This window comes from Actinoplanes sp. NPDC051861, from assembly GCF_040681145.1.
Taxonomy (GTDB): domain Bacteria; phylum Actinomycetota; class Actinomycetes; order Mycobacteriales; family Micromonosporaceae; genus Actinoplanes.
Genome location: NZ_JBFAYE010000007.1, coordinates 226,982 through 283,097, shown reverse-complemented (window position 1 = coordinate 283,097; position 56,116 = coordinate 226,982). Strand labels below are relative to the sequence as shown.

At 72.3% G+C, this 56,116-nt stretch carries 57 protein-coding genes (2 of these 57 cut by a window edge); 25 read left to right on the top strand and 32 right to left on the bottom strand.

Features of this window, described 5'->3' with window-relative positions:
* The 3 genes from AB0M02_RS21855 to AB0M02_RS21845 all read right to left on the bottom strand — a co-directional run.
* Positions 1-49: the start of an aldo/keto reductase gene (locus AB0M02_RS21855; RefSeq protein WP_364229549.1), read on the bottom strand. Its footprint begins 758 nt before the window's first position; 49 of the gene's 807 nt are visible here — the first part of the coding sequence; it begins with the start codon at positions 47-49; its stop codon lies beyond the left edge, outside the window.
* Positions 50-222: 173 nt separating this feature from the next.
* Positions 223-753 carry a LuxR family transcriptional regulator gene (locus tag AB0M02_RS21850; RefSeq protein WP_364229393.1) on the bottom strand — a complete coding sequence of 177 codons (531 nt, stop codon included), beginning with the start codon at positions 751-753 and terminating at the stop codon, positions 223-225.
* Positions 750-3,731: a LuxR C-terminal-related transcriptional regulator gene (locus AB0M02_RS21845; RefSeq protein WP_364229391.1), complete on the bottom strand. Its 2,982-nt coding sequence runs from the start codon at positions 3,729-3,731 to the stop codon at positions 750-752. Before AB0M02_RS21845 ends, AB0M02_RS21850 begins: the two co-directional genes overlap by 4 nt.
* Before the next feature lie 178 nt (positions 3,732-3,909).
* Here AB0M02_RS21845 and AB0M02_RS21840 point away from each other — a divergent pair, with 178 nt between their 5' ends.
* The 5 genes from AB0M02_RS21840 to AB0M02_RS21820 all read left to right on the top strand — a co-directional run bounded on the left by AB0M02_RS21840 (position 3,910) and on the right by AB0M02_RS21820 (position 9,447).
* Positions 3,910-5,400: a dynamin family protein gene (locus AB0M02_RS21840; RefSeq protein ID WP_364229389.1), complete on the top strand. Its 1,491-nt coding sequence runs from the start codon at positions 3,910-3,912 to the stop codon at positions 5,398-5,400.
* On the top strand, positions 5,397-7,202 hold the full coding sequence (locus tag AB0M02_RS21835; protein ID WP_364229387.1) for a dynamin family protein: 1,806 nt from the start codon (positions 5,397-5,399) through the stop codon (positions 7,200-7,202). The genes AB0M02_RS21840 and AB0M02_RS21835 overlap by 4 nt, the downstream gene beginning before the upstream one ends.
* Entirely contained in the window at positions 7,199-7,636 is a 438-nt protein-coding gene (locus tag AB0M02_RS21830; protein WP_364229386.1) for a hypothetical protein, read from the top strand. Before AB0M02_RS21835 ends, AB0M02_RS21830 begins: the two co-directional genes overlap by 4 nt.
* A 72-nt stretch (positions 7,637-7,708) precedes the next feature.
* Positions 7,709-9,085 (top strand): MFS transporter, encoded by a 1,377-nt coding sequence (locus tag AB0M02_RS21825; RefSeq protein ID WP_364229384.1) that lies wholly within the window; start codon positions 7,709-7,711, stop codon positions 9,083-9,085.
* Positions 9,085-9,447 (top strand): GntR family transcriptional regulator, encoded by a 363-nt coding sequence (locus AB0M02_RS21820; protein WP_364229383.1) that lies wholly within the window; start codon positions 9,085-9,087, stop codon positions 9,445-9,447. The genes AB0M02_RS21825 and AB0M02_RS21820 overlap by 1 nt, the downstream gene beginning before the upstream one ends.
* Here AB0M02_RS21820 and AB0M02_RS21815 read toward each other — a convergent pair.
* Together AB0M02_RS21815 and AB0M02_RS21810 are read right to left on the bottom strand one after the other, a co-directional pair.
* Positions 9,419-10,378: a methyltransferase gene (locus AB0M02_RS21815; protein ID WP_364229381.1), complete on the bottom strand. Its 960-nt coding sequence runs from the start codon at positions 10,376-10,378 to the stop codon at positions 9,419-9,421. The two genes, AB0M02_RS21820 and AB0M02_RS21815, sit on opposite strands and share 29 nt — an antisense overlap.
* 16 nt (positions 10,379-10,394) lie before the next feature.
* Positions 10,395-10,655: a hypothetical protein gene (locus AB0M02_RS21810; RefSeq protein WP_364229379.1), complete on the bottom strand. Its 261-nt coding sequence runs from the start codon at positions 10,653-10,655 to the stop codon at positions 10,395-10,397.
* 68 nt (positions 10,656-10,723) lie between these two features.
* On the opposite strand from AB0M02_RS21810, the gene AB0M02_RS21805 reads away from it, so the two are divergent.
* Entirely contained in the window at positions 10,724-11,281 is a 558-nt protein-coding gene (locus AB0M02_RS21805; RefSeq protein ID WP_364229377.1) for an alpha/beta hydrolase, read from the top strand.
* On the opposite strand, the gene sigJ is transcribed toward AB0M02_RS21805, so the two are convergent.
* On the bottom strand, positions 11,269-12,150 hold the full coding sequence (gene sigJ, locus AB0M02_RS21800; protein ID WP_364229375.1) for an RNA polymerase sigma factor SigJ: 882 nt from the start codon (positions 12,148-12,150) through the stop codon (positions 11,269-11,271). The genes AB0M02_RS21805 and sigJ overlap by 13 nt on opposite strands.
* Positions 12,151-12,210: 60 nt before the next feature.
* Positions 12,211-12,684, bottom strand: coding sequence for a carboxymuconolactone decarboxylase family protein (locus tag AB0M02_RS21795; RefSeq protein ID WP_364229374.1), 474 nt, complete (start codon positions 12,682-12,684; stop codon positions 12,211-12,213).
* 89 nt (positions 12,685-12,773) lie between these two features.
* Between AB0M02_RS21795 and AB0M02_RS21790 the strand changes: the two genes are divergently transcribed.
* Complete coding sequence (locus AB0M02_RS21790; protein WP_364229373.1) at positions 12,774-13,322, top strand: ATP-binding protein; 549 nt, start codon at positions 12,774-12,776, stop codon at positions 13,320-13,322.
* Here AB0M02_RS21790 and AB0M02_RS21785 read toward each other — a convergent pair.
* From AB0M02_RS21785 to AB0M02_RS21770, 4 genes are read right to left on the bottom strand one after another with little or no spacing between them, the layout of a single operon-like run.
* On the bottom strand, positions 13,285-14,214 hold the full coding sequence (locus AB0M02_RS21785; protein ID WP_364229371.1) for a DUF3626 domain-containing protein: 930 nt from the start codon (positions 14,212-14,214) through the stop codon (positions 13,285-13,287). The two genes, AB0M02_RS21790 and AB0M02_RS21785, sit on opposite strands and share 38 nt — an antisense overlap.
* A complete protein-coding gene (locus tag AB0M02_RS21780; protein ID WP_364229370.1) occupies positions 14,211-15,047 on the bottom strand; it encodes an undecaprenyl-diphosphate phosphatase in 837 nt (278 codons plus the stop codon). The genes AB0M02_RS21785 and AB0M02_RS21780 overlap by 4 nt, the downstream gene beginning before the upstream one ends.
* Positions 15,048-15,104: 57 nt before the next feature.
* The gene (locus AB0M02_RS21775) at positions 15,105-16,046 is read right to left on the bottom strand and encodes a tyrosine-type recombinase/integrase (protein ID WP_364229368.1); all 942 of its coding nucleotides are present in this window, start codon (positions 16,044-16,046) and stop codon (positions 15,105-15,107) included.
* Positions 16,047-16,058: 12 nt separating this feature from the next.
* Positions 16,059-17,585, bottom strand: a complete 1,527-nt coding sequence (locus AB0M02_RS21770; RefSeq protein WP_364229547.1) for an ABC-F family ATP-binding cassette domain-containing protein — start codon at positions 17,583-17,585, stop codon at positions 16,059-16,061.
* Between the two features lie 282 nt (positions 17,586-17,867).
* Between AB0M02_RS21770 and AB0M02_RS21765 the strand changes: the two genes are divergently transcribed.
* Together AB0M02_RS21765 and AB0M02_RS21760 are read left to right on the top strand one after the other, a co-directional pair.
* Positions 17,868-18,953, top strand: coding sequence for a hypothetical protein (locus AB0M02_RS21765; protein WP_364229367.1), 1,086 nt, complete (start codon positions 17,868-17,870; stop codon positions 18,951-18,953).
* A gap of 14 nt (positions 18,954-18,967) precedes the next feature.
* Positions 18,968-19,303 carry a PadR family transcriptional regulator gene (locus AB0M02_RS21760; RefSeq protein ID WP_364229366.1) on the top strand — a complete coding sequence of 112 codons (336 nt, stop codon included), beginning with the start codon at positions 18,968-18,970 and terminating at the stop codon, positions 19,301-19,303.
* A gap of 474 nt (positions 19,304-19,777) precedes the next feature.
* Here the strand turns inward: AB0M02_RS21760 and AB0M02_RS21755 are convergent, their stop codons facing one another.
* The 12 genes from AB0M02_RS21755 to AB0M02_RS21700 form a co-directional block, all read right to left on the bottom strand.
* Complete coding sequence (locus AB0M02_RS21755; protein ID WP_364229364.1) at positions 19,778-20,638, bottom strand: sigma-70 family RNA polymerase sigma factor; 861 nt, start codon at positions 20,636-20,638, stop codon at positions 19,778-19,780.
* A gap of 125 nt (positions 20,639-20,763) precedes the next feature.
* Positions 20,764-21,375, bottom strand: coding sequence for a response regulator transcription factor (locus tag AB0M02_RS21750; protein WP_364229362.1), 612 nt, complete (start codon positions 21,373-21,375; stop codon positions 20,764-20,766).
* The gene (locus tag AB0M02_RS21745) at positions 21,372-22,592 is read right to left on the bottom strand and encodes a histidine kinase (RefSeq protein WP_364229360.1); all 1,221 of its coding nucleotides are present in this window, start codon (positions 22,590-22,592) and stop codon (positions 21,372-21,374) included. The genes AB0M02_RS21750 and AB0M02_RS21745 overlap by 4 nt, the downstream gene beginning before the upstream one ends.
* Positions 22,593-22,605: 13 nt before the next feature.
* Positions 22,606-23,340 (bottom strand): ABC transporter permease, encoded by a 735-nt coding sequence (locus AB0M02_RS21740; protein ID WP_364229359.1) that lies wholly within the window; start codon positions 23,338-23,340, stop codon positions 22,606-22,608.
* Positions 23,337-24,257: an ABC transporter ATP-binding protein gene (locus tag AB0M02_RS21735; protein WP_364229357.1), complete on the bottom strand. Its 921-nt coding sequence runs from the start codon at positions 24,255-24,257 to the stop codon at positions 23,337-23,339. The genes AB0M02_RS21740 and AB0M02_RS21735 overlap by 4 nt, the downstream gene beginning before the upstream one ends.
* Positions 24,258-24,333: 76 nt before the next feature.
* Positions 24,334-24,906 carry a MerR family transcriptional regulator gene (locus AB0M02_RS21730; protein WP_364229355.1) on the bottom strand — a complete coding sequence of 191 codons (573 nt, stop codon included), beginning with the start codon at positions 24,904-24,906 and terminating at the stop codon, positions 24,334-24,336.
* A 60-nt stretch (positions 24,907-24,966) separates the two neighbouring features.
* Complete coding sequence (locus AB0M02_RS21725; protein ID WP_364229353.1) at positions 24,967-25,320, bottom strand: DUF6204 family protein; 354 nt, start codon at positions 25,318-25,320, stop codon at positions 24,967-24,969.
* Between the two features lie 42 nt (positions 25,321-25,362).
* The gene (locus tag AB0M02_RS21720; protein WP_364229352.1) at positions 25,363-26,166 is read right to left on the bottom strand and encodes a sugar nucleotide-binding protein; all 804 of its coding nucleotides are present in this window, start codon (positions 26,164-26,166) and stop codon (positions 25,363-25,365) included.
* Positions 26,163-26,864 carry a hypothetical protein gene (locus tag AB0M02_RS21715; protein WP_364229350.1) on the bottom strand — a complete coding sequence of 234 codons (702 nt, stop codon included), beginning with the start codon at positions 26,862-26,864 and terminating at the stop codon, positions 26,163-26,165. Before AB0M02_RS21715 ends, AB0M02_RS21720 begins: the two co-directional genes overlap by 4 nt.
* Positions 26,861-27,736 (bottom strand): ABC transporter ATP-binding protein, encoded by an 876-nt coding sequence (locus tag AB0M02_RS21710; RefSeq protein WP_364229348.1) that lies wholly within the window; start codon positions 27,734-27,736, stop codon positions 26,861-26,863. The genes AB0M02_RS21715 and AB0M02_RS21710 overlap by 4 nt, the downstream gene beginning before the upstream one ends.
* Positions 27,733-28,104 carry a GntR family transcriptional regulator gene (locus tag AB0M02_RS21705; protein ID WP_364229346.1) on the bottom strand — a complete coding sequence of 124 codons (372 nt, stop codon included), beginning with the start codon at positions 28,102-28,104 and terminating at the stop codon, positions 27,733-27,735. Before AB0M02_RS21705 ends, AB0M02_RS21710 begins: the two co-directional genes overlap by 4 nt.
* A gap of 24 nt (positions 28,105-28,128) precedes the next feature.
* Positions 28,129-28,977: a dihydrodipicolinate synthase family protein gene (locus tag AB0M02_RS21700; protein WP_364229344.1), complete on the bottom strand. Its 849-nt coding sequence runs from the start codon at positions 28,975-28,977 to the stop codon at positions 28,129-28,131.
* A 71-nt stretch (positions 28,978-29,048) separates the two neighbouring features.
* On the opposite strand from AB0M02_RS21700, the gene AB0M02_RS21695 reads away from it, so the two are divergent.
* Both AB0M02_RS21695 and AB0M02_RS21690 read left to right on the top strand, forming a co-directional pair.
* Positions 29,049-29,993 carry a LysR family transcriptional regulator gene (locus AB0M02_RS21695; protein WP_364229342.1) on the top strand — a complete coding sequence of 315 codons (945 nt, stop codon included), beginning with the start codon at positions 29,049-29,051 and terminating at the stop codon, positions 29,991-29,993.
* On the top strand, positions 29,990-31,582 hold the full coding sequence (locus tag AB0M02_RS21690; protein ID WP_364229340.1) for a methyl-accepting chemotaxis protein: 1,593 nt from the start codon (positions 29,990-29,992) through the stop codon (positions 31,580-31,582). Before AB0M02_RS21695 ends, AB0M02_RS21690 begins: the two co-directional genes overlap by 4 nt.
* Before the next feature lie 61 nt (positions 31,583-31,643).
* Here AB0M02_RS21690 and lipB read toward each other — a convergent pair whose 3' ends face one another.
* Both lipB and AB0M02_RS21680 read right to left on the bottom strand, forming a co-directional pair.
* The gene (gene lipB / locus AB0M02_RS21685) at positions 31,644-32,285 is read right to left on the bottom strand and encodes a lipoyl(octanoyl) transferase LipB (RefSeq protein ID WP_364229338.1); all 642 of its coding nucleotides are present in this window, start codon (positions 32,283-32,285) and stop codon (positions 31,644-31,646) included.
* Between the two features lie 26 nt (positions 32,286-32,311).
* Positions 32,312-32,662 (bottom strand): DoxX family protein, encoded by a 351-nt coding sequence (locus tag AB0M02_RS21680; protein ID WP_364229336.1) that lies wholly within the window; start codon positions 32,660-32,662, stop codon positions 32,312-32,314.
* Between the two features lie 144 nt (positions 32,663-32,806).
* Between AB0M02_RS21680 and AB0M02_RS21675 the strand changes: the two genes are divergently transcribed.
* A complete protein-coding gene (locus tag AB0M02_RS21675; protein ID WP_364229334.1) occupies positions 32,807-34,906 on the top strand; it encodes a glycoside hydrolase domain-containing protein in 2,100 nt (699 codons plus the stop codon).
* A 14-nt stretch (positions 34,907-34,920) separates the two neighbouring features.
* Entirely contained in the window at positions 34,921-35,409 is a 489-nt protein-coding gene (locus AB0M02_RS21670; RefSeq protein WP_364229332.1) for a hypothetical protein, read from the top strand.
* Positions 35,410-35,421: 12 nt separating this feature from the next.
* Here AB0M02_RS21670 and AB0M02_RS21665 read toward each other — a convergent pair whose 3' ends face one another.
* The 5 genes from AB0M02_RS21665 to AB0M02_RS21645 form a co-directional block, all read right to left on the bottom strand.
* Positions 35,422-37,176 (bottom strand): ABC transporter substrate-binding protein, encoded by a 1,755-nt coding sequence (locus AB0M02_RS21665; RefSeq protein ID WP_364229330.1) that lies wholly within the window; start codon positions 37,174-37,176, stop codon positions 35,422-35,424.
* Entirely contained in the window at positions 37,173-37,844 is a 672-nt protein-coding gene (locus tag AB0M02_RS21660; protein ID WP_364229328.1) for a response regulator transcription factor, read from the bottom strand. The genes AB0M02_RS21665 and AB0M02_RS21660 overlap by 4 nt, the downstream gene beginning before the upstream one ends.
* Entirely contained in the window at positions 37,841-39,991 is a 2,151-nt protein-coding gene (locus AB0M02_RS21655) for an ATP-binding protein (RefSeq protein WP_364229326.1), read from the bottom strand. The genes AB0M02_RS21660 and AB0M02_RS21655 overlap by 4 nt, the downstream gene beginning before the upstream one ends.
* A gap of 44 nt (positions 39,992-40,035) precedes the next feature.
* A complete protein-coding gene (locus AB0M02_RS21650; protein ID WP_364229324.1) occupies positions 40,036-40,776 on the bottom strand; it encodes an AfsR/SARP family transcriptional regulator in 741 nt (246 codons plus the stop codon).
* Positions 40,777-41,045: 269 nt separating this feature from the next.
* Positions 41,046-41,705 carry a hypothetical protein gene (locus AB0M02_RS21645; RefSeq protein ID WP_364229322.1) on the bottom strand — a complete coding sequence of 220 codons (660 nt, stop codon included), beginning with the start codon at positions 41,703-41,705 and terminating at the stop codon, positions 41,046-41,048.
* 78 nt (positions 41,706-41,783) lie between these two features.
* Here AB0M02_RS21645 and AB0M02_RS21640 point away from each other — a divergent pair, with 78 nt between their 5' ends.
* From AB0M02_RS21640 to AB0M02_RS21625, 4 genes are all read left to right on the top strand, one after another.
* A complete protein-coding gene (locus tag AB0M02_RS21640) occupies positions 41,784-42,470 on the top strand; it encodes a TetR/AcrR family transcriptional regulator (protein ID WP_364229320.1) in 687 nt (228 codons plus the stop codon).
* A 10-nt stretch (positions 42,471-42,480) separates the two neighbouring features.
* A complete protein-coding gene (locus AB0M02_RS21635) occupies positions 42,481-43,626 on the top strand; it encodes a GNAT family N-acetyltransferase (protein ID WP_364229318.1) in 1,146 nt (381 codons plus the stop codon).
* Between the two features lie 61 nt (positions 43,627-43,687).
* Positions 43,688-44,764 (top strand): FAD-dependent oxidoreductase, encoded by a 1,077-nt coding sequence (locus tag AB0M02_RS21630; RefSeq protein WP_364229316.1) that lies wholly within the window; start codon positions 43,688-43,690, stop codon positions 44,762-44,764.
* A 91-nt stretch (positions 44,765-44,855) separates the two neighbouring features.
* Complete coding sequence (locus AB0M02_RS21625; protein WP_364229314.1) at positions 44,856-45,599, top strand: SDR family oxidoreductase; 744 nt, start codon at positions 44,856-44,858, stop codon at positions 45,597-45,599.
* Positions 45,600-45,608: 9 nt separating this feature from the next.
* Here AB0M02_RS21625 and AB0M02_RS21620 read toward each other — a convergent pair whose 3' ends face one another.
* Positions 45,609-46,175 carry a TIGR03086 family metal-binding protein gene (locus tag AB0M02_RS21620; protein WP_364229312.1) on the bottom strand — a complete coding sequence of 189 codons (567 nt, stop codon included), beginning with the start codon at positions 46,173-46,175 and terminating at the stop codon, positions 45,609-45,611.
* Between the two features lie 105 nt (positions 46,176-46,280).
* Between AB0M02_RS21620 and AB0M02_RS21615 the strand changes: the two genes are divergently transcribed.
* Positions 46,281-48,077 (top strand): tetratricopeptide repeat protein, encoded by a 1,797-nt coding sequence (locus AB0M02_RS21615; protein ID WP_364229310.1) that lies wholly within the window; start codon positions 46,281-46,283, stop codon positions 48,075-48,077.
* On the opposite strand, the gene AB0M02_RS21610 is transcribed toward AB0M02_RS21615, so the two are convergent.
* Positions 48,074-48,610, bottom strand: a complete 537-nt coding sequence (locus AB0M02_RS21610) for a TetR/AcrR family transcriptional regulator (protein WP_364229308.1) — start codon at positions 48,608-48,610, stop codon at positions 48,074-48,076. The genes AB0M02_RS21615 and AB0M02_RS21610 overlap by 4 nt on opposite strands.
* Before the next feature lie 71 nt (positions 48,611-48,681).
* Here AB0M02_RS21610 and AB0M02_RS21605 point away from each other — a divergent pair, with 71 nt between their 5' ends.
* The 7 genes from AB0M02_RS21605 to AB0M02_RS21575 all read left to right on the top strand — a co-directional run.
* Positions 48,682-49,848: an FAD-dependent monooxygenase gene (locus tag AB0M02_RS21605; protein WP_364229306.1), complete on the top strand. Its 1,167-nt coding sequence runs from the start codon at positions 48,682-48,684 to the stop codon at positions 49,846-49,848.
* Between the two features lie 301 nt (positions 49,849-50,149).
* Positions 50,150-51,214, top strand: a complete 1,065-nt coding sequence (locus tag AB0M02_RS21600; protein WP_364229304.1) for a LacI family DNA-binding transcriptional regulator — start codon at positions 50,150-50,152, stop codon at positions 51,212-51,214.
* A 41-nt stretch (positions 51,215-51,255) separates the two neighbouring features.
* Positions 51,256-52,470, top strand: a complete 1,215-nt coding sequence (locus AB0M02_RS21595; RefSeq protein ID WP_364229302.1) for a sugar ABC transporter substrate-binding protein — start codon at positions 51,256-51,258, stop codon at positions 52,468-52,470.
* Position 52,471: 1 nt separating this feature from the next.
* Positions 52,472-53,419 carry a sugar ABC transporter permease gene (locus tag AB0M02_RS21590; RefSeq protein WP_364229301.1) on the top strand — a complete coding sequence of 316 codons (948 nt, stop codon included), beginning with the start codon at positions 52,472-52,474 and terminating at the stop codon, positions 53,417-53,419.
* Positions 53,412-54,233, top strand: a complete 822-nt coding sequence (locus AB0M02_RS21585) for a carbohydrate ABC transporter permease (RefSeq protein ID WP_364229299.1) — start codon at positions 53,412-53,414, stop codon at positions 54,231-54,233. The genes AB0M02_RS21590 and AB0M02_RS21585 overlap by 8 nt, the downstream gene beginning before the upstream one ends.
* A 14-nt stretch (positions 54,234-54,247) precedes the next feature.
* Entirely contained in the window at positions 54,248-55,759 is a 1,512-nt protein-coding gene (locus tag AB0M02_RS21580; protein ID WP_364229297.1) for a glucoamylase family protein, read from the top strand.
* Positions 55,756-56,116: the 5' end (the start) of a xylan 1,4-beta-xylosidase gene (locus AB0M02_RS21575; RefSeq protein WP_364229296.1), read on the top strand. Its footprint extends 1,355 nt past the window's final position; 361 of the gene's 1,716 nt are visible here — the first part of the coding sequence; it begins with the start codon at positions 55,756-55,758; the stop codon falls past the right edge of the window. The genes AB0M02_RS21580 and AB0M02_RS21575 overlap by 4 nt, the downstream gene beginning before the upstream one ends.

Here is a 56,116-nt window from a genome sequence, read left to right as displayed (position 1 = left end):
GCATCGCCCCGAAACCGATCCGCCGCACCGGCCGCACCCCACCGATCAGGAACTCCCCCGCACCCGGCGCCGCCCCAGCGGGAGCGAGGCCGCCCGCTTCCGGAGCAGCGCCGGAGCCGGAGCCGGAGGCGGAAGCGCCGCTGCCCGCTCCCGGAGCAGCGGCGGAAGGCGAGACGCCGCCCGCACCCGGCGCGGGCTCGGAGGCAGACGAACGGCCGTCGTTCACTCCTGGCGCTGCCGCTGGCGCAGATAGGCCAGGACGGCCTCGCGGGTGGTGCGCACGCCGAACATGGCGCGGGCCTCGGCGATGCGGCGGTTGGCGGTACGCAGGGACAGGAACTCGGCGGCGGCGGCCGCGGCGATGGTGTCGCCGGCGGCGAGGCGGTCGAGCAGGGCGCGTTGTTCGGGGATCAGGTTCGCGAGCGCGTCGGTGCCGTCGATGCCCTGGTTGACCGGGCCCACCCGGCTCAGGTCGTCGACCAGGGCGCGCCCGGCGGGTGACTCGGTGTCGCAGATCGCCACCACGGCCGCGCCGCGGGCCGCCGCGAGGACGGCGAGCTGGACGGACTCGATGTCGTCGTCGGCGATGCGCCCGTGCAGGACCAGGCGGGCGGCGCCGACGTCCCAGGACGGGTCGGGCAGGGCGAACCCGGCGCGGGCCGTCCAGCCTTCGCGGGACAGGCGGCGCAGGACAGTGTCGGCCTCTGCCGACGTGGCGACTACGTGGCGTGGAGCGTCGGGCTGTTTGATCACCGGCCATCCTCGCTGGTGTCGAAGGGTTCAGGGGCGAAGGCCAGGGCGGCGGCCTCGGTACGTGTGCGGGCACCGAGTTTCCGCATGCTCGCGCGGATGTGCGTGTCGACCGTCTCGGCCGAGATGCCCAGTTGCCCGGCGATCCGGCGGGTCGGCTCGCCGGCCGCGACCAGGCGCAGCACGTCCATCTCCCGCTGGGTGAGCCGGCCACCGGAACGCGGGCTACGAGTATCGCGGTGAACCTGGTGCCGGCGCAGCCCCCTGCGGGCCCGGCCGGCCAGCACGGCGAGACCGGCCCGGTCGGCCAGTTCCTCCGCGCGCAGCAGTGCGGTGACCGCCCGGTCCCGGTCCGTCTCGGTCAGCCCGGCCGCGATCAGGCAGCGAACCTGCTCGCGCAACGCCACCGGCTGCCACCCGTCGGCGGCCGCGGCGAACCCGGACCCGACGGCCCACGCGGTCAGTGTCCGCCGCGCCGCACCGGGCAGCCCGACGGGCATCGCCGCGTTGCCGGGTGCACCGAGGTCGTGGCCGGCCCACTGCGCGGTGATCGCGTGCAGGCCGGCGATCAGGCCCGAACCGGTGGTGGCGGGATCGTGCACGGCCCGGTCCGGCTGCCCGTCGAGCCAGGCGGCCTCCCGGGCCACCCAGGCCGGTGCGGGATGCGCAGGCTCGGTACCGAGCCGCGCCCGGGCGGCGGCGAGCAGCCCGGTGTCGGCCTCGATCAGCGCGGTCGCGGCCGTGGCGTAGGCCCGCGCCTCGGCCGGAATGGCCCGGTCGGTGAGGTTGGCGGCGCGGCGCAGCACACCCTCGGCGCCGTCCCAGCCGAGGTGACCGGGAACGGGACCGGGCGGTGCCGCAGAATCCGGCACGGAACCCGGTGGATCCGGCCATGGCGCCGGTGGGGAACCCGGTGCGGGATCCGGTGATGGCGCCGGTGTGGGAGCCGGCCGGGAGGAGGGAGATTGTGGGGACAAATGCGAAATGTCGGGGTCGGCTGGGGTGAGTGCCCCGAAGTCGGGATCCCCGAGCGCCGCCGGGGCGGCCGAGGTGCGGAAGGGCGCGGCCGTGTGGGGCGTGTCCGGGAAGAGCGAGGCGGGGTCGTGGCCGGGCGTGCCCGGGAAGAGTGCGGCGGGGTCGTGGCCGGGTGGGGCGGTCGGGGGCAGGCCGAGGTGGTGGCCGTGCAGGGCGAGGGCCCAGTCCGCGGCGGCCAGGAAGCGGGTCTGCCAGCCGTAGGCCAGAGCCGCCCCGCTGGCTTCGGCCGCCCGCAGCGCCTCGCGGGCCGAGTCGAGCAGGCGGCCGTCGGCGGCCAGGTGCTCGACCAGCAGCCAGGCACTCCAGCGGGTGATCAGCGGGTCGCCGGCCGGTGCGGCGGCGGTGGCCAGGGCGGTGTCCCAGCCGGGGAGGCGGTGCGCGGCGCGGACGGCGGCGAGTGCGGCGGCGATGCCCGGTTTCGGTTCCGGGTGCCGCACGGCGATCTTGTCGGCCAGGTCGCGGGCCGACATCGGCTCGGTGGCCAGGGCGGCGAGCAGCAGCACCCGGTCGCGGCCGGCGACCACCGGCGCGGCCGCGGCGTCCGGCACGACCCGGACCGCGTCGCGGGCCGCCGCCGGGTCACCGGCCTGCAGCAGCGCCTCGCCGCGCAGCACCGCGGCCTCCAGCGCGAGAGCCGAGGCAGCCGGCGCGGAGAACCCGGGCTCCGGGAACGAAGCGCCGGGAGAAGGGAACGAGCCGCCGGGAGAAGGGAACGAGCCGCCGGGAGAAGGGAACGAGCCGCCAGGAGAAGGGAACGAGCCGCCGGAAGAGGGGAATGAAGCGCCAGGAGAGGGAAAGCCGGGCCCGGACGAAGAAGGATCGGCGGAGGGCGGCGGAGAAGCGGAGGCGGCCAGCGGGCGCAGGACCTCGGCGGCGTCGTCCGGGCGGCCGGCGCTCAGAGCCGCGTCGGCGGCGGCCAGGCGGACCCGGGCGTCGGCGGGCACGTCCAGGCCGCAGGCGAACAGCAGCAGGGCCGCACGTTCACCGCCGGCCGCGAGGTCTGCCGCGGCCAAAGCCTTCCGGTACGCCCCCGCGCCGTCCCCAGCCGCGGCCAGGTGCCGCGCGGCCTCCGCCGGCGGGGTCAGCTCGGCGAGACGGGTGTGCAGTTCCGCGCGGGCCGCCGCGTCCAGCAACCCGGCCGCGGTCTCCGCCACGTACGCCGACACCGGGAGCAGGGCGCCGGTCGGTTCGGCGGTGACCAGGCCGCTGGCGAGCAGGTCCGCGGCGCCGGTGCCGAGCAGCGCGGGCGGGGCCGGGCGCCCGAGCAGGCCCAGCGCCGCCAGGGCGGTGCGGGCGGGACGGGTCAGGTCGGCGAGTGCGGTCGCGATCGCGTACGCAACCTGGTCTATGTCCTCACCGACCGGAGCGCGCCCGGCCGCAGCCTGCCGGGCCAGCGCGATGATCGCCAAGGGGTTGCCGCCCGCCCGGGTGACCACCGCCGCGGCCGTCGCGTCGTCCAGGCGGGCCGCGGTCTGCCGGACCAGCGCGGCGGCCGCCTGCGCGTCGAGTGCCGGCACCGGCAACCAGGCCGTCGCCGCCGAGCGCAACGCGGCAACCGCCGGCTCCGCGAGGCGATGCGGGGTACGCAACGCGACCAGCACCCGGCAGTGCCGCGCCAGATGGGGCAGCGCGGCGAGGGTGGCCGCGTCGGCGTGCTGGAGATCGTCGAGGACCAGCAGCCCGCCGCGGACCCGGGAACGGACCGCCTCGGCGAGCAGGTGAACGTCGTCGGCGGGCAGCCGGGCCCGCACCGCCCGGGACAGGGCGAGCGCCGGGACGCTGCCGAGCATGGCCAGGCCGCCGCCGACGTGGGCCGGGCCGGGCACCGCCGCTGCTATCCGCCGCAGCAGGGTGCTGCGGCCGCATCCGGGTGGCCCGGAGAGGACGACGAGTGCGGGACCCTGGCGCAAAGCATCGCGGGCGGCCTGTTCTGGCTCGTCCGCCACCTGCGCTCCCCCCTCACTGGCACGAACTCGGGATCCCCGTCACGATGTCGGCATACGTAGGCTGTGCTGCGGCAGGTGTTGGATCCTGCCACCGATGCGACGGAAAGGCCCCTCTCGTGACGACGACAGCCGCGGTACGCACATTGTCGCCGACGGTGTGCCGCACTGACGAGTCGTGGTGACCGGGCCACTCACCATCGGCGTCGCGACGCTCTGTCACGAGATCGTGACGAAACTCCCCTCCGACGCTGGTGGCCAGGTACGACAGATCGGCGAACGTCTTCACGATCCGCTACGAGTCGCGATCGCGGGTCGCCTGAAAGCCGGAAAGTCGACACTAGTCAACGCCCTGATCGGCCGTCGCGTCGCCCCCACGGCGGCCGGCGAGTGCACGCGCGTGGTCACCCGGTTCCGGTACGGGCCCGCCGACTGCGTCACCGTGATCACCCGTGCGGGTGAGCGCCGCAGTCTCCCCCTGGACGACGACGGCATGGTCCCGGCCCGGCTCGGGGTGCCCGCGTCCCGGATCGCGTACGTGGACGTCACCCTCACCAGCGACCGGCTGCGCGACCTGACCGTCGTGGACACTCCCGGTCTCGCCTCGACCGACGTGGCCGGCAGCGCCCGCGCCGAGGAGGCGGTCGGCATCGACGCGGACTCGGCCGAGGAGGTCGCCGCCGCCGAGGCCGTGATGTACGTGTTCACCCAGGCAGTACGCGCCGACGACGTCCGCGCACTGGAGGCCTTCCACGCGGCGTCGGCCCGGATGGCGACCAGCCCGATCAACGCGATCGGCGTGCTCGGCAAGGTCGACACCCTGGTCGGCGGCGCGGACGACCCGTGGCCGGTGGCGGCGGCACTCGCCCAGCAGCAGGCGGGGCTGTTGTCCCGTACGGTAGGAGATGTCGTCCCCGTCGCCGCTCTGCTCGCGGAAACCGCCGGGGCGGGACGGCTCACCGCGGCCGACCGCGACGCCCTCGCCAAGCTGGCCCACAGCGATCTGAGCCTGCTGCTGGTCTCGGCCGACCTGTTCCGGTCCCGGCCCGCACCGATCGGCGCCGAACAGCGCGAACGGCTGCTGACCCGCCTCGACCTCTACGGGATCGGCTTCGCCTGCGCGCAACTGGCCGCCGATGCGAACCTGGGCACCGGCGAACTGGTGCGGCGCATCGAGGCGGCCTCCGGGTTCGCCCGGCTGCGCGCCACCGTCGACCAGACGTTCCGCTGGCGCTCCGACGCGATCAAGGCCGGCTGGGCGCTGACCCGCCTGGAACGCCTCGCCGGGTACACCGCCGACGGCAGGGCCCGCGCCGTCATCCGCGACGCCCTGGAGGCCACCCTGCGCGACCCGGCCTACCACCGGCTGCGGCTGCTCGACGCGGCGCAGCGGGCCGCCAACGGATCGGTGCCGCTCGCGCCGCAGTGGGAACAGGAACTGATCCGGCTGGCCACCTCCGACGACCCGCGCTGGATCCTGGAACTGCCCGGGGCCGGCGCGAGCGAACTGGCCACCGCGGCGATCGTCGCGGCCGGGCGGTGGCGGGCGTACGCGGTCGACGGTGCCGGACCGGCCCAGGCCCGCATCGCCCACATCGCCCACCGCGGCTTCCACCTGCTGGCCCAGGAGCTGCGCCGAACGAGCGGCGAACCCCGGCAGGTGCGCCGATGAACGGCGACCTCACCGTCGTGCTCGACACGGCCGTCCGCGACACACTGTCCTACCTGCGCACCGCCGACCCGGACGCGGCAGCCGACCTGGCCGAGCTGCGCCGCGCCCACCTCGTACGCCCCAGTGTGGTCGTCGTCGGCGAGACCAAACGTGGCAAGAGCAGCCTCGTCAACGCCCTGCTCGGCGTGCCCGGCCTGTCCCCGGTGGACGCCGCCGTCGCCACCGCCGCCTACCTGAGCTTCGTGCCCGGCGAACAGTTCAGCGCCCGCGCCTGGCTGTCCGGCGGCGCGGAGGTGGCCGTCGACGACCTCGCCGAGTGGGCCACCGGCAGACAGCGGGCCCGCCGCATCGAGGTCACCCACCCGGCGCCGCTGCTGCGCTACCTGAGCCTGCTCGACACCCCCGGCGCCGGCGGCCTCGACCCGGCGCACGCCGCGATCGCCCTGGACGCGGTACGCCGCGCCACCGCCCTGCTGTTCGTCGCCGACGCGTCCGCCCCGCTGTCGCAGCCCGAACTCGACTTCCTGGCCGCCGCCACCGAACGCGTCGACGCCGTGGTCTTCGCCCTCACCAAGATCGACGCGTATCCGCAGTGGCGGGCCATCGCCGAGGACAACCGGGCCCTGCTGCAGGCCCACGCGCCCCGGTTCGCCGCCGCGCCCTGGTTCCCGGTGTCGTCGCGGCTCGCCGAGATGGCCCTCAGCTCCGCCGAGCAGGCCCTCGTCGACGAGTCCCGGATCGCCGGGCTGCAGCACGCCCTGGTCGAACTCGCCGGCCGCGGCCACCAGCTGCAGCTGTCCAACGTGCTGCGCGCCGCCCGCGGCGACCTGGACCGGCTGCGCGAGGCCGCCGACAGCCGCGTGTCAGCCGCCGCCGCAGACCCGCGGAAACAGATCGAGGCCCGGGCCGAGCGCGCCGCCCTGGCCGGGCGCAAGCGCACCGAGTCCCGGCAGTGGACGCTGCGGCTCGGCACCGAGATCCAGCGGGCCCGGGTGGAGACGGTCGGGTTCCTGCGCACCCGGGTCGGTGAGGTCCAGCACGAGATCGCCGAGCGTGTCGACAAGGCCCGCGCCGACGACCTGGCCGCCCTGCCCGACCTGGTCGACACCCACCTGCAGGCCGTCGCCGCCGACGTGTCGCAGCGCCTGGAGACCACCTACCACGCCATCGCCGAGCGGGTCCTCGCCGAGGCGTTCGACGCCGAGCGCCTCGCCACCACCCTCAGCCGGCTCAGCGCCACCCTGCGCCACGCCCTGGCCGCCGGATCACCGCGGGCCGGCTCGCACGACAACATGCTCATCGCCATGTCCGCCGGCGGCATCGCCCTGGTCGCCGGCCGCGGCGCGGTACTGGGCATGTCCGCCCTCGGCGTCGCCGGCAGCCTGCTGATCCCGTTCGCCGGGATCGGACTGGGCCTGGCCGCCGGCGGGTACGTGCTGTACCGGCGGCGCGTGCACCAGGACCGCCGCCAGGCACAGACCTGGCTGCGCGACGTGCTCGCCGAGGCGCGCGCCGCGCTCACCGACGAGATCAGCACCCGGTTCACCGACCTGCAGTACGCGCTGTCGGTCGCCCTCGACGACGCCATCGAACGGCGGCTGCGCGAACTCGACGCGCACATCGCCGAGATCGACGCGGCGATCGCGGAGGACGCGGCGGGGCGGGCCAAACGGCGCGCCGCCGCCACGGCCGACCGTGACGCCGCACTGACCCGGCTCCGGCAGGCCGACGAGGCACTGCTGCGGGCCCGCGCCCTGACCCCCACACCGATCGACGACGACCGGGAAAGGCTCTCGCCATGACCGACCACCACGACTGGCACGACGACGACTTCGACTTCCCGGACGATGTGCCCGATCTGCACGATCATGACGTGTCCCTGCATGATCAGCCGGATCTGCTGGACCATTGGGACGACATCCCAGACACTCCGGATTTGCCCGACATTCCCGACATTCCAGAAATAGTGGAGACCCCGGACGACACCTTCCCGCCCGCCCTCGACATCGACCTGCCCGAACCCGTCGACGGCTTCCCCTGGATCGACCCCGGCAGCCTCGGCATCGCCGACACCCACGGCTTCACCCCGCCGGAGGAACCCGTCACCGCTGACGAGCTCGCCGCCTACGCCGGAACCGACATCCCGCCCGGCGCCGACGGCTGGGCCACCCTGGCCGCCGACGAGGATCCCGCCACCAGCGCCCTCGCGCGATGGTGGACACCGGGTGAACAGTGATCCACATCTCCCGCTGACGCCCGCCGGGTGGCATCATGTGCGCGCACCTCACAACACACTGGAGCGCGATCGATGGCCGTGACCGGCGAAACCCCACCCCTGCAGGCCGGTAAGCGCGAACGCACCGGCTGGTACTTCTACGACTGGGCGATGTCGGCGTTCAACACGTCGGTCGTCACCGTCTTCCTGGGGCCCTTCCTCACCACCGTCACCGAGATCGCCTCCGGCTGCGCCATCGACGCCGACGACTGCGAGGGCGTCGTCCACCCGTTCGGGATCACCGTCGCCGCCGGCTCCTACTTCGCGTACCTGGTGTCGCTGTCGGTGTTCCTCACCGTCTTCGCCCTGCCGGTCATGGGCGCCATCGCCGACCGCGCACCCCGCAAGAAGCCGCTGCTCGCCGGGGCCGCGTTCCTCGGCGCCGCCGCCACGATCGGGTTCGTCTTCGTCACCGGCGACCGCTACCTGCTCGGCGGCCTGCTGTTCATCATCGCCAACATCGCCTTCGGCGCCGCGCTGGTCGTCTACAACTCGTTCCTGCCGCAACTCGGCGGACCCGACGAACGCGACAAGATCTCCAGCCGGGGCTGGGCCATCGGCTACCTCGGCGGCGGCCTGCTGCTGCTGCTCAACCTGCTCGCCGTCATGTCGCTGTCGGAGGAGGGCAACCCGCAGCGGACCCTCGACATCGCCCGGTGGTCGATCGTGTCGGCCGGCGTCTGGTGGGCGATCTTCACGCTGATCCCGCTGCTCTGGCTGCGCGAGCACCCGCCCCTCGAAGCCGCCGCGAGCAAGGGCAACGTGCTCACCGACGGGTTCAAGCAGCTCGGGCACACGATCAAGCAGATGCGGGCGTACCCGCTGACCCTCGCCTTCCTCGGCGCGTACCTGATCTACAACGACGGCATCCAGACCGTCATCGCCCTGGCCAGCCAGTTCGGCACCGAGGAACTCAAACTCGAGCAGGACACACTGATCCTGACCATCCTGATCGTGCAGTTCCTCGCGTTCGGCGGCGCCCTGCTGCTCGGCGCGCTGGCCAACCGCATCGGCGCCCGCAAGACCGTCCTGCTCTCACTCGCGCTGTGGCTCGGCGTGGTCACCGCCGCCTACTGGCTGCCCGAGGGCGAACCACTGCCGTTCATGCTGCTCGGCGCCGGCATCGGCCTGGTCATGGGCGGCAGCCAGGCCCTGAGCCGCAGCCTGTTCTCCCAGCTCATCCCGGCCGGCAAGGAGGGCGAGTACTACGGCTTCTACGAGATCAGCGACAAGGGCACCAGCTGGCTCGGGCCGCTGTTCTTCGGCCTGATCTTCCAGATGACCAACAGCTACCGCACCGGCATCATCTCGCTGGTCGTGTTCTTCCTGCTCGGCGGTGTCCTGCTGGCCATCGTGCCGCTGCGGCGGGCCATCATCGCGGCCGGCAACACACCACCGAAACTGATCTGATGGACATCACCATCGAGCCCGGGTCGGCCGTACCACCGTACGAGCAGGTCCGGATGCGCATCGCCGAACTCGCCGCGGGCGGTCACCTCGCGGCCGGGACCAAGCTGCCACCGGTGCGCCAGCTCGCCGGGGAGCTGGGCCTGGCGGTCAACACGGTCGCCCGCGCCTATCGCGAGCTCGAGCAGGCGGGCCTGGTGGAGACGCGGGGCCGGGCCGGGACGGTGGTCACCGCCCGTGCCGCCGGAACATCTTTGCGGGCGCAAAGAGCAGCCATGACGTACGCGGAAACGACGCGCGCTCTAGGCATCACCGCGGACAAGGCCCTCGCCCTGGTCAAGGCCGCCCTGGAGGACCGGGTCTGAACTCGGCGACCAGCCTGGACCCGGCCGGCCGGGTCCCCGCGTGGTGCAGGCCGGCCGCCCCGGCCAGGGCGGCCACCTCGTCGAGGGTGCGCTCCCGGCCGCCCACGTAACACAGCATCCGCAGATCCCCCTCGGTGTCGGCGGCCCCGAAGTGGTCCACGACGTAGGTGTTCCCGCCGCCCTGCGCGCACCGGTGCAGGATCTGCGCCGCCTGCGGATCGTCCCAGTCGTGCAGCACCCCGGACAGCAGGTAACCACCCGCCCCGGCCGGCAGCGGGTCGAAGAAACTGCCCGCGTGCACACCGGCCCGCCCGCTGAGCCCGGCCGCCGCGACGGCCCGCTCGGCACGCGCCGCCGGGCCCGGCAGATCGGCGACCGTCCCCCGCAGCCCCGGGTGCGCCCGCAGGATCGCGATCAGCAGCTCCCCGCTGCCACCGCCGACGTCGACCAGGTGCCCGAGCTCACCCCACGGAAGGGCGGCGGCCACCGCCGGGGCGTCCTCGGTCAGCCGCGAACCCATCAGCGCGTCGAACGACGCCGACCGGCCCGGGTCGGCCGCCAGGTCGTCCCAGTAGCCCACCCCGTACCGGACCGGGAACGCCGGCTCACCGGTGCGCACCGCGTGCAGCAACTCGACGAAGCTCAACTCGGCGTGCCCGACCGCGCCGTCCATGTCCATCCAGGCCCGCTCACCGGCGGGATGGTCGTCACGCAGGCGTTCCCCGAGCGGCGTCAGCGTGTGCCCCTCGGTCAGCACCCCCGCGGTGACCAGGTGATTCATGAGCCGGCGCAGCGCGTCCGGGTGCGTGCCGGTGGCGGCGGCCAGATCCCGCGTACCCGCCGCGATGTGATCGGCGAGCCGCAGCGTCGCCGCCACCCGGATCGCCATCGGGGTCACCAGGCCGGCGGCCTGCCACAGATCCTCAGCCATGCCACCATTGTGGCCCTCACCACGACACCGGGCAGCTGCACGACCCGCACGGGGCGGACCGCGGCGGATCATCGTCGTCGAAGTACGCCTCCACCGCCGCGTACAGCGCCGCCGGATCGGCCGCCTCCACACTGGAACACCCGGTCTCCCGGCCGCGTACCGCCCGGAACCGCCCGTTGTTGGTCGCATAGGACACGCACCAGGCCGGCCCCAGCTCGGCACAGAGCGTCTCCCGAGCCTGCTCCGGATCCGATGGCCACGACCGGCGTCGATTCACCGGCCGCGCATTCCCCGATCGCCCGGCGCCAAACATCGCTGTCGGCGGGTGGGTCTATGTTGACGCCCATGAGTGAACGACCGACCCGCGTCCTGCTCGTTCCGGGGCGTGGCAAGGCCTATGACGAACACTGGTCGCGGCAGTGGGTCCGCGAGCACCCCGAGGTGTTCCGGTGGGCACCCGAGCCGCCCGGCCCGCCCTACATCCCGGACGAACGCGTCGCCGCCCTCGACGAGGCCCTGCGCGCCGGCGGCGAGCCCGCGGTCCTGGTCGCGCACAGCGCCGGGTGCATCACGGTCGCTCTCTGGGCCGACCAGCACGGCCACGAGCCGCACGCCGCCCTGGTCACCGCCGCGCTGCAGGTCACGCCGCCGGACGTGCGCGGGCGCCTGGACACACCGTGGAACCCGCTGCCGTTCCGCACCGTCGTCGTCGCCACCCGCAACGACCCGCACTCGAGCTTCGAGGCCGCCGAGATCAACGCGCGGGACTGGGGCGCCGAGCTGGTCGACGCCGGGTTGGCCGGCCACCTCGACTCCAAGACCGGCTTCGGGCCCTGGCCCCAGGGCGAGCGCCTGGTGCGGGCCCTGCGCGCCGGCAGGCCCCTGGAGCCCTACGACGGCTGACCGCCCACGTGGGTGAGCTTGTCGGGGTTCACCACGCCGTGCAGCGCCTGGATCCGCCCGCCGGTGATGTGCAGCTCCAGAACGCTGAGGACGTTGCCGCCGCGGTCGCGAAGGACCGCTCCGGGCCGGCCGTTCACCCAGGACGGCTGGACCCGGACACCCCGGGCGGCCGTGCGCCGGAACAGGTCGATGAGGAACCGGGCCACCTCGTCGCGGCCGGACAGGGGCGTGGCCAGGGCGGGTGCCTTGCCGCCGCCGTCACCGTACGAGGTGACCTCCGGCGCCAGCGTCTCCAGCAGCGCCTCCAGGTCACCGGTGGTGACCGCGGCGAAGAACCGGCGGGCCAGCTCGGCACCCTCGGACCTGCGCGCCGCCCCGGCGGGCAGGCGGGTGTGCGCGGCGATGCGGGCCCGCGAGCGGGCGAAGATCTGCCGGCAGTTGACCTCGGTCTTGCCGACGATCCCGGCCACCTCGGCGTGGGCGAAGCCGAACACCTCGTGGAGCATGAAGACGGCACGTTCGAGCGGGGTCAGGTTCTCCAGCAGGACCAGGAAGGCCATGGACAGCGAGTCCGCCAGCTCGGCGTGTTCGGCGGGGCCGGTGCCGTCGGCGGGCACGACCACGGGTTCGGGCAGCCAGTTGCCGACGTAGGTCTCGCGGCGTACCCGGGCCGAGCGCAGATGGTTCATGCCCAGCCGGGTGACCGTGGTCGTCAGATACGCCTTCGGGTCGAGGATCGTGGTGCCGTCGCGGCGGGCGCGGGCGGCACCGAGGAACGCGTCCTGCACGATGTCCTCGGCGTCACCCACCGAACCGGTCATGCCGTACGCGATGGAGAACAGCAGCGGGCGGTAAGCGGTGTCGTCCATGAGAGTCCTCCCCCTCCAGGAGCGGGCGCCGGGAACCGGGCCCGGCGCCCGCGAGACGCGTCAGCCGAACATGCCCACCCGGTAGTCGCCGGCCGGCTGCTGGACGATGACGTTGAGCCGGTTGAAGGCGTTGATCAGGGCGATGCCGGCGACCAGCGCCGCCAGCTGCTGCTCGTCGTAGTGCTTGCGCGCGTTCTCCCACACCTCGTCGGGAACGCCGCCGGCCGCGTCGGCGATGCGGGTGCCCTGCTCGGCCAGTTCCAGCGCGGCCCGTTCGGCGTCGGTGAAGACGGTGGCCTCCCGCCACGCCGCCACCAGGTTGAGCCGGACCGCGGTCTCGCCGGCGGCAGCGGCCTCCTTCGTGTGCATGTCCGTGCAGAATCCGCAGCCGTTGATCTGGCTGGCCCGCAGCCGGACCAGTTCCTGAGTCGCCAGCGGCAACGTCGACTCGGTGAGGATCTTCCCGGCGGCGCTCAACTGCTTGATCACCTTCATGGCGACGGCGTCGTCGAACGGGTTCAGCCTTGCTTCCATGGTGTGCTCCTAACCGGTTGTCGGTGTACGCCCCTCTAAGACACGCCGGCTCTGTTCAACGTGACATGTTCTGGTGTGAACTGGGCCATATGGCTGAGTGGATCGTCATGGTCGGGCTGCCGGCGTCGGGTAAGACCACGCGCGCCAAGGTGCTCGCGGAGCAGCATCGCGCGGTGCGGATCACCCCGGACGACTGGGTCATGCCGCTGTACGGGGAGCCGGGCGGCGGCGGCCGCCGCTACATCCTCGAAGGCCGGCTCGTCGACGTGGCCCTGCAGACGGTACGGCTCGGCACCAACGTGATCCTGGACTTCGGGTGCTGGACCCGCGACGAGAGGTCCGGGCTGCGCTGGCTGGCCCGTGACGCGGGAGTCGCGTGCCGGCTGATCTACCTGCCGCTGACCCGGGAGGAACAGCTGGCCCGGATGCGCGACCGGGACCGGGTGGACGGGGCGATCCGGGCGACGGCGCAGGACATCGAGCACCAGTGGAGCCTGTGGCAGCCACCGGAGGCGGCCGAGCTGAACGGCGGCGAGATCCCGGGGCCGCCGGACGGCTGGGGCAGCTGGTGGGAGTGGGTGCAGCAGCGCTGGCCGACGATCAGCCGAACAGCACCAGCACGTGCCACAGATATTTGACCAGCTGCAGGACGTCGGCGGGCGGCCCGAACCGGGCCCACACGTCCGAGGACCGGACGACGGATCGGGCCGCGCGGCCGACCAGGGCGGCGTCCAGGACCGGTCGCTGGTAACGGTCCGCGACGAAACGCGCGAAATCGTGGAGCTCGGGGGCGCGCAGCACGGCGGGGACGGCGCCCGCGGCGAGCGTGAAGCCGGGATGCCATCGCAGCGGGACGCCGAGGGAGGCCAGTTCGGCTTCGGTCGGCGTACCCCTGAAGGAAGGGTCGGCAACGACGGCCGTGACGTCGTCGCGAAGGGTGACGCCCCCGTGGACCTGGGCTTCGACATACCAGTCCATGGCACGTCCCGGGGCGAAAGGCGCCGGGCCGGACGTCCATTCCGCAAAGGCCTCGGTTCGTGCGGAGATCGTGGAGACCCAGTCGTCCGGGGCGGGGGACGAGACGGCCAGAGCGGAGCCGTAACGCGTGACATCGTCGAGCAGGGCCTGCCAGATCGCGCCGAACGCGGGCCACGTGCCGACAATCGACGGTTCCGTGTGACTGTCGCCGTGACTGAACGTGGCCCGCGAAGCCACCGCCGGGCGCAGCACGAGGTGACACGACCCGAACCGGGGCGCCGCACCGTCCGGATGCCCGCCGAGATTCAGCGCACCGTAGATCGGCCGCCCGACGTGGTCCGGGCCGAACATCTGCCGCTCCCAGCGTTCCCGCGCCCCGCCGATCGCCGCGTTCAGCCCGCCGTTGGAGATGCCCGTCTCGAACTGGGTGCGGTAGACGCCGTCCGCGGCCAGGCACGCCGCCACCGTGCGGCCGTCCGCGAGGAGCCGGTCCGGATGGAAGTTGACAGTGATGAGCGCCGGAACCGGGGGCGGCTCCGGCGCCGCGCTCACTTGGGCTCGATCGTGTTGGTCATCAGCAGCACCAGCAGCAGCGAGCCGAGCGCGACCCGGTAGAAGATGAAGATGCTGTAGGAGTGCTTGGAGACGAACTTCAGCAGCCACGTCACCGAGGCGTACGCGACCACGAAACTGACCACGGTCGCCACGATCGTGTTGGTCCAGCCGACCCCGCCGGAGATCCGGTCGTACTCGTCGATGCCCTGCAGCAGCGACGCGCCGGTCAGCGCCGGGATGGATAGGAAGAACGACAGCTTCGTGACGGTGACCCGGTCCAGGTCGCGCAGCAGGCCCGCGGACATCGTGGCACCGGAGCGGGAGATGCCCGGGATCAGCGCCATGCACTGCACGATGCCGATGATCAGCGTGTCCTTCCAGGCCACGTCCTTCTCGTTGCGGACCTGGGTGGCGGCGTGGTCGGCGAACGCCATGACGCCGCTCCACAGGATCAGCGCGCCGGCGACGAACCAGAGGCTGCGCAGGGTGGTTTCGATGGCGTCCTTGAACAGCAGCGCCGCGAACACGATCGGCAGCGAGCCGAGCAGCACCGCCCAGCCGAACCGGAAATCGGCGTGCTCCCGGGCCTCGGAGTTGAACAGGCCGCGGAAGAACGCCGGCACGACCCGGGCGATGTCCTTGCGCAGGAAAAGGATGGTGGCGAGAACCGCACCCGACTGGATGATCACCGTGAACGCGGTGATGTCCGGGTCGTCGATGGTGTGCCCGAACAGCTTCTCCAGGATCGTCAGGTGCCCGGTGCTGGAGACCGGGAGGAACTCGGTGATCCCCTCGACCGCCCCGAGGATCACCGCTTCGATGATGTTCATTTCGGTTGCCACTGTGCCCGCTTTCCCGTCGCCAGCCTGAGAGCATAGGTGGACGGATCAGGCGCGGTCACGGCGGGCACGGGCTGCCGCGATCGTGTACGCCGGGTCACGATCCAGGTTGTGACGGTCACGGTCGTAGCGGCGCGTGGTCCGCGGATCGGCGTGTCCCATCGCGTCCTGCACGTCCTCCAGGGGCACGCCCTCGGCCCGCGCGGTGGTCGCGAACGCGTGCCGCAGCGAGTGCGGCGACAGCTGCCCGGCGGCCTCGATCCCGGCCTCGCGGGCCAGTTTGCGCACGAGCCGGAACACCGAGTGCCGGTCGATGCGGGCCCGCGAGGCGGTCTGGAACAGCGGGCCGTCGTGCGCGCCGCGGATCGCCAGGTACTCGTCGAGGGCCGCACCGGCCGCCGGGGTCAGCGCACGCCGGCGGGGTTTGCCGCCCTTGCCGACGAACCGGACGGTGCGGTGCCCGCGTTCGGTGCCCAGATCGGCGAGGTCCAGGCTGACCACCTCGCCCACGCGCAGGCCGAGGTCGGCGAGCAGGGCGAGCACGGCGCGGTGGCGGACCGCGGCCGGCCCGGACGCCTGCCGCGCGGCGCCGAGCAGCGCGTCGACCTCGGCGGGGGTCAGGCCGATCGTCGAGGAGTGATCGCGGGAGACGTAGGGCCGGTCCGCGCCGCCGACCGGGTTGACGCCGACCGCCTGCAGTTTCAGCAGGAAGTCATACCAGCTGGAGACGCCGGAGAGCTTGCGCGCGACGGTCGCGGCCGCGAGGGGCCGGGCTTCCAGGCTTCTTGCGTACGCGTTGACGTCCAGAAACGACGCGTGCAACGGATCGACCGAACGTGCGGCACACCAGTGCAGCCACGACGCGACGTCACGCCGGTAGGCCTGGCGGGTGTGCTCGGAGAGCCGCCGGTTGGCCAGCCAGGCCTCGGTGAACCGGTCCGCCGGCCCACCGGCGGCCAGCTCACGCACGAGATGCGGCACGAGGGACATGCCGCCATTTTCTCAGCTTTCGATCACCTGTCCGTCCGCGACATGCCAGTGACGGGTATGTCCCACCGCATCGGCGAAGTACCGGTCGTGGCTGACGATCAGCAGCGTCCCCCGGTAGCGGCGCAGCGCCTCCTCGACGACGTCGAGGGCCTCGAAGTCGAGGAAGTTGGTCGGCTCGTCGAGCAGCAGGATCCGCTTCTCGGTGTTGACGACCACGGCCAGCAGCAGCCGGCGCAGCTCACCGGCGGACAGGTCACGCACCGGGGCGCTCCACTGCTCCGCCTCGAACTGGTGCCCGGCCAGGAGTTTCTCCGCGTCGTCGGCGTAGACCGGCACCCGGGCCCGGAAGAAGTCCAGCACGGTCGTGGCGGTCCGCAGCCCGTCGTCGGTCTGCGGCAGCACGGCAACGTCCGGGTGGCGCTCCTCGATCGCCCGCAGCAGCGTGGTCTTGCCCGACCCGTTGCGGCCGGTGATCAGGATCCGGTCGCCGCGGGTCACGTCCAGGTCGACCCGGTCGAGCAGCGTGCGCTCGCCGAACGCCACGGTCAGGTCCCGGACCTTCAGCACGATCTCGCGGTCGTCGCCGTCGTCACCGGGGAACGCGAGGGTCAGCGGCGGCCGGGTCCTCGGCTGGGCGATCCACTTCACCGACGCCATCTGCCGGCGCAGTCGTCTCTCCCGTACCTTCGCCTTGCGGGCGACCAACCGCGCCACCCGGCGCAGATGCGGCGCCTCGGCCCCCGACCGGACCGTGTTCTCCACGCCGCGCGCGTAACCCTTGGTGCGCTCGATGTCGGCCTCCCAGCGCAGCCGGTCCTTCTCCTGCGCCTCGAAATCGAGCAGCAGCTTCTCCCAGCGGCGCTGCTTCTCGGCGCGGTAGGCCGTGTAGCCGCCGCCCGGATAGTCCTGCGGCTGCTCGTCGATGCCGTCCAGCTCGATGATCCGGGTGGCGAACTCGTCCAGGAACGCCCGGTCGTGGCTGACCGCGATCACCCCGCCGCCGAAGTCGCGCAGCCACTGCCGCAGCCAGGCCGCGCCCTCGGCGTCCAGGTGGTTGGTCGGCTCGTCGAGCAGCAGCAGGTCCGGGCTCGCCAGCAGGGTGCGGGCCAGCAGCAGCCGGGCCTGTTCGCCGCCGCTGACCGCGGAGACCGGCAGTTCGTCGGCGAGATGCTCGATGTCGAGGCGCTGGCGGATCTCGGTGAGCCGGTTCTCCGCGTTCCACCCCTGCAGGGCGGTCCAGCGTTCCTGCACCACGCCGTACTCGTCGAGGACGTCGTCACCCACGGCCAGGCGGTGCTCCAGGCGGCGCAGCGTCGCGGTCACTTCCGCGAGCTCACCGAGGCCCGCGCTGAGGAAGGCACCGACGCTTCCGTCGGCCTCCGGCATTCTTTGGGGTACGAGAGACGCGCTCGTGCCGGCGGCGATGCTCACGCTGCCGGTGGTGGCCGCGAGCTCGCCGGCCAGCACCCGCAGCAGGGTGGTCTTGCCGGCGCCGTTGGGCCCGACGACACCGATCCGGTCGCCCGCTCCGAGGACCAGGTCGAGGCCGGAGAAGAGCAGGTCACCGTCGTGCGCGCGGCCGAGGCCGACGGCCTTGAGATGGGGGTTTCGAGGTAGCAGGACAGCCTCCGAGAGGACGACACCGACAGGGTCAAACCGAAGGTCGGGTGTCTCTCACATCGGGGCATGCACTCCTCGGGCCGGCGCCAGGTCTGCGACAACCCTGCCTCAGCGATCGGTGAGCCGCAACCGGATTTGATAGATCGGTTGACGATATATAGCGGCAGGCGTACTGTCCCGGGGCATGAATCGAGTCCTGACGTGACCACGGCGAACTGGCCGCGAACCGATCCGGCGCTCGAGCGGGCCTACCGGCGGCTCCTGCGCGCCTATCCCGGTTCCTACCGCCGCCGGCACGGCACCGAGATCGTCACGACCCTGCTGGAGATGGCCGAGCCGGGCCAGCAGCGACCGGGCCGCTCCGAGACCTGGCACCTGATCGCCAGCGGGATCCGGCAGCGGTTCCGCGTGCCCGCCCGGCCGCTCGCCCTGATCGCGGCGGTGCTGGCCCTGCTCGCCGGCGGCGGTCTCGGCGCGGCGGCCGGATCCTGGGTGTCCGAGCGCACGTTCGCCGACGTTCCCGGCCCGGAGCAGACCCTGGTGCTGGTGGGGACGCTGGTGCCGCCGCCCGGCGCGCAGGAGATGACGGCGCAGGGCGAGGACGGCACCCCGTGGTTCGGCGCCATGACGCGCGGCACCGCCCGGTCCCCCGGCATCGGGCAGTGGGACAGCGACGCGGCCCGCCAGCGGCTGGCCGCCGACGGCTGGCGACTCGGACCGGTCTCACATCCGCACAGCACCGCCCAGATACTCGACAAGGACGGCAAGCCCATGCAGGTCCTCTCCACCATGATCAGGTTCCAGGCGGAGCGCGACGGGGTGCGGATGCAGGTCACCGCGTACCTCGACCAGACCAGCGGCCGGGTCACCACCGAGCTCTGGGCCATCGGCAACGCGAGCCTGCTGCCGCTGATCGTGGCCGGCGCGCTGGCCGGGATGGCGGGCGGCTGGCTGTTCGCGGCGGCGGCGACACACCGCATGCGGCACACCGACCGGTCCCGCCGATGGGCGGCGGCCACTCTCGGCACGGCGGCGGCACTGAGCCTCGCACCGCCGGTGACGGCCTTCTACGGCAACGTGATCCGGGCCTTCGAGTTCGCGGGCGGCACCGACCCGGTCTTCACCGTGCACAGCGCACTGTCCCCGACGGCGCACTGGCCGTTCGGCGCCCCGTGGCTGAACCTCGCCGCCCTGACGGCCGGCCTCCTGCTCGCCACGACCATGCTGCTCATGCTGGCCCCCGCCCACCACGAGCCGGCCCCCGAACCCCGGCCGACAACGAACTGAGGAGGCGGACCCGCATGCAGGAACCCACGTTTCTCATCCTGACCGCGCTGGCCGCCCAGCCACTGCACGGCTACGGCATAGTCCAGTCCGTCCTGGACCTCTCCGCCGGCGACGTGCGACTACGCCCCGGCACCCTGTACGGCGCCCTGGACCGCCTGGCCGAACAGGGCCTGATCGAGGTGGACCGCGAGGAGGCCGTCGAGGGCCGCCTGCGCCGCTACTACCGCCTCAGCGACACCGGCGCCGCCGCCCTGACCACCGAGGTGGACCGCCTGCGCAAGAGAGCCGCGGCCGCCGAGGACCAGCTGCGCCGCCGCCCGGAAATCACACCGGGCCTGTCCGGAGCCTGACCCACCGTCCCCCCACTGGCGTCCCCCGCCACCGTCATCGCGGCTTGCGTCATCGCGGCCGGCGTCACCCCGCCCACCGTCATCCCGGGTGGCGTCCCCCGGCTTGCGTCACCCGCCCACCGTCATCGCGGGTGGCGTCCCCCGCCCACCGTCATCCCGGGTGGCGGCTCCAGGCCGGGCCGGTCCAGGCGCCGGCCCACCACGCGCCTCGCCATCAGACCGCCGGTTCCCGCGCCGAGCCGGACCCGGGGGCCGGCCCAGCGCTCGGGCTGTCACCAGGCGGCAGCTTCCCGCGCCGCGGCGGCCCGGCACGCTGGCCGTCACCAGGCGGCCGGTTCCCCGGGCCGTCACCAGGCGGCCGGTTCCCCGGGCCGTCACCAGGCGGCCGGTTCCCCGTGCCGGGCCGGTCCGGCAAGCGGGTCGCCATCAGGCCGCGGGCTCCCCTGCGGGGGCGGCCCAGCACGCGGGCCGTCATCACGCGGCCGCGGCGAGGCGCTGGCCCTGGGCGTCGGTGACGCCCAGCCGGGTCGTCATCGTGCTGCGGGCGGCGATCTGCGCGGCGTAAGCGGCACGGCGCCGGGCCACGCAACCGTCCTTGGCCGCGGGCGAGCCCTTCTGCTCCATGTGCGTGGTAAGGCCGTCACGCAGCAGGGCGAGTGCCTCGGTGCGCAGCTGCGACACGCGCGACTCGGTCACGCCGAGTTCGGCGGCCACCTCGGAGAGCGGGCGCTCCTGCAGGAACGACGCCTCCACCACGAACCGCAGCCGCTCCGGCAGCACGGTGACCGCGTCGTGCAGGTAGCCGAGCCGCTCACGGTGCAGCAGCAACTCCTCCGGGTTCATCGAGGTGTCGGTGACCAGGTCCTCGGCCGTACCGGCGGCGAAACCCTGCAAGGAGAGCACCGCGGCGCGCTGCACGTCGTCGTCCACGCTGCTCAGCTCGCTGACCGCCACACCGAGCAGCTCGGCCAGCTCGTCGGCGGTCGGCGTGCGGCCCAGCTGACGCGTCAGCTCCTCACGGGCCACGTCAGCGCGCCGGGCCCGGGCCCGCACCGAGCGGCTCGCCCAGTCCATGCTGCGCAACTCGTCGAGCAGCGCCCCGCGCACCCGGACAGCGGCGAACCGGCCGAACGGGATACCGCGCTCCGCGTCGAACGACTGTGCCGCGGTGACCAGAGCGGCATACCCGGCCGAGGCGAGATCGTCGCGGTGCACGTGCGGCGGAACCTTGAAGAGCATCTCGCGGACCATGTGGCCGACCAGCGCCATGTTCTCGCGGATCAGGTCCTCCTGCGCGCGGGTGGTCGCGGCCTTCGGCCGGACGGTCGTCGTCATCTTCGGTTCCCCCCTGTGTCGGCTGACAGGGGGAACTTTTCGCTGCGTCGGGTGCAGCCGAAGGCCACTCTCGGTTGCCGCTCGGTTGCACTGAGAAATTTTCCTCAAGTGCCGCCGACCGCCCCTCAGGACATCAGCCACCCCTTGTCGACGGCCAGCCGGACCGCCTCGGCCCGCGTCCGCGCCCCGGTCTTCCCGATCGCCGCGGACAGATGATTGCGGATGGTCCCCTCGGAAAGTCGCAGCTCACGAGCTATGTCAGCGACCGTCCCGCCGTCCTGGGCGGCTCGCAGAACATCGGTCTCCCGGTCGGTCAGCGGCGAGTCACCGTGAGCCAGGCTCTGCGCGGCCAGGGCCGGGTCGACCACCCGCAGTCCCTGGTGCACCCGGCGAACCGCATCAGCGAGCTGCCGGGCGGGCGTGTCCTTGACGACGAAGCCACCGGCGCCCGCGGCCATCGCCTGCCGAAGATAACCGGCCCGCCCGAACGTGGTCACCATCAACACCCGGGTCGCCGGCACCTCAGCACGCAGCAGCCGGGCCGCGGCGATCCCGTCCAGGCCGGGCATCTGCACATCGAGCAGCGCGACATCCGGCTCGTGCATCCGGGCGGCGTCGAGCACCTCGTCACCCCGGCCGACCTCAGCGACCACGGTCAGGTCGGCCTCCAGGTCGAGCAGCGCAGCCATCGCGCCCCGAACCAGAGCCTGATCGTCGGCCAGCAACAACCTGATCACCGAGGCACCTCCATATGCACACAGAACCCCGGAGCTCCCTCACGCCGGCCCGCGGTCAGCGTCGCCCCCACCTCCTCAGCCCGCTTCCGCAGCCCGTCCAGCCCCTGCCCGTTCCCCGCCAGCCGCCGACCCTCGCCGTGTGCAACGCCGCCGTCTGCAACGCCGCCGTGTGCAACGCCGCCGTCCGGACCGCCGGCCTCGCTCCCGGCGGTCCGGGCGCCCGCTTCCTCGATCGCGCCTCCCGGGCCGTCGTCCGAGATCTCCACGCTGTGCGGTCTCAGCGTGATCGTCGCCCTCTGTGCCCGGCTGTGGCGGACGATGTTCGTGACCGCCTCCCGGATCGTCCAGGCGAACAGCTCACGGTTGCGGGTCGGCACCTCGTCGGCCGCGCTGGGCAGGTCCGCCTCGACGTTGGCGGCTGCCAGGGCCTCCTTCGCCGCTGCTATCTCGCCCGGCAGGGAGATGCCCCGCATGCCGAGCGCGGTCGCCCGGACGTCGGCGAGGGCGTCGCGGGCCAGGGATTCGAGGTCGTTGAGTTCGGAGCGGGCGCGGGTCAGGTCGACGTCGAGCAGGCGCTGGGCCAGTTCGGCCTTGACCGCGACCACGGTCAGCGAGTGGCCGAGGATGTCGTGCAGGTCGGCGGCGATGCGGGCGCGCTCGTCGGCGACCGCGAGGGCGGCCAGGTCCTGCTGGGCCTGCAGGAGGCGGCGCTGGCGGTCCAGGGCCAGGCGGATCCCGCCGGTAGCCAGCGCGCCGAGCACGATCGCCAGGCTGTAGCCGTGGCCCGCAGTACGCCAGCCGGGCATGAGTCGCAACAGCAGCTCGGCGATGACGACCAGCACCACCGCGACGGCGATGCCCTGCCGCCGGGGCAGGCCCATCATCGCGGTGGCGGCCATGTAGACGAGGCAGGTAAGCGCATGCGGGCCCGCGCCGGGGACCTGAACGACGGCCAGCACCAGCATGGCGGCCACGGCGGCCCAGACCAGCGGATCGGTGCGCTCGGCCTCGGCGGCCAGGCGCCGGCCCCGCATGTGGCCGAGGACCAGGATGTAGACGGCGACGAAACCGGCCAGCGCGGCGAGCCCGGAGGTGCGCTGCCAGCCGGGGGTGTGGTGCAGCAGGGCGTTGAGGTTCTCACTGAGGTAGGACAGCCAGACCGCGCCGAACACCCAGCCCCAGCGGGGGTTGACGATCGGGTGCCCGGGCGTGGTCATGGCCATGGCTCCATTACACCCGTGCCGTGTCGCGGCGGAAGCGCCACATCGCGCCGGCGGCGAACACCGCGGTCCAGGCGAGCACGTTGACCACGGCGATCCACAGGGTGCCGTCCTGGACCAGCGGGTAGCGGGCTATCTCGCCCACGCCGTAGACCGGGGTGAACTTGGCGATGGTGGCGAACGTGGAGCCGAGCTGGTCGGCCGGGACGAACAGGCCGCCGGCGAAGGAGAGCAGTGCCAGGACCGGGCCGAGGATCTGCATGACGTTCTCGCTGGGCAGCAGGTAGCCCATGAATAGCCCGAACGCGGCGAACACGAGCGAGCAGGCCCAGGCGAGCAACCCGGAGCCGATCCAGCCCTCGACGGGCAGCTCGGCGCCGCTGAACGCGCCCACGGCGAACGCGACGGCCACCGAGACCGCGCCGATCACCATCGCGAGGATGACCTTGATGAGGACGTAGGTGGCGGGCTTGAGCGGGGTGAGCCGCAGCTGGCGGCTCCAGCCGGCGGCGCGCTCGATGGAGACCATGGCGCCGCCGGACGTGGTGGCGAGCATGGCGCCGTAGACGGCCATGCTGATCAGCACGTATCCGGTCACGTTGCCGTCGCCCACCCGTTCGGTCCGGTAGGCCGCGCTCGTGCCGAACAGCAGGAAGAAGGCCGCCGGCATGACCAGCGTGAAGATGACGGTGCGCTTGTTGCGCAGCATGCGGCGCAGTTCCAGGCCGAGCACTCCGATGATCATTTCTCGTCCGCCGTGAGGGTCAGGAACGCGTCCTCCAGGTTCCGGGAGGTGATCTCCAGGTCCCGGGCGGGCGTTGCGGTGAGCAGGTGACGGGCGATCGCGTCGGTGTCACGCCCGTGCAGGTAGATGGTGTCGCCACGGACCTCGGCGTCCTCGGCGCCGGGGACCGCGCGCCACTCGAACTGCCCGGCGCCGGGCAGCGTGGCCCGAACCGTGCGGCCGGAGGCGAGGGCCTTGACCTCCGAGGCGGTGCCGTCGGCGACGATCCGGCCGCGGCGCACGAACACCACGCGGTCGGCGTAGGAATCGGCCTCCTCCAGGTAGTGGGTGGCGAACACGACGGTCCGGCCGCCCTGGGCGTCCTGCCGGATCGCGTTCCAGAACTCGTGCCGGCCGCCGACGTCCATTCCGGTCGTCGGCTCGTCCAGGATCAGCAGCTCCGGGTCGGGCAGCAGCGCCATCGCGAACCGCAGCCGCTGCTGCTGCCCGCCGGAGCACTTGCCCACCAGTCGGTTGCCGATGTCGGCGATCCCGGCGCGCTCCAGCGCCCGGGTCGCCTCCTCGCGGTCGCGGCCGAACAGCACGGCGGTCAGCCGCACGGTCTCGGCGACGGTGTAGTCCTTGAGCAGCCCCCCGGACTGCATCACGGCGGACACCAGGCCCCGGGCGACCGCCTCGTGCGGCGGCCGCCCGTACACCTGGACCTGCCCGGCGTCGGGCCGGGACAGGCCCAGCAGCATGTCGATGGTGGTGGTCTTGCCGGCGCCGTTGGGCCCCAGCAGGGCGACCACCTCGCCGGGCCGGATGCGCAGGTCGAGCCCGTCCACGGCGGTGACCGTGCCGAAACGCTTGACCACGCTGTCCAGGACCACGGCGTCGACGGCCGTGGTGTCGGGTGTGACGGTGGTGATGGTCATGCCCTCATCGTGACCGCGTCGACGGCCGTGGATCTGGGCTGTGCGTCACCGTCGCGCCATGACATGTGTCAGGGCGTCATGGATGCCAGGCGGCCCGGCGGCGCTGCATGTCCTCGATCTGTTCCGGGGTGAGGGTGGCCATCAGCTCCTGCCGGCGGCGGGTCATCGTCTCGCGTTCCTCGTCGGTGAGCGACGCGCTGAGCTCGGCCCGGCGCCGCGACATCTCGGCCAGTTGCTCGGGAGTCAGTGGGGTTTCCACGGCGATCATCTCCTCGATCAGGGTGATCAGGTCGGAAGGGGTGGGATCGGTCAGCCTGTCCAGGGCGGACTGCAGGCGCGAGCGCAGCCGGACGGATCTGCGGATGCGCTCGTCGAGGGCGTCCCTCTGGTTGAGCAGAACCTCGTGCAGGTCGACGCCCCGCGCGGCCAGGGCGTGCCGAATGTCGGTCAGGCCGAGCCCGAAGCCGCGCAGGACGAGGATCGCGTGCAGGCGCCGGACGTCCGCACCGGTGTAACAGCGATGGCCGCCGCTGGTGCGCGACGACGGCTTGAGCAGGCCGATCCGGTCGTAGTGGTGCAGTGTCCGCACGGTCACGCCGGTGACGTGCGCCAGCCGGCCGATGCGCCACTGCTGCTCGTCGCTGCTCATGGAAAAGACGCTAAGCCCTGCCCTTGGGGCAGGTTCAAGCCCGAAGAGAGAGGAAAAAACTCAGCCCTGAAGGCGGCGCCCCCGGGGCCCGAGCGGCACCTCCGACATGTCAACGGTCTGCGACGTGATCCGCTTGAACCCGTACCCGCGCGACGACATCCACTCCGCCGCCTTCGCCTCCGCCCGCGCGGTCACCTGCGGGATGTCCCTCTCGTCGGAGACCTCCTCGGCGAAGCGGAACGTGAAGAACGGCCGCGCTGCCAGGTCGTACGTCAAATGCCCGGAAGGCGTGTACGCCACCGCGAGGATGTCGGCGTGCTGGTCACCAGCAGCGATCAACTCGGCCTTCTGGGCGTCGGAGAGGTTGTCGAAGGATCCGCGGACCGTGACCCGGATCGTGCGTTGACTGTTCACGGCGCCCAGTATCAGCACGCGACCCCGGACCCGGACAGCCAATTACAGGAAGGAACGGGCACCCCGCAGCCGGACCCGCAGCACCCGATCCGCCCGCGAAGTGATCAACCGCAGGTCAGGCGGCCGGTTCAGTCCGAGCGCCGCGAGCGACGCGGCCGGGATCAACGACGGGTCGAGGCCGTCGCGGCGGGCCACCAGCACACCCAGGTCATACCGGCTCAGAGCGTCGGCACCCGCCACGTTCAGCACCCCGCGGTAATCGCTGCCGGCCAGCTCGAGCAGCGCGTCGGCGAGATCGTCGACGTGGACCGGTTTGCGGATCTCGTCGGTGAACAGCGCCCCCGAGACCCGCCCGGCGATCAGGTCACGGGTGAGGATCTCGTGCGCGCCGTTGCCGTCACCCAGAATCAGCGAGGTCCGGACCACGGCGGCCGACGGCAGGATCGCCCGCACCGCGGTCTCGGCGGCCGCCTTGGCAGCGCCGTAGGCATAGACCGGATCCGGCAGCGCCTCCTCGTCATACTCCCCCAGCCGCCCGGAGAACACGGCGTCGCTGGAGACGTGCACCATCCGTACCCCTGCTTGAAAGGCCGCAACCGCGACGTGGGCCGCACCGTCGGCAGTGGCCGGCCAATCGTTGCGGTCGCGCCCCGCGGCCGCGTGGATCACCGCGTCGGGCCGCACCGAGGCCAGCACCCGCCGGACGTCGCCGGGGTCCCGGATGTCGAGGCGAACCGCTGACGAGAGCGAGGCACCGACCGGCTCCCAGCCCGCGGCCGCCGCTCGGGCGACGACACGGCGGCCCAGGGAGCCGGTCGCTCCAGTGATCAACACACGTCCGGTCACGCGGAGAACTTTATGCGCAGCGCCACATCGCGCACGGTGCCGTGGAACACCGCCCAGGTGGCCGCCGCGGCGACGAGCGTGACCGCGAGGATCACCGCGAGGTCGGTGGTGCCGGCGCGCAGGAACGGCACGAGGCTGAAGAACCCGTTGAAACCGCCGGTGACCAGCAGCACCACGGCGGCGAAAGGCACCGTCACGACGATGCCGTTGGCCTCCCAGCGGTAGATGCCTGCGCCGATCACCGCACCGGCCAGGAGCCACATCAAAAGCATGCTGAGGTACGTTACGAAGATCACCGGATAGTCGGACGCGGACTCGTAGACCCGGTGGTCCTGCAGTTTCTGCGGCCAGTCGAAGGCGCTGTACAGCGCGGTCTCGCCGGCGTAGACCAGCGTGATCAGCGCGGCCAGGGTGAGCGCCGAGAGGCCGAGATACGCCGGGTACTGCGCGAGGAACTCCCGGCGGGTCCGGCCGTGCACCAGCACGGTGCCCAGGGTGGTGGTGGCGCTGGTGCCGTACGCCAGCGCCAGCCAGCACAGCACCTGCGCGGCGACGTCGACGGTGCTGATGCTGATGTTGGACAGGAGCGCGACGGTGGTCAGCAGCACGCCGCAGGCCGCGTAGAACCCGACCAGGATGAGGATCAGGAAGATGTAGTGGGTGCTGAGCAGGTATCGGGTGATCGGCCAGCGGTTCACGCCACACCTCCGGTCAGGTGGATGAACAGGTCCTGCAGGGCGACCGGGCCGAGTTCCAGCCCGTGCGTACGAGCGGCACGCACACTGTCCTCCGCGAGCGTCCCGTACACCATCACCCGCTTCGTCGGCCCGAGCCGCTCCTCGCCGAGCACGGTCAGCCCGAACACGAAGTCGTCGACGACCGCGGACGGCCCGGTCACCGACACGCCCCGGCTGCGCAGCTCGTCGAGCTCCTCGTGCAGCATCACCCTGCCCTCGTGCAGGATCAGCACCCGCTCGAACACCGGGCTCTGCTCCTCGATCAGGTGTGTGGAGATCACGAAGGTGCGCTGGGTGGCGACGTAGTCGCGCAGCAGCTCGTCGAGGAACAGCCGCCGGGTCGGCGCGTCCATGCCCAGGTGCGCCTCGTCGAACATGGTCAGCGGCGCCCGCGACGCCAGCCCGACGACCACGCCGAAGGCGGAGCGCTGCCCCCGTGACAGCGCTCCGAGGCTCTTCTTGCGCGGCAGGGCGAAGCGTTCCAGGAGCTCCTCGGCGTACTTGTCGTCCCAGCCGGGCCGCAGCATCCGGGCCATGTCGAGGACGTCGCGCAGGTTGTCGGTGCTGTCACCGACACCGCCGCCCTCGGTGATCAGGCAGATCCGGGTGGTGTTGCGCGGGTTCTCGAAGACCGGCTCGCCGCCGAGGCGCACGCTGCCGGCCGACGGCTTGCGGAACCCGGCGACGGCGGACAGCAGCGTGGTCTTGCCGGCTCCGTTGCGGCCCAGCAGCCCGTAGATCTTGCCGCCGGGCAGGTCGAGAGCGATGTCGTGCAGGGCGACGGTGTCGCCGTAGCGCACCTGCAGATCGGATATCTGGATCGAGGGGGTCATCGGGCTGCTCCCGGGTCGGTCAGCTGGTGGATGCGGGCCACGAGGTCGGCCGCGGGGATCTCCAGGTCCCGGGCCTCGGCGACCATCGGCTCCAGCACGTCGGCGAAGAAGCGCTCGCGGCGCTGCTCGCGCAGCCGCTGCCGGGCGCCGGGGTTGACGAACATCCCGACGCCGCGCCGCTTGTAGATCACTTCCTCGTCGACGAGGTGCTGGAAGGCCTTGGCCGCGGTCGCCGGGTTGATCCGGTAATACGCCGCGTACTGATTCGTGGACATCACCTGCTCGTCGTCGCCGAGCACGCCGCGGAGCACATCGGCCTTGATCTGGTCGGCGATCTGCCGGTAGATCGGGCTGCGGTCGTCGAACATGGTGACACCCGCTTCCTCGGTTCATTACTCTACTAATGAACCGTAGAGGTGCCGCGCAACTGTCGCAACCGCGACCTTCGACGCGGGCAGCAGCGGCAGCCGTACATCCGGGGTCGGAATGCGACCCGCCGCATGCAACGCCGCCTTGACCACCGCGGGGTTGGGCTCGGCGAACAGCGCCGCCGACAGCTTCGCGAGCCGGTGACCCAGCGGCCGGGCCCGCGCCACGTCACCCGCCTGCCAGGCCGCGACGAGCTCGGCGAAGGCCGCGGTCGCCAGGTGCGCGGAGGCCAGGATCCCGCCGGTCGCGCCCAGCGCCAGCATCGGCGACAGCAGCACGTCGTCGCCGCACAGCACGTCGAAGTCCGCCGGCACGTCGGAGAGAAACGAGATCAGCTCGGCGTCGACGGCGCCGGCCGCGTACTTCACGCCGATCACCCCGTCGATCGCGGCGATCCGGCGCAGCGTGCCCGCCGACAGCGGCTGAGCGGTCCGGTACGGCACGTGATAGATCACCAGCGGCACCGGGCTGCCCGCGGCGAGCTGCTCGAAATACGCCACCACACCGTCCTCGCCGGGCCGCACAAACGGCGGGACCAGCGTCAGCGCGGCACTCGCCCGATCCGGAACGGCCCTCAGCTGCTCCGGCGAGTTCGCCCCGGCCAGCAGCGGCGCACCCAACCCGGCCAGCACGGCGAGGACCTCTGCGCGCTCGCCGGCGCTGAGCGCCGCCGGCTCACCCGTCGTTCCCAGGGCCACCAGACCGGCGGCGCCGGCTTCGAGCAGATCAAAGGCCAACTTCTCGAGTACGCCGAAAGCGATCTCGCCGTTGTCGTTGTAGGGAGTGATCAGCGGAACCCAGACACCGTTCATGGTCCTCACGCTGCCCCGCGCGCACCCTAAGTTCCAGTTCCGATTTCTGAGGCAAACCGTAAGCTCAGCTGATGCTCGATGTGCGGCGCCTCCGACTGCTGCGTGACCTCGACCGGCTCGGCACCATCGCCGCCGTCGCCGCCGCGCACACCTACACACCCTCGGCCGTCTCCCAGCAGCTCGCCGCACTGGAACGCGAGGCCGGCGTCGCGCTGCTGGAACGCACCGGCCGGCGGGTCACGTTCACCCCGGCCGGGCAGGTCCTGGCCCGCCACGCCGAGACCGTGCTGGCCGCTCTGGAGGAGGCCGGCGCCGCTCTGGCCGCCGTGCGCAGCGGGCCCGCCGGGCCGTTACGGATCGGCGCGTACCCCAGTGCGATGCGTGCCGTGCTGCCCGCCGCCCTGGTCGCCCTCGGCCGCGACCACCCGGCCCTGGAGCTGATGGTGACCGAACTCGACCCGGCCGCGGTGCCGGCCGCGCTGCGCGAGCGGCGCCTGGACGCCGGGCTGGTCAACGACTACGACATCGCGCCGGCGCCCGCCGACACCGACCTGGACACGGTGCCGCTGCTCGACGAGACGGTCCACCTCGCGGTCCCGTCCTCGGTGCCGGCGGCGACGATCGCCGACCTGCGCGACCAGCCGTGGATCCTGGCGAGCCCGGGAACCCTCTGCCACGAGGTGACCCTGCGGGTCTGCCGGGCGGCGGGCTACACCCCACGGGTACGCCACCACGCCGACGACTTCACCGCCGTGCTCGCCCTGGTCGCGGCCGGGCAGGGCGTGTCACTCGTACCCGAGATCGCCGCGGGCCGGCCGCCCGGGAGCCTGCGGCTGATCACCGCGCCGACCCGCCGCCGCACCCGGATCGCGTTCCGCCGCGGCACCGGTGGCCATCCCGCGATCGCCGCCCTGATCACCGCGTTGCGTACCTCTCAACTCGGGCCCGCCGGGGCCGATCTCCAGGTTGCCGAGGTTCCGTTCGGGCACCCGGCCCCTAAGGAGCCTCAGACATGAAGAACCTGACCATCGGACGGCGCCTCGGCGCCGGTTTCCTCGTGGTCGTCCTCGCGATGGTCGCGCTCGTCGTGTACGGCGTGACCCAGGTCAACAAGATCGACGGGAAGCTCGACGTCATCAACGACGTCAACGCCGTCAAGCAGCGCTACGCGATCAACTTCCGGGGCAGCGTCCACGACCGGGCCATCGCCATCCGCGACCTCGTGCACGCCGCCTCGGACGCCGAGGTCGCCGACGAGAAAGCCCTGATCGCCAAGCTCGCCGCCAAGTACGCCGACTCCGACACCAAGATGAACGAGATCTTCGGCGACCCGTCGAAGGTCCACGACGCGGAGAAGGCCGCCCTCGCCGACATCAACAAGGTGCAGGCGCAGACCCTCCCGCTGATCGAGCAGATCACCGAACTGCGCGAGGCCGGCAAGATCAAGCAGGCGACCGAGGTACTCAACGCCGAGGCCAAGCCGGCCTTCGTCGAGTGGCTGCGGGTCATCAACGTCTTCATCGACATGGAGGAGGCGCAGAACAAGGCCGAGACCGCCACCGCCCGGGAGGTCGCCGACGGCTTCCTCACGGTGATGGGCCTGCTGCTGCTGGCCGCGATCGCCGTCGCCGTCGCGGTGGCCTGGCGGGTCACCCGCAGCATCACCCGCCCGCTCGGCGAGGCCGTCGAGGTGATGGCCGCCGTCGCCGGCGGCGACCTGACCCGCCGCCTGGACGTGCGCACCGGCTGCGAGGTCGGCCAGATGGGCACGTCGGTCAACGCCGCGCTCGAGTCGATCGGCGCCGCGATGAGCGAGCTCAACACCGGCGCGCAGACCCTGACCACCGCCACCGAGCGGATGGGCCGGCTCTCCTCCCAGCTCGCCGACGGCGCCCAGCAGTCGTCCGAGCAGGCCGACCTGGTCGCCGCGTCCGCCGACGAGGTGTCGCGCAACGTGCACACCGTCGCCGCCGGCTCCGAGGAGATGGGCGCGTCCATCCGGGAGATCTCGCACAGCGCCAACGAGGCGGCCACGGTCGCCGGCAAGGCGGTCACCGCCGTGCAGACCACCACGGCCTCGGTGTCGCGTCTCGGCGAGTCCAGCCGCGAGATCGGCGACGTCGTCAAGACCATCACCAGCATCGCCGAGCAGACCAACCTGCTCGCGCTCAACGCCACCATCGAGGCCGCCCGCGCCGGCGAGCAGGGCAAGGGCTTCGCGGTCGTCGCCGGCGAGGTCAAGGACCTGGCCCAGGAGACCGCCCGCGCCACCGAGGACATCGCCCGCCGCGTGCAGGCCATCCAGGCCGACACCCAGGGCGCCATCTCGGCGATCTCCCAGGTGGCCGAGGTGATCGAGCAGATCAACTCGTACCAGACCACGATCGCGTCGGCGGTGGAGGAGCAGACCGCCACCACCAACGAGATCAACCGCAGCGTGGCCGAGGCGGCCGGCGGCTCCACCACCATCGCCTCGAACATCGGCAGCGTGGCGGCGGTCGCCCGCACCACCACCGACCTGGTCAACCAGTCCGAGCAGGCGGTCGGCGAACTGCACCAGGTCAGCGGCGAGCTGCGGACGCTGGTGTCCCGGTTCCGCTTCTGAGCAACGGATCAACCGCGGCGGGGTGGGTGCTTCCGGCACCCACCCCGCTTCGCGTCCCGGGTCACGAGGATCTCAGGGCGGCGGCGACCGCGTCGCGGACGGCGGCGTCGGAGGGTGTCGGCAGGCCCCGCTCCGAGGCGAGCTCCCGCAGGGACGTCATCGCCACATCGTCCAGGCTGCACGCGACGAACTGCCGGAAGACGGCCAGGTCGGCGTCCACGTTCAGAGCGAAACCGTGCGTCGTGACACCGCCGCGGATCCGCATGCCGATCGAGACGATCTTGCGGTGATCCGGGGTCCAGACGCCGACCAGGCTCGGTGAGCCCGGCGGTGTGTCGCGGCGTTCCACCGGGAAGCCGAGTGATTCCAGGGCGGTGATCAGGCCGTTCTCCAGCCAGCGAACGACATCGGCCGGGCCGCCCCAGCTGCGCAGATCCATCACCAGGTAGCCGACGAGCTGTCCGGGGCCGTGGTAGGTGGCGTTACCGCCCCTGTCGACCAGCGCGGTGGGGATGCTGGACAGCGTGCCCGGCAGGTCGTCCGGCGGAGTTCGCCGCCCGTAGGTGATCACCGGTGGGTGGCTGAGCAGGAAGAGACGGTCGGGGGCGGTACCGGCCCGGCGTTCGTCGGCCCAGCCGGCCATCCGCCGGATCGCCGACTCGTAGTCCACTTCGCCCAGGTCCACCCGCTGCAGATCGATCACCGCCCCATTCTCGCGCTCACCATGACTCAGTAGTGGTGGGCCAGGTGCACCACGAGCGCCGCCACCACGGTCACGAAGAAGACCGCCCAGCCGAGCAGGTTCCGCGATCCGACCCGCAGGTGCGCGATCAGCGCCCCGGTGAAGTACAGGACCAGCCCGGCCGCGGCGAGGGTGCCCACCAGCGGCACGGCGAACCCGGCGAGCAGCCCGAGCGAACCGGCCGCCAGCAACAGCCCGAGCACCGGCACCCACGAGCGCGGGATCCGTTTCAGGTCGGCCTGGGCCTTCGGGTACTCGTGCCCGATCAGATAGGTGACAGCCGCGCTACCGGTGAGGAACGCGGCGAGGACGGTGACGGTGGCATAAGCAGCGAACATGCCATCAGGACGGCGCATCCCATCGATTTGTGACGGCTGCTCGCGTGAAGAAGACGTGGAGCGCGGTGCCGCAGAGTCATCCGTACCGATCGAAGGACGGGAGGCTTCGTCATCGTCACGATATACAAACGCGCGGACTGGGCCGTGGCGGTCGTCCCGCCATGGATGCGGGAACACGCCGCCGCGCCGCCGGAACCCAAACCGAGACCCTGGACCGCCGAACGCGGCGTCTTCATCCACCACCGCGGCGCCGGCAGCGCCGACCTGGCCGACGAGGCGGACTGCATCCGGGACATCGCCGAGGTCTACGAGGGAGACCGCGTCGACGAGAACCTCGACTACGACATCGGCTACAACTTCCTGGTCTGCCCGCACGGCAACATCTACGAGGGCCGCGGATACGAGCGCGGCGAGGCCAACTCCGACGGCTACGTCGGCGGGTACGGCCGCAACACCGCCTTCTACTCGATCTGCGGTCTCGTGCGCTCCGACGACGTGCCCGGCGAGACGCTGCTGCGCGCGATCCGGGACCTGATCGCCCACCTGCGCGCCGAGGCGCCGAAGCGGGCCGGCAACGACATCCTGCCGCACCAGTTCGAGCACGAGGAGACCGACTGCCCCGGCAACCTGCGGATGTACGCGTACCCCGCCTCCACCATCGACCCGACCGCACCGTGGACCGGACTGGAGGACATCCAGGTCTTCTGGGCCCAGCACTTCGTCAACAAGATCTACGGTGATGTCCCCGGCTACATCCGGTGCAAGGAGACCGGCCGCACCGGCTGGCCCACGGTCCTGTCGCTAACCCAGGCGCTGCAGCACGAACTCGGTATCAGCCCGGTCGTGCAGAACTTCGGCGCGGCGACCTTCGAGGCGGTCAAGGCCAAGCTCCCGCTGCCGATGTGGGAGAACAGGCCCTACCTGCTGACGATCTACAACGCCGCGTTCTGGTGCAAAGGGTACTGGGCGTCCTCGGTCAGATCCGGCGTCTGGGAGGACTCGCAGGGCACCCTGGAACGGTTCTACGCCGACGCCGGGCTCGAGTACGGCGACGTCAACCACGCGAAGCGCATGTGGCCGTACGTCCTGAAAGCCATGCTGCGGATGGACCAGTTCCGGCTCGTGGCCGGCGGCTCCGCCCCGGTCCGGACGATCCAGCAGTGGCTCAACGCCCGGTACGTCGACAACCTCGCCATCCCGGCCATGGGGCTCGTGCCGTGCGACGGCTGGTACTCCCGCGACGTCCAGCAGGGACTCATGATGGCGATCCAGTACGAGATCGGCATCGCCCCGTCGGCCATCAACGGATACTTCGGGCCCGGCACCCAGAACGGCCTGCGCACCCGCGCCACCGGCACCCTCACCGGCAACCTGCGCCGGCTGTTCCGGGCCGCCTGCTACGTCAACTCGCCGGCCATGGTCAACGGGACACCGCTGCACTACCGGGCCGAGGACATCGACACCGACGCGCAGACCGCCACGCACGTCGCCTGGCTGCAGGCGTTCCAGCGGTTCACGCAACTGCCGGTCACCGGCACCAACGACTACGCGACCTGGGCGCAGCTGCTCGTCTCCTGCGGCGACACGACGCGGCCGGGCACCGGCGCCGACTGTGTCACCGAGATCACCGCCGCCCGCGGCAAGGCGCTGTACGACGCCGGCTACCGCATCGTCGGCCGCTACCTCGACGAGCACCTGCCACCCGAGGACGAGCACTACCTCGGCAAGGCCCTCAAACCCGGCGAGCCGCAGCGGATCCTCGACGCCGGCCTGCGACTGTTCCCGCTGTTCCAGTACAACGGCACCCAGCTGGACAACTTCACGTACGAGAAGGGCTACGCCCAGGGTCTCAAGGCGCACGAGAAGGCCGCCGAGCACCGCCTCCCGGCCGGGACGTGCGTCTACTTCGCCGTCGACTACGACGCGATGGACGTCGACATCGACTTCTTCGTCAAGCCCTACTTCTCCGGCGTGCACACCGCCTTCGCCGAACTCGGCAACCGCTACCAGTACGGGGTCTACGGCTCCCGCAACGTGTGCACCCGCGTCTCGGCCGACACCGGCGCCCGCTGGTCGTTCGTGGCCGGGATGCCCTGGGGCTACTCCGGCAACCTCGGCTTCCCGATGCCGGCGAACTGGTCGCTCAACCAGATCCGCGAGTACGAGTTCCAGCCGGGCTGGGGCCTCGACCACAACGTGTGGCGCGCGGGCGGCGACCCGGGCGTGTCCGCTCTCGACCCGTGAAACGGAGATCCACCATGGTCACCAGACGTACCCTGCTCGCCGTGGCCGGAGCGGCACCGTTCGCGCGGCTCCCGGGCGCCCCGGCGGCCGTCGTCACGTACCGGGTCGAGGGCTCCGCCGCCACGGTCGCGCTGCGCCGCGGTGACACGGCGGTCCTGCTGCTGCACGCCGCCCGGCGCTGGCACTACGAGATCGCGCCGATCGACACCGGCGAGGGCGGCGGGATCACCGGGCACCACACCGGCACCGCCGTCACGCTGCACCCCACCGCGTACCCGCCCGGCGGCAGCGAACGGCCGCCGGCGCACCAGGTCGCGATCGTCCGCGACATCCTCGCCGACTGCGGCGGCACCGTGGCGTGGGGCGGCGACCGGACCCCCGCCGCGTGCGGACTGTTCCACATCGCCGTACGCCCCGGGGACGCCGGGCTTCGGCGAGCCGCCCGCCGGCTCGGCGCAGCCCGGCCCGGCGCGCGTTCGCTCACCCACCAGAGGAGTTTCTGATGTCGGCCGGCCTCACGGCCGGACCGGCTCGACGTAGGCGTCCGTCAGCGTCGGCAGGCCGAGGATGCGGTGCAGGCGCACCCCGCCCACCCGCCTGCCGGCCAGGGTCAGGTTCCGGTCGTAGTAGATCGGCACCAGCGGCGCCAGGTCCCGCATGATCCGCTCGTCGAGGGTGGCCCAGGCGGCCCCGGCCTCGGCACCGCCGACGATCCCGCTGATCCGGTCGATCTCGGCGTTCACCCCCGGGTCGTCCAGGTAGGAACTGTTGCTGTTGCCGTGCTCACGGATGCCGCGGCCGTCCGCGATCGGCGGGATCACCGCCTGCCCGGTCGGCCAGTCCGCGCCCCAGGACGCCGGATACAGGTCGAGCCCGTTGCGCCGGGAGTTGATCGTCGAGTAGTAGCGGTCGGCGGGCACCGGCACCGTCGTCAGGTCGAATCCGGCCCGGCCGAGGCTCGCGGTCAGGAACGCCGTGACCGCCCGGCCCTGCTCGGTGTCGCGGAACCCGTAGCGCAGCGGCACCGAGCGCCCGCCGAGCATGACCCGGGCCTTCCCGGCGTCACCGGACGGGCCGCACGGATAGGCGTCGTAGGAGCGGAAGCCGACAGCGATCCGGGGCAGGATGGTGGTCGCCGGCTCGGCCACCCCGGCACCGCCGATCGTGCGGATGTACCCGCTGCGGTCGAAGGCGCAGTTCAGCGCCCGCCGCACGGCCAGGTCCGTCACCCGCTCGGTGTTGATTTTCAAATAGAAGACGTACGGGGTGGGCCCGACCACCACCCGCCGCGCCAGATCGGCGTGCTCGGCCACCTGCAGCAGCATCGCCGACGGCACCTGCTCCAGACTGACCGCCGCCGCGTCGTCCCCGGTCCCGGCCAGGATCCGGCTGGTGGCGGCGGCCGGGCTCTGCCCGTACCTGATGTCGAACCGGTCCGGCAGCGCGGACCGCACCGGGTCGGTCTCCGCCGCCCAGAACGGGTTGCGGACCAGCACCATGCGGCGGCCCGGGTCGTGCGAGGCGATCCGGTACGGCCCCGTCGAGACCGGATACTCGTCGTACCCCGGCCCGGTGTCCCGGCTGTGGGGCACCGGTGTGGTGGTGCCCGACGCGGCCGCGAACGGCACGTCGGTGCGAGGCTGAGGAAAACGCAGGACGAGGGTACGAGCATCCGGCGTGCTGACTCCCGGCGCCGGCCGGCCGGGGCGCTCGTACGGTCCCGGGTAGCGCTCGGCGAACGCGGGCACCCCGGCGAGCCACCGCTGCAGGTGCGTCGGGCCGTCCGGCAGATCCCGGCTGAACGAGCGCGCGATCGCGTACCCGATGTCCTTTGAATTTATCGGTGAGCCGTCGGCGAATCGCAGGCCGGGCCGCAGCGTGAAGGTCCAGACCCGGCCGCCCTCGGACGGCCGCCCGGTGTCGGTCGCCAGATCACCGACCAGCTCGACCGCGCCGCCGGGCCGGTGCCGCACGGCCGTCAGCGTCCGCTGCAGCAACAGATTGATCACCTGGTCGGCGGCGACATAGGTACGCGCCGGATCGAGGTGCTCGAAAGAACCGTTGACCAGCACCGTCACCGTGCCTCCGCGCCTCGCGCCGTCCGGAACCGGCGCGGGGCCGGCCACCGAGTCGGCGAACACGATCGGCGGCAGCGCGGCGACCGACGGCGACCGGGGAGCGGGCGCGGCCGCCCGGTAACCGGCCGCCCCGGCCAGGGTCAGCACGGCGACCAGCAGGTACGGGGGCAGCCCGCGCAACCGCCCGATCATGCCGGCTCCGGCCGGCCCAGCCCGGCATCGCGCGCCCGGGCCACCGCCGCGGCGCGGTCACGGACGCCGAGCTTGAGGAACAGTGCGGAGACGTGGTTGCGGACGGTCTTCTCGGACAGGTACAGCCGGCGGGCGATCTCCCGGTTGTCGGCGCCGGACGCGAGCACGTCGAGCACCTCGCGTTCGCGGTCGGTCAGCTCCGGGAACACACTGGCCGCGAAGTCGCGCCGGGCCCCGGTGTAGAAGTCGACGATCCGGCGGGCGACCGGCGCGCCGTAGACCGCGTCGCCGTCCGCGACCGCGAGGACGGCCCGCACGATCTGCGCGCGGTCGGCGCCCTTGAGCAGGTATCCGCGGGCCCCCGCCCGCAGCGCGCCGAACAACGCCTCGTCCTCGTCGTGCATGGTGAGCACGACGACGGCGACCTCCGGGTGCCGGGCGAGGATGGCGCGGGTGGCGGCGCTGCCGTCGACGCCCGGCATGTTCAGGTCGGTCAGTACCACGTCCGGCCGGACCCGGTCGACCAGCTCGAGCAGCTCCGCGCCCGCCGCGGCCTCGCCGACGACCTCGACCGTGGCGACGCCGTCGAGCGCGGCGATCAGCCCGTACCGGAACATCGGGTGGTCGTCGGCGACGACGACGCGGACCGGGGCACGCTCGGATGTCACGGTTCCTCCAGCGGCAGCATGACCGTCACCGTGGTCCCGGTGCCGGACGAGTCGATGTCGAGCCGGCCCCCGGCGGACTCCGCGCGGCGGCGCATCGAGGCGACGCCGGTCCCGGGCGGCGCGTCCGCGTCGACACCGCGCCCGTCGTCGGCGACCGTCAGGCGCAGCCAACGGCCGTCGCGGCACAGGGCGACGGTGATGTGCCGGGCCTGCGCGTGGCGTACCGCGTTGAGCAGCGCCTCGGTGCAGGCCCGGTACGCGGTCTCGCCGATCCGGGCGGGAACCGCGCCGAGCGGGCGGATGTCGGTGGTGACGTCGACGGAGACGGCGACCGAGCCGGCGTAGGCGCGGACCGCGTCCTCCAGACAGGCCGTGTCCAGCGCGGCGGGGCGCAGGTCGTCGATGATGCGGTGCACGTCGGTGATGGCCGTGCCGACCTCGTCACGCATCCGCCCGACCAGGGCGACTGTGGACGTGTCGCCGCCGCTTGGCCGGCTGTTTTCGCTTTGCCGGCTGTTTTCGCTTTGCCAGCTGTTTTCGCTATGCCGGCTGTTTTCGTGTAGGCGGCTGTGCAGGGCCTCCAGGCCCAGCCGGATGCCGGCCAGTGACGGCCCGAGGCCGTCGTGCAGGTCGCGCCGGAGCCGGTCGCGCTCGCCGAGGGTCGCGGTCACGACCCGGTTGCGCTCGGCGGCCAGCGCCTCGGTCAGATCGTGGGCCTGCACCAGCACCGCGATCTGCGGCGCCACGGCGGCCAGCAGCCGCAGCCCGGCCGCGCTGTACCGTTCCTCGCCCGGCGGTGTCTCCACCCGCAGTTCGCCGACGCGCACGCCACCGGAGTCCAGCGCGAACGTGACGTGGGCGATCGACACCTCGCCGACCCGCGCCAGCTCCCGGCCGTCGGCGCCCACGACCCGCGCGCCGGCGGCCCGTACCGCGGTGGCCAGTCCGTTGAGCGCGTCGGTCAGCAGCGCCGGGCCCGCCGAGCCGGCCACCTGCCGCCCGATGCGCTGCATCGCCCGCAGCGGGTCGCTCTGCTCGCCGTGCACGAGCCGGTCGGCCAGGCCCTGCAGCCGGTGCCGCAGCGGGGCGAGCGCGGCCGCGGCCAGCGCCACGATGAACGCCCGCAGCGACTGGTTGCGGTCCAGGGCGCCGCCCGCGGCAGCGGTCGCGACCAGGTACAGCGCGAAGACGAGTACGGTCAGCGTGCCGTACACGAGACTGCGGCGCAGCACGGCGTCGACACCCAGCAGCCGGTACCGCAGCACCCCGACGGTGACCGCGACCGGCACGAGCAGCAGCGCGAGCACGACCAGCAGCCGGCCGGCCTGCGGCGCCAGCCAGGAACCCGCCAGGAACGGCATCACCAGGCCGACCATCCAGACCAGCTGGCGGCGGTGTTCCGGGGTGGCGCGGAACAGGCGTACCGCGATGGCCGCCCAGATCACCGCCAGCGCGGCGACGAACACCCACACCCACAGCGCCCGGGTCGGGGCGAGCCAGCCGTCGCGGACCGCCGCGGTCCAGGCCGGCAGCGGCTGGTCGATCGCCCAGACCGGCTGTGAGCTGCGGGCGCTCGGCGGCAGCAGCCGCGACGGCACACCCTGCAGGAAATCGGGTACGACCACGAGGGCCTCACCGGAGCGCGGATCACCGACGACCAGGAACAGGCTCTGCGCGGCCAGGTTGGCCCCGGCGATCAGGGCGGCGCCGACCGGCCACCGCCACCACGAGGCCGGCAGCCGGCCCTCCGGATAGACCGCGAGCATCAGCGTCGGGGTGGCCAGCACGCCGATCACGAACAGGAACGCGCCCGCGTACCCGGCCGTCAGCGCACCCGGCCAGACCACGCCGACGGTGCCGAGCCCGTGCAGGGCGTACGCCACGAGCCCGACATGCCAGGCCTGCGCCGCACCGAGCAGCAACAGCACCCACCCCAGACTGCTGCGCGGCCGCGCACCGGCGAGGACCGCACCCAGCGCCGACCAGATGACACCCAGCCCGCCCCAGCCGAAAACGGTCGCGCTGTCACGGGTGGTCACCAGAGCGGGCAGCCCACCCGGCGCCGGCAACAGCCACATCCAGCCGGCGAAGGTCACCGCGAGCACGCCGGAGAGCACGACGCCCCACGCGAACCCTCTCGCCGTCACGAGCACAGTGTGAGGCATCGACGACCGTGCGCGGCCGAAGCGCATTAAACGGACACTTGAGCCCGCAGGATGCCTTCCGCCAGCCGGGTGATCTCCGGGCCGGGGTCGAGTCCCTCACGGTCCCGCAGCACCGCCCGGTACGCCCGGAAGCCGTGCAGTGCCTCGGCCCGGCATCCCGCGGCATACAGCGCCGCCACGTGCCGGGCCCGCAATCGCTCGCGCAACGGATACCGATCGACCAGCGGGCCGGTCACGGTGACCGCGTCCTCCGGGTCGCCGGTGCGGATGCGCAGCGCGGCCAGGTCCTCCACACCGCACAGCCGCTGCTCGCCCAGCCGAGCCCGGGCCGCCTCCACATAGGCGCCGCTCGCCCCCTCGAACGGCTCACCCGCCCACAACCCGAGCGCCCCGACCAGCAGCCCGGCGCCGGCCGCGTCATCGCCCTTGCGGACAGCCTCCCGCGCCAGCCGCAGCGACTTCTCGAACACCGCCACGTCGAGCTGCCCCTCCGGCACCACCAGCCGATAGGAGTTCGGCGTGGCGGTGAGCACCCCGCCACTGCCCGCCAGACACCCCCGGATCTCGGTGAGCGCACTGTGCACCTGCCCCCGCGCGGTCCGTGGCGCGGCACCACCCCACAGCGCCTCGATCAGCGCCCCGGTCGACACGCTGTGCCCGGCGTGCATCATCAGATAGCCCAGCAGCCCCCGGGTACGCGCCCGATACGGCCGCCGCTCCTCCCCCGAGCACCGCACACTGACCGCCCCCAGCACGGTGAACCGCATCTCATCCCCCCGTCGTCGGCAACAACAGCCTGCCGCCTCGACACCGGGGCCCGCATGATGCACCCGTCCCGGCCCACCCAGGTCAATGTCCCGGTCGTCCCGGGCGTTACAACAGAACAGTCATTATGGGGTAACGGCGTTTTGTCCGTTCCGAACGCCTGCCCGGGTTATTGGATTACCGGTAATCGCAATCCAATAACCCGGCCGGATTTGTCAGCGGGATTCTCCTGAGATTTACCCGCGGCCCGCGTGCGTGACCGTCAACTCGCTCACGACCGGACGAGGCGCACGCCGGTCGTGAGCAGCCAGACGAGCCAGGCGGCGAACCCCAGGAGCCCGCCGAAGATCAGTGCCGAGCCGTCGGCGATCGCGAGGTTGCCGAGCCCCGCGGCGAGCAGCAGGCTCCCGCCCACCAGGCCCAGCAGGCGCTGCCAGGCCGGAGTCAGCCCGCTGGCGTGCGCGGCGAGGGCCGCGCCGATGAAGGTGGTGCCGAGCGCCGGCAGCGCCAGCGCGAACGCCGCCGCGTGAACCTGCCAGACGAGCTCGAACGCGGGCGTCGGCTCGGTGAGCCCGCCGGCGGCGAGCGTGAGCCCGATCTGCAGGGCGTTGACGAGCACGAAGTTGGCCGACAGCGCCGCACCGGCGGTCATGGCGAGGCGCGACCAGTCGGCGCCCGCTCCGCCGCGCCGCTCCACGAGGCCGTGCAGGCCCGTCACGAACACGAGCAGCAACGGCAGGTTCAGGGCCACCTGACCGGCCGCGATCGCGACCGCGTCGCGGTTGGCGGCGTAGTAGGCCAGCACCTCCTCGATCGGAGCGCCGAAGGCCGGCGCGCCCGTTCCCGCCAGCACCGCGTTCTCGATCGCCACCGACACCGCGAACGCGATCGCCGCGGCGCCGACGAGCCGTCCTCGAACGAACCAACTCATCGCCTACTCCTTCGTACGGTGTACGTCGTACGCTGTACGATAGCCAGGCCGTGCAAGGGAGCGAGGAGACCCGTGTCCGTGAGGAAGCAACGCCAGGTCGCGTCAGACGCGGGACTGAGCAGGCAGCGAGTGGTGGCCGAGGCGCTCCGGCTCGCCGACCGCGAGGGGGTCGACGGGCTGAGCATGCGCCGGCTGGCCGGCTCGCTCGGCGCGGGCGCGATGTCGCTCTACCACTACGTGGCGAGCAAGGAGGAGCTGCTGGACGCGATGATCGACGTCGTGTTCGAGGAGATCGAGCTCCCGCCCGAGGAGACCGACTGGCAGTCAGCGATGCGACGGCGGTCGGTGTCCGCCCGGCAGGCTCTCGCACGCCACCCGTGGGCGATCGGCCTGATGGAGTCGCGGACATCGCCCGGGCCCGCGAACCTCCGCCACCGCGAGGCGGTCACCGCCTGCCTGCGCAGGGCCGGTTTCCCGGTCTTGATGGCGACGCACGCCAACTGGTTGCTCGACAGTTATGTCTACGGTTTCGCCCTGCAGGAGGCCAGCCTGCCGTTCGGCACCGCCGATGAGCTCGCGGACATGACCGAGGACGTCTTCCTGCCCCAGCTTCCTGCTGACGAGTTCCCCTACCTCAACGAGTCCGCCGCGGCGCTCGTCGCTGCCGGCTACGACCCGGCGGAGGAGTTCGTCTTCGGCCTCGACCTGGTCCTTGCCGCCCTCGAGCCCCTGAGAGCCCCCGCGCAGCGGCCGCCTTTGCCCTAGCCTGCGCAGGGTGCAGATTCGCCATACCGCGCGCCTTCGTCTCGAACCCGTCAGCCCCGCGCACGCCGACGATCTCTGGCGTGTCTTTCAGGACGAGCACATCGCCCACTGGTACGGCGGCGCCTGGTCACCGGAACAGGCCGCCACCAACGCCGCCGCCATGCACGCCGCCTGGCGGGCCGACGGCGTGCACAAGTGGGTCGCCTATCACCGGGAGACCGGGGAACTCGTCGGCCGCGGTGGACTGTCCTGGACGGACGTCACCGGGAGCCGGCGGCTCGAAGTGGGCTGGGCGGTTCGTTCGCCGTTCCGCGGGCAGGGTTACGCCACCGAGATCGGCCGGGCCGGGCTCGACTTCGCCGTCGAACGGTTCCGGGCCGGTGAGGTGATCGCGTTCACCGAGCGGCACAACAGCGCGTCGCGGGCGGTCATGGAACGCTTGGGTATGCGTTATCACGGTGAGCTGCACATCCCGGACGAAGGACCGTTCGCGCTCTATGCCACGGAGCTGACCACCGCCAACGGCATCCGGCTGGCATACCGGGTGGCCGGCGTGCCGAGGAACCCGGCGATGGTACTGCTGCACGGACTCGGTGACAGCCAGGGTGACTGGGACGCCGTTCTGCCCGCGCTCACCCGCGACTTCCGGGTGTACGCCCTCGACCTGCGCGGTCACGGCGGCAGCGAGTTCCCCGGCACGTATTCCTTCGAGCTGATGCGCGACGACGTGATCGCGTTCCTCGACGTCCAGGGCATCGACTCCTGCGTGCTGCTCGGCCACTCGATGGGTGCCGTCGTCGCCGTCCTCGTCGCGCAGTCCGCCCAGCACCGCCTCACCCACCTGATCCTGGAGGACGCCACGGTTCCGCGACCCGGCGACATGGACCGCCCGCCGCTGGACGACGTCGCGGAGGTCGTCAACCCGATCCGTGCCCAGCTGACAGATCCCGACCCGGCTTGGTGGGAGAAGACCCAGGATATCCAGACAAAGACGCTCATCATCGCCGGCAGCGACAGCCCGGTCCCCCGCCACATGCTCGAGTCCGTCGCCGACCGTATGCCGAGCGCCACCCTCACCACCGTCAGCGCTGGTCACAACGTCCACCGTGACAACCCCGACGACTTCGTGACAGCCGTCACCCGGTTTCTGTCCTAGCCGGATGTCACGAAATCCGCGGCCACGGTGTCTCCATGTGAACCACAGAACGGGAGGCATCATGACCGAGGTGATCGTGATCGGCGGCGGGTACGCGGGTGTGCTGGCCGCCAACCGCCTGACCGCCGACCCGGCCGTGCACGTGACGCTGATCAACCCGCGGTCCCGGTTCGTCGAGCGGATCCGCCTGCACCAGCGGGTGGCCGGCACCCATGACGCGACGGTCGACTACTCACGGGTCCTCGCCCCGCGTGTCGACCGGATCGCCGGGACCGTCGAGCTGATCGACGCCGCCGCCCGCACCGTGACCTTGGAGTCGGGTGCGACGGCGCGTTACGACTACCTGATCTACGCGGTGGGCAGCACCGGCGCTCCGGTGCCGGACGGCGCGCACTCGCTGGCCACGTTCGAGCAGGCCGAGCAGATCGAGTTGACCGGCGGCCCGGTCACCGTCGTCGGCGCGGGCCCGACCGGCATTGAGACCGCCGCGGAACTCGCCGAGCGCGGCCACCCGGTCACGCTGGCCACCGGCGGCACGCTCGGGCCGTACCTGCATCCCCGCACCCGCCGGCACGTGGCCGCCCGGCTCGCGGCGCTGCACGTGGAGGTCAGCGACCAGCGGGTCACCCGGCCGTCCGGGCTGACCGTCTGGACCACCGGTTTCGCCGTGCCGGACCTGGCGGCCCGCAGCGGACTGAGCACCGATGCGGCCGGGCGGCTGCTCACCGACGAGACGCTGACCAGTGTCGACGACGACCGGATCGTGGCCGCCGGTGACTGCGCGGCCCCGTCCGGGCGGCCGCTGCGGATGAGCTGCCAGGCCGCCGGGCCGCTCGGGATGCACGCCGCCGACACCGTGCTGGCCCGCATCGCCGGGCGGCAACCGGGACTGTTCGTCGCCGGTTTCCTCGGGCAGTGCCTGAGCCTGGGCCGCCGCTACGGCGTGTTCCAGTTCGCCGCCCGCAACGACGTGGCCGGGCCGCGCTATCTCGGTGGGCGGGCCGCGGCGGTGCTCAAGGAGGCCGTCTGCCGCAGCACCGTCGCCCAGCTCGGCATGGAGGCCCGCCGGCCCGGCCGCTTCCACCTGCCCGCGTGGGCCGGCGACCGCGAACGCCGCCGGATCCTGGAAAACGCCTGAACACCGCCACGGCCCGGCCGAACGAACCGCCCTGACGCGGCGTCCGATCACCGCCAGACACAGCCCCGGGGGACACACCAGGCTGAAGCCCATGAACACGACTCTTGACGGCAGGACAGCGCTGGTGACCGGCGGCGGGCGCGGTATCGGCGCAGCGGTGGCGATCAGCCTGGCCCGGCAGGGCGCCGACGTCGCCATCACCTTCCAGCACGACGAACGGCACGCGGCCGGGGTGGCCGAGCAGATCACCGGGCTGGGCCGGCGGGCGCTCGTGCTGCGCGCCGACAGCGCCGACGCGGCCGCGGTGACCGGTGCGGTGGACCGGGCCGCGGCGCAGTTCGGGCGGCTCGACGTGCTGGTCAACAACGCCGGCGCGTTCCTGCTCGGCCCCCTGGACGACCTGACCCGGGCGGCGTTCGACGAGACGGTGGCGGTCAACGTGCGCGCACCGTTCCTGGCCACGCAGGCGGCCGTGCGGCACATGCCGGCCGGCGGGCGCATCATCAACATCGGCAGCAACATGGCCGAGCGGGCGGTCTTCCCCGGATTCGCGCTGTACGCGATGTCCAAGACCGCCCTGATCGGCCTGACCAAGGCCCTCGGCCGGGAACTGGGCCCGCGGGCGATCACCGTGAACCTGGTGAACCCGGGCGCGACCGACACCGACCTCAATCCCGCCGCCGGGCCGAACGCGGCGGGGATCACCGGGCACATCGCGCTGGGCCACTACGCGCAGCCGGCCGACATCGCGGCGGCGGTCACGTTCCTGGCCTCGCCGGCGGCCGCCTACATCACCGGCGCCACCGTCAACGTCGACGGCGGTTTCACCATCTGAGCCGAGGGCTCAGGGCTTCCACTGCGGGTCGCGGCCGGTGCGGGCGAGCAGCTGATCGAACTCGCCCGCGCCGTCCGGGGCGCTGACCTCCGGCCCGAAGGCGCCCATCTTGCGGCCGGTGTCGCCCATCTCGTCGAGGAACTCGGCGGTCGCCGCGCGCAGCGCCGGTTCCACCTCATAGGGCTGACCGGTCGCGCTGGCCAGGTCCCAGGAGTGCACGACCAGGTCGACCACCAGCATCAGCCCGACGGTGCGCTGCGGCAGGCCCATGCCCGGCGACACCCCGTCGAGAGTGCCCGGGTCCGACCAGATCTCGCTCACCTCGGCCAGGTCGGTGGCGAACTCGTCGCGCCACGCGCCGGTCAGCCGGTCCGGGGCGGGACTCCAGTCGGCCTCCTCACGGCGGGCCAGGGCCTGGAAGTTGCGGGTCACCTGCAGCAGATGGTTCAGCAGGGTGCGCACCGCGAAGTCGGGGCACGGGGTGGGCTGGTCCAACTGGTCGTCGCGGACGCCGCGCACGACGCCGGTCACCGTGGGTGCCGCGGTCTCGAGCAGATCACTGATCTCAGTAGACACCCCAGACAGCGTACGGAGGACGCGTGCGCGGGGAAAGCACGGTCATCCTCCGGTGTTTTTCGCGTTCTTCTCAGGTTCGCCGTGTTCGCGCCGAGTGTGCGGCGCATGTCAGACCTCCAAGATCTCGTCACGGTCGCCGAGCAGCGGGACTGGCTCGCCGCGGCTCCCGCCGACACCATCGGCCGGGGCGCCCGCCCGGACCGGTGCCGGCAGCGGGTGTCCGGGCGGGCCCGTTTCGACCGTCTCGCCGCCGACCCCCGCTTCGACCCGCTGATCGCGCCGGTGCGCCGCTACCTGGCCCGCACCATGCCGTTCCCGCGGCGCACCGAGCTGTCCCGTTGGTCGATCAGCGCGCTGCCGGGCACCAACCAGAACACCTGGCCGCGCCTGTTCACCGTGACCGTGCACTTCCTGGAGACCCTGTACGCCTACGCCCCCGTCGACGAGCAGCACCGCACCCTGTTCGCGCTCAACGTCGACGCCGACCTGCCGTGGGAACGCCTGACCGAGCAGTTCCCGGCCGTGCACGCCCGCCCGGCCCGCCCCGGTGTGCTGCACCTGGAGGTCGAGGGCGCCCGCAACCTGATGCGGCTGCTCGACGCCGACGGGGTGGTCGCCGCGGCCCGGCGCCTGAACCTGGAACTGATGAACTCCGGCCCGTCGATGCAGCAGCGCCACCACTCGTTCGACCTGGCCGACTGCCTGCTCGAGCCGGTGACCGAGCCGGCCGGTGAGCCGTTGCGCCTGGGCCTGTACTTCGACGCGCTCGGCGACGTGCCCCGCGCCGAGGACCGCTACCGGCGGGCCGCGTTCGCCGGTGACGCCGAGGCCGCGTTCCGTCTCGGCGAGCTGCACAGCGAACGCGGCGACACCGGTGGTGCCGAATCCTGGTACCGGCTGGCCCGCGACGGCGGCTACGCCGGGGTGCGCCGGCATCCGCTCGCGGCGGCCACCCACGCGTTGCAGCAGCGCGGCCACGACGCGTGGGAGGACGGCGATCCGGAGACCGCGGCGCGTCAGTTCCTGCTCGCCGCGGAGGCGGGTGCGACGCAGGCGTACCTCAGCGCCGGCGACGTGCTTGCCGAGCGCGGGCGCCCGGACCAGGCCGGTGACGCCTACCGGCGGGCGGCGAGGTGCGGGTATCCCGGCGGCTGGTTCGGCCTGGGCGTCCTGCTCGACGAGGACCGCCGGCACGGGGAGGCGCAGAACTGCTACCGGCGGGCCGCCGTGATGGGGCACCCGGCGGCGATGTACGAGCTCGGCTGGGCGCACGAGTGCCGCGGTGAGCTGGGCGCGGCCGAGGGCTGGTACCGGCGGGCGGTGCGGGCCGGGCATGTGGACGCCCTGGTCCAGCTCGGTGATCTGCTGGCGCGCCGGGGCGACACGGGCGCGGCTGCCTCCAGCTACCGGCGCGCCGTCAAGGCGGGCAGCGGCGCCGGCCTGGTGCGGGTCGGCCTGCTGCACGAGCGCGACGGCGAGTACGACGACGCCGAGGCGTGTTACCGGCGGGCCGTCGAGCGGGGTCACACGCAGGCGTGGAACGAGCTCGGTCATCTGTACGCCGAGCGCGGCGAGCACGCCCGGGCGGCCGGGTGTTACCGGGAGGCGGCCGACGCCGGGCACTACGAGGGGCACCTCTACCTCGGTGACCTGCACGACGAGCAGGGCCGGCACGACGCAGCCGAGCAGTGTTACCGGCTGGCGGCGGCACAGGGCGACGAGGTCGCGGTCACCCGTCTCGGCGGGCACTTCCTCGATCTGGGTGAGCTGGACGCGGCCGAGCCGCTGCTGCGGGCCGCCGCCCGCCGTGACCCGGAGGCCCGGCACCTGCTCGACGTGCTGATGCAGGAACGCAGCAGGCTGGCGACGCCGGCTGCGGAACGAAAGGCGGCGGTTCGTTAGGCCAGTCGCAGGGTGTCGGTGGCGGCGTCGAGAACAGCCTCGCGCAGCGCCGCCGCCGGCACCCCCGGCATCACGACCGTGCAGTCGCCCAGCCCGCCGATCGCCATCTGGGCCCGGGTGAGCTGGGCGAGGGTGGGCTCGTCGCCGACCAGCAGGGTGACGATGCGCTGCCGCCAGCCGGCCACCGCCGCGGCCAGGTCCACCATCGCCAGCACGCTCGGATCCCGCATGATCATCGCGGTGATGTCGCGGTGGCGGTAGGTCGCGTCGAAATACGCCCCAAGCAGCTCCCGGGCCGCCACCCCCGGCCCGAACGGTGCCAGCGCCGCCTCCACGTCGTCGATCAGCGGCTGGACCAGGCTGCGGACGAGCTCCTCCCGCGACCCGAAGTGGTAGTACAGCGCCGGCTTGGTGATGCCCACCCGTTCGGCGATCTCCCGCAGGCTCACCTGGTGCACACCCTTGACTGCGATCAGTTCCAGGGTGGCGGTGCGGATGCGCTCGGCGGTCTCGCTGGTTCTCGGTCGTGGCACACCGATCACTTTACTTACCACACCGGCTCCCGTTTACTTACCGATAGGTAAACAAACTTCGGGGGTACGCCATGCGCGCTCTGATCTCCGGCGCCAGCATCGCCGGCCCGGTCCTCGCCTACTGGCTGCGCCGCCACGGCTGGCAGGTCACCGTCGTCGAGCGCGCCGCCACCGTGCGCGCCGGCGACGGCGGCCATGCCGTCGACCTGTTCGGCCCGGCCGTCGAGGTGGTCGACCGGATGGGCCTGGGTGAGAAGGTCCGCGCGGCCCGCACCCGCAACGACACCATCACCCTGTTCCGCACCACCGGCAGACCGATCACTCTGGCCGCCGAGCACCTCGCCGCCGGCGTCAGCGACCGCCATGTCGAGATCATGCGCGGCACCCTGGCCGGCCTGCTCCACGAGGCCACCCGCGACGACGTCGACTACCGCTTCGGCACCGTCATCGACCACCTGGACGGCACCACCGCCACCCTCTCCGACGGCAGCACCCTCACCGCCGACCTGGTCGTCGGCGCCGACGGTCTGCACTCCGGCGTCCGCCGCCTGGTGTTCGGCCCCGAACAGCGCTTCCGCCACTTCCTCGGCGCCTACCTGGCCGTCTACACCCTGCCCGACGTCCTGCACACCGGCCCCACCGTGGCCGCCTTCACCGCCCCCGGCCGCGCCGCCACCGTCTACCCCACCGAGACCCCCGGCCTGTCCCGGGCCCTGTTCCTGGTCCGAACTCCACACGAACTGCCCCACGGCCAGGTCCGGGACCTGATCCGCCGCCCGTTCCACCCCCACCTGGAACCGGTCCTGGCCCACCTCGGCGCCGCCACCGACTTCTACCTGGACGACATCTCCCAGATCAAAATGGACTCCTGGACCCACGGCCCGGTCACCCTCGTCGGCGACGCCGGCTACGGCCCCGGCCCCGCAGTGGGCGGCGGCACCAGCCTCGCCACCGCCGGCGCCTACGTCCTGGCCACCGAACTGGGCTCCGGTTCCGGCCTGGCCGCCGCGCTGGCCCGCTACGAGTCCGCGATGCGCGGCCCGGTCCACCACGGCCACCGCATCGGCCCGGCCGTACTCAACGCGATCGTCCCCCGCACCCGCGCCCAGATCTGGCTCTCCGCCCAGGCGATGCGCCTGCTCCCCCACCTGCCGCCAGGCCTGCGCGCCCGCCTGACCTCCTTCGGCGGAGGCCCCGCCGCCATGCTCGACAGCCTCCACCTACAGCCCACCCCATAGCCGCCCCCACGGCCCCACCCGCCAACCAGACCTCGGGCGCGGGGCCCGGCTCTGGACGGTGGCTCTGGGCGGCTGCCGCGCCCAGCGTCCGCTGAAGGCCGCGCGGTGAGCGGCTTCGTGAGGGGCGATGTTGGGCGCGGGACCCGGCTCTGGGCGGCTGCCGCGCCCAGCGTCCGCCGAAGGAGCGCGCGGTGAGCGGTTGAGGAGGCGCGGGGCGGGGGCGGGACGACGGAAATTGCTCATGGTGAATGTGAGTGGGTGTCGAGTTTCGGGGGTGTGGCGGTCGAGTTACGTTCCGGCGATGGCGATGAAAGCGCTTACAAAGCCCCGCCAGGCGACCATCTACCAGGTTGCCGAGCGGGCCGGCGTGTCGATCGCCACGGTGTCGCGGGCGCTGCGGGAGGACACCCCGGTGACCGACGAGACGCGGCGGCGGGTGCGGGAAGCGGCCGCTGAGCTGCAGTTCACGCCGTCGCGGTCGGCGCGGTCGCTCGCGGAAGGGCGGCACGCGGCCAACGGCATCGTGTTCCCGGATCTGGTCGGGCCCTACTTCGCCGAGGTGCTGCTCGGCTATGAGGCGGTCGCGGCCGGGCTCGGCAGCAGCGTGTTGATTCTGACCACGCGCGACCGCCGGGACGCCGCCGACGCGGTACGTGATCTGGCCCGCCGCGTCGACGGCCTCGCTGTGCACGGCCGCACCGTCGGCGACGACCTGATCGCCGCGCTGGCCGGGACCGTCCCGGTCGTGCTGATCGCCCGGGACCCGGTGCCCGGCGTCGACACGGTGCGCACCGGCAACCGCCGCACCGCCCGCGCCCTGGCCGAGCACCTGCTCGGTCACGGCCATCACCGGTTCGCGTTCCTCGGCGACCCGGACAGCTCACCCGACTTCGCCGGCCGCTACGCGGGCCTGCGCGACGGCCTCCAAGCGGCGCGGGCAAACGCGGAAAAACAAGGGAACGCGGGGAAACGTGCGGGGCGGCGCGACGACGTGGCGCTTCACCTCGTACCCGAAACCGGTTTTGACCTTGAAGCTGGGGAACGTGCGGCGCGGAGCCTGCTGACCAGGCGCAACCCGCCCCAGGCCCTGGTCTGTGCCAACGACGAGCTGGCGCTCGGTGCCCTGCGCGCCGCCGCGGCCGCCGGCCTGGACGTCCCCGGTGACCTGGCGATAACCGGCTGGGACGACCTGCTGGCCGCCCGGTTCGCCGGCCTGACCACCGTGGCGCAACCGATGCGGTCGCTGGGGGCGACGGCCGCGCGCTGGCTGGACCGGCGTATCGACGATCCCTCGCCCGCCGCGCGCCGGCGGGTTCTGCCCACCCGGCTGGTCGTGCGCGGCAGCTGCGGTGACCACCACCTGTAGGAGGTGCCCGAGTCATGAGGTTCAGAACAGCAGCCGTAGTGATGACCGCCCTGTTAGTGGCCGGCTGCGGCCGCGGCGAGAACGGCGGCGACGAGACCGCCGAGCAGGTCAGCGCGGGTAAGGCCACCGGTGAGATCACCGTGTGGGCGATGGGTACCGAGGGTGAGAAGCTCGCCGCGTTCGCGAAGGGTTTCACCGCGGAGAACCCGGACGCGACGGTGACCGTGACGCCCGTGCCGTGGGACGCCGCCCATCAGAAGATCTCCGGGGCGATCGCGGCGCGGCAGACCCCGGACGTGTCGATGATCGGCACGACGATGCAGGGTGAGTTCGCCAAGACCGGCGCCCTCGACGTCACCCCCACGGATCTTTTCCAGAAAGACGCGTTCTTCCCCGGTGCGTGGGACACCACCGTCGTCGGCGGCACCTCCTACGGCGTGCCCTGGTATGTCGAGACCCGCGGCATCTACTACCGCACCGACCTGGCCACCAAGGCCGGTTTCCCGGACGGGCCGAAGACCTGGGACGACCTGAAAGCCATGGCCAAGGCCATGAAGGACAGCGCAGGCGCCAAGTGGGGCCTGCACATCCAGCCCGGCAAGATCGGCTCGTGGCAGTCGGTGCTGCCGTTCGCCTGGTCCAACGGCGCCAGTATCGCCACCGAGGACAAATGGACGTTCGACACGCCCGAGGCCGCCGAGGCGCTCGCCTACTACCAGTCGTTCTTCACCGAGGGCCTGTCGCCGAAGAACATGCCGCAGGGCGCCCTGGAACCGGCGTTCGCCCGCGGTGAGGTCGGCGCGTTCATGTCCGGGCCGTGGCACATCGGGATCCTGCAGGAGCAGGGTGCCAAGAACTTCGCGATCGCGCCGATGCCGTCCATGAAATCGTCCACTTCGTTCATCGGCGGCAGCAACCTGGCCGTCTTCAAGGACGCGAAGAACCGTGATTCCGCGTGGAAGTTCCTGGCCTGGCTGAGCAGACCGGATGTTCAGGTCAAGTGGTACCAGGCGGTCAGCGACCTGCCGGCCGTGCAGGCGTCCTGGGCCGATCCGGCGCTGACCGGCGACGCGTTTCTGTCGGTTTTCGGCGAGCAGCTCAAGTCGGCGCAGGCCCCGCCGGCGTTCCCCACCTGGGAGCAGGTCGCGGCGGCCATCGACAACGAGGTGGAGAAGGTCTGCGTGGCCGGCGAGGACCCGGCCGCGGCGCTCAAGGCGGTGCAGGCTCAGGCTGACAGCATCGGCACCGGCGTGTGACATGACGACAACCACGCAAGATGTACGCCTACGCGAACCGCCGCCACATGAGCGGCTTCGCACCCCGGCCCGGCGCGGTTCGCGCGCGCTCACCGGGTGGTCCTTCGCCGCACCGTTCGTGCTGATCTTCGGTGTCTTCCTGCTGCTGCCGGTGGCCGCGTCGCTGGTCATGAGCTTCACCGACATGCGCGCCACCGACATGCGCACGCCGTGGGCGGTCGAGTTCGCCGGCCTGGGCAACTACACTCGGCTGTTCGGCGACGACCTGCTGCGCCGCGCGGCGCTCAACACGACCGTGTTCGTCCTGGTCGGCGTGCCCCTGACCATGATCGCCGCGCTGGCCGCCGCGAACGCCGTCAACTCGGGCCTGATCCGGTTCCGGGCGGCGTTCCGGGTCGGCTTCTACCTGCCGGTGGTCACCAGCATCGTGGCGATCGCGGTGATCTGGCGGTTCCTGCTGGACCCGGAGGCCGGCCTGATCGACAACCTGCTCGGCACGATCGGCGTCGACGGCCCGAACTGGCTCGGCGACACCCGCACCTCCCTCGCCTCGATCATCGTGATGGCGGCGTGGCGCAACTTCGGCACCCTCATGGTGATCTTCCTGGCCGGGTTGCAGGGGATACCGCAGCATCTCTACGAGGCCGCCACCCTCGACGGCGCCGGCCGCTGGGCCCAGTTCCGGCACGTCACGCTGCCGCTGCTGCGCCCGGCCCTGCTGTTCGGCGCGGTGATCACCGGCATCGGCTACCTGCAGCTGTTCGAGGAACCCCTGGTGATGACCCAGGGCGGGCCGCTGCAGAGCACCCTGTCGGTGTCGTACCACGTCTACAACCAGTTCGGCCTCGGCAACTACGGCTACGCCTCGGCCGTGTCCTACGTGCTGTTCGTCGCCGTGGTCGCCCTGTCCGTGCTGCAGTTCCGGCTGCTGGGGAACCGCGATGACTGACCGCCTCGCCAAGATCGGCCTCTACACCGTGCTGGTGCTCGGCCTGCTCGTGGTCGTCGGCCCGTTCCTGTGGATGGCGCTGTCGTCGTTCAAGCCGGAGGCCGAGATCCGGGCCGTGCCGCCGGCCTGGTGGCCGCGCGACTGGAGCCTGGCCAACTACGCCCAGCTGTTCGACCGGCTCGACTTCCCCCGCTACTTCGCCAACTCCGCGATCGTGGCCGTGCTGGTCACCGCCGGGAACCTGGTGTTCTGCTCGCTGCTCGGCTACGCCCTGGCCAAGCTGGACTTCCCCGGCTGCAAGGCGCTGTTCCTGACCGTGATGGGCATGCTGATGGTGCCCGGCATGGTGCTGTTCGTCCCGCAGTTCGTGCTGGTCAGCAACCTGGGACTGGCCAACTCGTACGCCGGTCTGGTCCTGCCGTTCGTGGCCGGCCCGTTCGGCGTGTTCCTGATGCGCCAGTTCCTGCAGCAGGTCCCCGACGACCTGATCGAGGCGGCCCGCGTCGACGGGGCCGGCGAGTGGCGCATCTTCTGGCGGGTGGTGCTGCCGCTGTGCAAGCCGGCCCTGGCCACCCTCGGCATCCTGACGTTCCTGACCTCGTGGAACAACTTCCTGTGGCCTCTCGTGGTGGCCACCACCGACGACATGTACACGCTGCCGGTCGCGCTCGCGCTCTACAGCATCGGGCAGAACCGCATCTACTACGGGCTGCTGCTGGCCGGTGCGGTCGTGGTCGTGCTGCCCGTACTGATCGTCTTCCTGGCGCTGCAGCGGCATTTCATGCGCGGCATCGCGATGACCGGACTCAAGTAGCCGGAGGTGTTCTCGTGAAGCGTTTGCTCGTACCCTTGCTGTCCCTGATCTTGATCTTGCCGGCCGTGCCCGCCGCCGCCGCTGATCCGCTGCGCCGCTATGCCGCCGACACCTGGCGGTCGCTGGTGGCGATGACCGACGCGCGCACCGGCCTGGTCGCCGACAACGTCCGCGGTGACCTGACCGGCACCTCGGCCTACACCTCACCGACCAACATCGGCGGATACCTGTGGTCGGCGGTGGTGGCCCGCGACCTGCGGATCATCTCCTCCGCCGAGGCCACCCGCCGCGTCGCCCAGACCCTGCGCACGCTGCGGACCCTGCGCCACCACGGCGCCTCGGGCATGTTCTACAACTGGTACGACCCGGCCACCGGCGCCGTCGTGACGACGTGGCCGGAGGACGGCTCGACGGTCACCCCGTTCCTGTCCAGCGTCGACAACGGCTGGCTCGCCGCCGGCCTGCGCGTGGTCGCCGGCGCCGTACCGTCGCAGCGCGCCGCGGCCGAGGCGATCCTGCGGACGATGAACTTCGGCTTCTACTTCAACCCGGCCGCCACCAGCCCGATCGGCACCCGCGGCCTGATCCGCGGCGGGTTCTGGGACACCGCGCCGCCGGGCTGCTCGGTGCCGCGCGACGGCGTCTGGTTCACCTGCAACCACTACGACATCACGGTGACCGAGCCGCGGATCGCGACCTACCTCGGCATCGGCGCCGGGCAGATCCCGCCGACCGCCTACTTCGACACGATGCGCACCCTGCCGGACTCCTGTGACTACGCCTGGCAGGAGATGCGCCCCACCGGGTTCACCACCACGCACCGGGGCCGCACGGTCTACGAGGGCTCCTACCGCTACCGGGGGATCACGTTCGTGCCCAGCTGGGGCGGGGACATGTTCGAGGCGCTGATGCCGGACCTGTTCGTGCCGGAGGCGCAGTGGGGGCCGCGGTCGTGGGGCCGCAACCATCCGGCGACGGTCGCCGCGCAGATCGAGCACGGCCTCAACGACGCCGGCTACGGGGCGTGGGGGTTCTCGCCGGCGTCGAACCCGTCCGGCGGGTACGCCGTCTACGGCGTGGACGCGATGGGCATGGACACCGACGGGTACCCGTCGGATGTGCAGGCCTCCAAGTACGACGCCGGGTTCGGGGACTGCCGCCCGCCCGGCCCGGCACCGTCCTACGGCGACGGGGTGGTCACCCCGCACGCGGCGTTCCTGGCGCTGCCGTACGCACCCGGCCCGGTCCGCGCCAACCTGGCCCACCTGGCGTCACTCGGCGCCTACGGCCCCGGCGGCTTCTACGACGCCATCGCCGTGGGCTCCGGCACCGTCGCCCAGCGCTACCTCTCCCTCGACCAATCCATGATCATGGGGGCGCTCGGCAATCACCTCGGCCGGGACCTGGTGAAACGCGCCTTCGTCACACCGTCGTTCGAACGCGCGATAAGGCCGCTGCTGGCCGCGGAGACGTTCAACATCCCGGCCGGGCAGAAGCTGCCGCAGCTGACCCGGGAGCCCGCGTGAACGCCCGGGAGCAGTGGGCCGCGCTGATGGGCGGCGGCGGCGCCCAGGACCGCGAACCCGGCGAACCGGTCGCCGCCGACCTGCCCGCACCGCGCGGCGTCACCGTCACCAAGGGCCGCGGCCAGGTCACCGTCGACTGGCGGCCGGTGCCCGGCGCCATCGGGTACGCCGTGCACCGCGCCGACAACCCGGCCGGCCCGTTCACCGTCGTCGACCACGGCGGCGGTGACGTCCTGGCCGTGCCGCACGGCCCGTACGCCGACACCACCGGCGGCCGCGGCGGCTGGTACGCCGTGGCCGCCCTGCAGACCGTCAACGCCATCGGCCCGCTCTCCGAGGCCGTGCCGGTGTCACCGT

Coding starts and splice junctions, on each gene's coding strand:
- AB0M02_RS21835 (WP_364229387.1), top strand. CDS start 5,397: ATGAACGGCGACCTCACCGTCGTGCTCGACACGGCCGTCCGCGACACA.
- AB0M02_RS21830 (WP_364229386.1), top strand. CDS start 7,199: ATGACCGACCACCACGACTGGCACGACGACGACTTCGACTTCCCGGAC.
- AB0M02_RS21825 (WP_364229384.1), top strand. CDS start 7,709: ATGGCCGTGACCGGCGAAACCCCACCCCTGCAGGCCGGTAAGCGCGAA.
- AB0M02_RS21820 (WP_364229383.1), top strand. CDS start 9,085: ATGGACATCACCATCGAGCCCGGGTCGGCCGTACCACCGTACGAGCAG.
- AB0M02_RS21815 (WP_364229381.1), bottom strand. CDS start 10,378: ATGGCTGAGGATCTGTGGCAGGCCGCCGGCCTGGTGACCCCGATGGCG.
- AB0M02_RS21805 (WP_364229377.1), top strand. CDS start 10,724: ATGAGTGAACGACCGACCCGCGTCCTGCTCGTTCCGGGGCGTGGCAAG.
- sigJ (WP_364229375.1), bottom strand. CDS start 12,150: ATGGACGACACCGCTTACCGCCCGCTGCTGTTCTCCATCGCGTACGGC.
- AB0M02_RS21795 (WP_364229374.1), bottom strand. CDS start 12,684: ATGGAAGCAAGGCTGAACCCGTTCGACGACGCCGTCGCCATGAAGGTG.
- AB0M02_RS21790 (WP_364229373.1), top strand. CDS start 12,774: ATGGCTGAGTGGATCGTCATGGTCGGGCTGCCGGCGTCGGGTAAGACC.
- AB0M02_RS21780 (WP_364229370.1), bottom strand. CDS start 15,047: ATGAACATCATCGAAGCGGTGATCCTCGGGGCGGTCGAGGGGATCACC.
- AB0M02_RS21775 (WP_364229368.1), bottom strand. CDS start 16,046: ATGTCCCTCGTGCCGCATCTCGTGCGTGAGCTGGCCGCCGGTGGGCCG.
- AB0M02_RS21760 (WP_364229366.1), top strand. CDS start 18,968: ATGCAGGAACCCACGTTTCTCATCCTGACCGCGCTGGCCGCCCAGCCA.
- AB0M02_RS21755 (WP_364229364.1), bottom strand. CDS start 20,638: ATGACGACGACCGTCCGGCCGAAGGCCGCGACCACCCGCGCGCAGGAG.
- AB0M02_RS21745 (WP_364229360.1), bottom strand. CDS start 22,592: ATGACCACGCCCGGGCACCCGATCGTCAACCCCCGCTGGGGCTGGGTG.
- AB0M02_RS21740 (WP_364229359.1), bottom strand. CDS start 23,340: ATGATCATCGGAGTGCTCGGCCTGGAACTGCGCCGCATGCTGCGCAAC.
- AB0M02_RS21735 (WP_364229357.1), bottom strand. CDS start 24,257: ATGACCATCACCACCGTCACACCCGACACCACGGCCGTCGACGCCGTG.
- AB0M02_RS21730 (WP_364229355.1), bottom strand. CDS start 24,906: ATGAGCAGCGACGAGCAGCAGTGGCGCATCGGCCGGCTGGCGCACGTC.
- AB0M02_RS21710 (WP_364229348.1), bottom strand. CDS start 27,736: ATGACCCCCTCGATCCAGATATCCGATCTGCAGGTGCGCTACGGCGAC.
- AB0M02_RS21705 (WP_364229346.1), bottom strand. CDS start 28,104: ATGTTCGACGACCGCAGCCCGATCTACCGGCAGATCGCCGACCAGATC.
- AB0M02_RS21700 (WP_364229344.1), bottom strand. CDS start 28,977: ATGAACGGTGTCTGGGTTCCGCTGATCACTCCCTACAACGACAACGGC.
- AB0M02_RS21695 (WP_364229342.1), top strand. CDS start 29,049: ATGCTCGATGTGCGGCGCCTCCGACTGCTGCGTGACCTCGACCGGCTC.
- AB0M02_RS21690 (WP_364229340.1), top strand. CDS start 29,990: ATGAAGAACCTGACCATCGGACGGCGCCTCGGCGCCGGTTTCCTCGTG.
- AB0M02_RS21680 (WP_364229336.1), bottom strand. CDS start 32,662: ATGTTCGCTGCTTATGCCACCGTCACCGTCCTCGCCGCGTTCCTCACC.
- AB0M02_RS21670 (WP_364229332.1), top strand. CDS start 34,921: ATGGTCACCAGACGTACCCTGCTCGCCGTGGCCGGAGCGGCACCGTTC.
- AB0M02_RS21665 (WP_364229330.1), bottom strand. CDS start 37,176: ATGATCGGGCGGTTGCGCGGGCTGCCCCCGTACCTGCTGGTCGCCGTG.
- AB0M02_RS21650 (WP_364229324.1), bottom strand. CDS start 40,776: ATGCGGTTCACCGTGCTGGGGGCGGTCAGTGTGCGGTGCTCGGGGGAG.
- AB0M02_RS21645 (WP_364229322.1), bottom strand. CDS start 41,705: ATGAGTTGGTTCGTTCGAGGACGGCTCGTCGGCGCCGCGGCGATCGCG.
- AB0M02_RS21630 (WP_364229316.1), top strand. CDS start 43,688: ATGACCGAGGTGATCGTGATCGGCGGCGGGTACGCGGGTGTGCTGGCC.
- AB0M02_RS21625 (WP_364229314.1), top strand. CDS start 44,856: ATGAACACGACTCTTGACGGCAGGACAGCGCTGGTGACCGGCGGCGGG.
- AB0M02_RS21615 (WP_364229310.1), top strand. CDS start 46,281: ATGTCAGACCTCCAAGATCTCGTCACGGTCGCCGAGCAGCGGGACTGG.
- AB0M02_RS21605 (WP_364229306.1), top strand. CDS start 48,682: ATGCGCGCTCTGATCTCCGGCGCCAGCATCGCCGGCCCGGTCCTCGCC.
- AB0M02_RS21600 (WP_364229304.1), top strand. CDS start 50,150: ATGGCGATGAAAGCGCTTACAAAGCCCCGCCAGGCGACCATCTACCAG.
- AB0M02_RS21595 (WP_364229302.1), top strand. CDS start 51,256: ATGACCGCCCTGTTAGTGGCCGGCTGCGGCCGCGGCGAGAACGGCGGC.
- AB0M02_RS21590 (WP_364229301.1), top strand. CDS start 52,472: ATGACGACAACCACGCAAGATGTACGCCTACGCGAACCGCCGCCACAT.
- AB0M02_RS21585 (WP_364229299.1), top strand. CDS start 53,412: ATGACTGACCGCCTCGCCAAGATCGGCCTCTACACCGTGCTGGTGCTC.